60 protein-coding genes and 1 riboswitch are annotated in these 55,991 nt (G+C 41.1%); of the genes, 25 read left to right on the top strand and 35 right to left on the bottom strand.

All coding sequences use genetic code 11. The features are described from left to right. Window positions 1-118: 118 nt before the first annotated feature. The 7 genes from V7201_RS03645 to V7201_RS03615 all read right to left on the bottom strand — a co-directional run bounded on the left by V7201_RS03645 (window position 119) and on the right by V7201_RS03615 (window position 6,825). On the bottom strand, window positions 119-1,945 hold the full coding sequence (locus tag V7201_RS03645) for a M6 family metalloprotease domain-containing protein (RefSeq protein WP_335375430.1): 1,827 nt from the start codon (window positions 1,943-1,945) through the stop codon (window positions 119-121). Between the two features lie 577 nt (window positions 1,946-2,522). Then, window positions 2,523-3,299 carry a sulfite exporter TauE/SafE family protein gene (locus V7201_RS03640; RefSeq protein WP_335375429.1) on the bottom strand — a complete coding sequence of 259 codons (777 nt, stop codon included), beginning with the start codon at window positions 3,297-3,299 and terminating at the stop codon, window positions 2,523-2,525. A gap of 103 nt (window positions 3,300-3,402) precedes the next feature. Continuing rightward, entirely contained in the window at window positions 3,403-3,630 is a 228-nt protein-coding gene (locus tag V7201_RS03635; protein ID WP_335375428.1) for a sulfurtransferase TusA family protein, read from the bottom strand. 107 nt (window positions 3,631-3,737) lie between these two features. Further along, a complete protein-coding gene (locus V7201_RS03630; protein ID WP_335375427.1) occupies window positions 3,738-4,865 on the bottom strand; it encodes an MBL fold metallo-hydrolase in 1,128 nt (375 codons plus the stop codon). 34 nt (window positions 4,866-4,899) lie between these two features. Beyond that, window positions 4,900-5,478 (bottom strand): sulfurtransferase TusA family protein, encoded by a 579-nt coding sequence (locus V7201_RS03625; protein WP_335375426.1) that lies wholly within the window; start codon window positions 5,476-5,478, stop codon window positions 4,900-4,902. 79 nt (window positions 5,479-5,557) lie between these two features. Beyond that, complete coding sequence (locus tag V7201_RS03620; protein WP_335375425.1) at window positions 5,558-6,037, bottom strand: DsrE/DsrF/DrsH-like family protein; 480 nt, start codon at window positions 6,035-6,037, stop codon at window positions 5,558-5,560. Window positions 6,038-6,687: 650 nt separating this feature from the next. Next, a complete protein-coding gene (locus V7201_RS03615) occupies window positions 6,688-6,825 on the bottom strand; it encodes a hypothetical protein (protein ID WP_335375424.1) in 138 nt (45 codons plus the stop codon). A 145-nt stretch (window positions 6,826-6,970) separates the two neighbouring features. Between V7201_RS03615 and V7201_RS03610 the strand changes: the two genes are divergently transcribed. The 6 genes from V7201_RS03610 to V7201_RS03585 all read left to right on the top strand — a co-directional run bounded on the left by V7201_RS03610 (window position 6,971) and on the right by V7201_RS03585 (window position 11,965). Further along, window positions 6,971-7,102, top strand: coding sequence for a hypothetical protein (locus V7201_RS03610; protein ID WP_335375423.1), 132 nt, complete (start codon window positions 6,971-6,973; stop codon window positions 7,100-7,102). Window positions 7,103-7,313: 211 nt separating this feature from the next. Beyond that, window positions 7,314-8,687, top strand: coding sequence for a cbb3-type cytochrome c oxidase subunit I (locus tag V7201_RS03605; protein WP_335375422.1), 1,374 nt, complete (start codon window positions 7,314-7,316; stop codon window positions 8,685-8,687). Between the two features lie 15 nt (window positions 8,688-8,702). Next, the gene (locus V7201_RS03600; protein ID WP_335375421.1) at window positions 8,703-9,227 is read left to right on the top strand and encodes a cbb3-type cytochrome c oxidase subunit II; all 525 of its coding nucleotides are present in this window, start codon (window positions 8,703-8,705) and stop codon (window positions 9,225-9,227) included. A gap of 120 nt (window positions 9,228-9,347) precedes the next feature. After that, window positions 9,348-9,728, top strand: coding sequence for a c-type cytochrome (locus tag V7201_RS03595; RefSeq protein WP_335375420.1), 381 nt, complete (start codon window positions 9,348-9,350; stop codon window positions 9,726-9,728). A 16-nt stretch (window positions 9,729-9,744) separates the two neighbouring features. After that, on the top strand, window positions 9,745-10,356 hold the full coding sequence (locus V7201_RS03590; protein WP_335375419.1) for a 4Fe-4S binding protein: 612 nt from the start codon (window positions 9,745-9,747) through the stop codon (window positions 10,354-10,356). Window positions 10,357-10,381: 25 nt separating this feature from the next. Beyond that, entirely contained in the window at window positions 10,382-11,965 is a 1,584-nt protein-coding gene (locus tag V7201_RS03585; protein WP_335375418.1) for a YncE family protein, read from the top strand. 22 nt (window positions 11,966-11,987) lie between these two features. Here V7201_RS03585 and V7201_RS03580 read toward each other — a convergent pair whose 3' ends face one another. Further along, entirely contained in the window at window positions 11,988-12,890 is a 903-nt protein-coding gene (locus tag V7201_RS03580) for a LysR family transcriptional regulator (protein WP_335375417.1), read from the bottom strand. A 43-nt stretch (window positions 12,891-12,933) separates the two neighbouring features. Between V7201_RS03580 and V7201_RS03575 the strand changes: the two genes are divergently transcribed. The 7 genes from V7201_RS03575 to V7201_RS03545 all read left to right on the top strand — a co-directional run bounded on the left by V7201_RS03575 (window position 12,934) and on the right by V7201_RS03545 (window position 17,895). Continuing rightward, window positions 12,934-13,119 carry a hypothetical protein gene (locus V7201_RS03575; protein WP_335375416.1) on the top strand — a complete coding sequence of 62 codons (186 nt, stop codon included), beginning with the start codon at window positions 12,934-12,936 and terminating at the stop codon, window positions 13,117-13,119. Window positions 13,120-13,670: 551 nt separating this feature from the next. Continuing rightward, window positions 13,671-14,384, top strand: coding sequence for a cytochrome c biogenesis CcdA family protein (locus V7201_RS03570; RefSeq protein ID WP_335375415.1), 714 nt, complete (start codon window positions 13,671-13,673; stop codon window positions 14,382-14,384). Window positions 14,385-14,418: 34 nt separating this feature from the next. Beyond that, a complete protein-coding gene (locus tag V7201_RS03565; protein WP_335375431.1) occupies window positions 14,419-15,117 on the top strand; it encodes a response regulator transcription factor in 699 nt (232 codons plus the stop codon). Further along, window positions 15,104-16,171 (top strand): ATP-binding protein, encoded by a 1,068-nt coding sequence (locus V7201_RS03560; protein ID WP_335375414.1) that lies wholly within the window; start codon window positions 15,104-15,106, stop codon window positions 16,169-16,171. Before V7201_RS03565 ends, V7201_RS03560 begins: the two co-directional genes overlap by 14 nt. Window positions 16,172-16,292: 121 nt before the next feature. Then, entirely contained in the window at window positions 16,293-16,706 is a 414-nt protein-coding gene (locus tag V7201_RS03555) for an OsmC family protein (protein ID WP_335375413.1), read from the top strand. Beyond that, complete coding sequence (locus tag V7201_RS03550; RefSeq protein ID WP_335375412.1) at window positions 16,703-17,314, top strand: hypothetical protein; 612 nt, start codon at window positions 16,703-16,705, stop codon at window positions 17,312-17,314. The genes V7201_RS03555 and V7201_RS03550 overlap by 4 nt, the downstream gene beginning before the upstream one ends. Next, window positions 17,311-17,895 (top strand): peroxiredoxin family protein, encoded by a 585-nt coding sequence (locus V7201_RS03545; RefSeq protein ID WP_335375411.1) that lies wholly within the window; start codon window positions 17,311-17,313, stop codon window positions 17,893-17,895. Before V7201_RS03550 ends, V7201_RS03545 begins: the two co-directional genes overlap by 4 nt. Before the next feature lie 83 nt (window positions 17,896-17,978). On the opposite strand, the gene V7201_RS03540 is transcribed toward V7201_RS03545, so the two are convergent. The 4 genes from V7201_RS03540 to V7201_RS03525 all read right to left on the bottom strand — a co-directional run bounded on the left by V7201_RS03540 (window position 17,979) and on the right by V7201_RS03525 (window position 21,676). Continuing rightward, on the bottom strand, window positions 17,979-19,409 hold the full coding sequence (locus V7201_RS03540) for a bifunctional metallophosphatase/5'-nucleotidase (protein WP_335375410.1): 1,431 nt from the start codon (window positions 19,407-19,409) through the stop codon (window positions 17,979-17,981). 138 nt (window positions 19,410-19,547) lie between these two features. Continuing rightward, window positions 19,548-20,669 (bottom strand): MBL fold metallo-hydrolase, encoded by a 1,122-nt coding sequence (locus V7201_RS03535; protein WP_335375409.1) that lies wholly within the window; start codon window positions 20,667-20,669, stop codon window positions 19,548-19,550. Window positions 20,670-20,695: 26 nt separating this feature from the next. Continuing rightward, the gene (locus V7201_RS03530; protein ID WP_335375408.1) at window positions 20,696-21,085 is read right to left on the bottom strand and encodes a DsrE/DsrF/DrsH-like family protein; all 390 of its coding nucleotides are present in this window, start codon (window positions 21,083-21,085) and stop codon (window positions 20,696-20,698) included. Between the two features lie 12 nt (window positions 21,086-21,097). Continuing rightward, window positions 21,098-21,676, bottom strand: a complete 579-nt coding sequence (locus tag V7201_RS03525; RefSeq protein WP_335375407.1) for a sulfurtransferase TusA family protein — start codon at window positions 21,674-21,676, stop codon at window positions 21,098-21,100. Window positions 21,677-22,349: 673 nt separating this feature from the next. Here V7201_RS03525 and V7201_RS03520 point away from each other — a divergent pair. Next, window positions 22,350-22,796, top strand: coding sequence for a TlpA family protein disulfide reductase (locus V7201_RS03520; RefSeq protein WP_335375406.1), 447 nt, complete (start codon window positions 22,350-22,352; stop codon window positions 22,794-22,796). Window positions 22,797-22,846: 50 nt separating this feature from the next. Here the strand turns inward: V7201_RS03520 and V7201_RS03515 are convergent, their stop codons facing one another. Together V7201_RS03515 and V7201_RS03510 are read right to left on the bottom strand one after the other, a co-directional pair. Beyond that, entirely contained in the window at window positions 22,847-23,863 is a 1,017-nt protein-coding gene (locus V7201_RS03515) for a F510_1955 family glycosylhydrolase (RefSeq protein WP_335375405.1), read from the bottom strand. Continuing rightward, window positions 23,850-24,434, bottom strand: a complete 585-nt coding sequence (locus V7201_RS03510; RefSeq protein WP_335375404.1) for a TVP38/TMEM64 family protein — start codon at window positions 24,432-24,434, stop codon at window positions 23,850-23,852. The genes V7201_RS03515 and V7201_RS03510 overlap by 14 nt, the downstream gene beginning before the upstream one ends. Before the next feature lie 122 nt (window positions 24,435-24,556). Here V7201_RS03510 and V7201_RS03505 point away from each other — a divergent pair, with 122 nt between their 5' ends. Further along, window positions 24,557-24,814, top strand: coding sequence for a hypothetical protein (locus tag V7201_RS03505; protein ID WP_335375403.1), 258 nt, complete (start codon window positions 24,557-24,559; stop codon window positions 24,812-24,814). Between the two features lie 249 nt (window positions 24,815-25,063). Here the strand turns inward: V7201_RS03505 and V7201_RS03500 are convergent, their stop codons facing one another. The 5 genes from V7201_RS03500 to V7201_RS03480 all read right to left on the bottom strand — a co-directional run bounded on the left by V7201_RS03500 (window position 25,064) and on the right by V7201_RS03480 (window position 30,457). After that, window positions 25,064-25,351 (bottom strand): hypothetical protein, encoded by a 288-nt coding sequence (locus V7201_RS03500; protein WP_335375402.1) that lies wholly within the window; start codon window positions 25,349-25,351, stop codon window positions 25,064-25,066. A gap of 58 nt (window positions 25,352-25,409) precedes the next feature. After that, window positions 25,410-26,297 carry a helix-turn-helix domain-containing protein gene (locus tag V7201_RS03495; RefSeq protein WP_335375401.1) on the bottom strand — a complete coding sequence of 296 codons (888 nt, stop codon included), beginning with the start codon at window positions 26,295-26,297 and terminating at the stop codon, window positions 25,410-25,412. Window positions 26,298-26,571: 274 nt separating this feature from the next. Beyond that, a complete protein-coding gene (locus V7201_RS03490; protein WP_335375400.1) occupies window positions 26,572-27,825 on the bottom strand; it encodes a Ger(x)C family spore germination protein in 1,254 nt (417 codons plus the stop codon). Continuing rightward, entirely contained in the window at window positions 27,800-28,909 is a 1,110-nt protein-coding gene (locus V7201_RS03485) for a GerAB/ArcD/ProY family transporter (RefSeq protein WP_335375399.1), read from the bottom strand. Before V7201_RS03485 ends, V7201_RS03490 begins: the two co-directional genes overlap by 26 nt. A 3-nt stretch (window positions 28,910-28,912) precedes the next feature. Next, on the bottom strand, window positions 28,913-30,457 hold the full coding sequence (locus tag V7201_RS03480; RefSeq protein WP_335375398.1) for a spore germination protein: 1,545 nt from the start codon (window positions 30,455-30,457) through the stop codon (window positions 28,913-28,915). A 130-nt stretch (window positions 30,458-30,587) separates the two neighbouring features. Here V7201_RS03480 and V7201_RS03475 point away from each other — a divergent pair, with 130 nt between their 5' ends. Further along, window positions 30,588-30,746, top strand: a complete 159-nt coding sequence (locus V7201_RS03475) for a hypothetical protein (RefSeq protein ID WP_335375397.1) — start codon at window positions 30,588-30,590, stop codon at window positions 30,744-30,746. 66 nt (window positions 30,747-30,812) lie between these two features. Here the strand turns inward: V7201_RS03475 and V7201_RS03470 are convergent, their stop codons facing one another. Next, window positions 30,813-31,400 carry a DedA family protein gene (locus V7201_RS03470; RefSeq protein WP_335375396.1) on the bottom strand — a complete coding sequence of 196 codons (588 nt, stop codon included), beginning with the start codon at window positions 31,398-31,400 and terminating at the stop codon, window positions 30,813-30,815. 358 nt (window positions 31,401-31,758) lie between these two features. Between V7201_RS03470 and V7201_RS03465 the strand changes: the two genes are divergently transcribed. Beyond that, window positions 31,759-33,162: an amino acid permease gene (locus tag V7201_RS03465; protein WP_335375395.1), complete on the top strand. Its 1,404-nt coding sequence runs from the start codon at window positions 31,759-31,761 to the stop codon at window positions 33,160-33,162. 69 nt (window positions 33,163-33,231) lie between these two features. Here V7201_RS03465 and V7201_RS03460 read toward each other — a convergent pair whose 3' ends face one another. After that, window positions 33,232-33,438 carry a hypothetical protein gene (locus tag V7201_RS03460; protein ID WP_335375394.1) on the bottom strand — a complete coding sequence of 69 codons (207 nt, stop codon included), beginning with the start codon at window positions 33,436-33,438 and terminating at the stop codon, window positions 33,232-33,234. 226 nt (window positions 33,439-33,664) lie between these two features. Here V7201_RS03460 and V7201_RS03455 point away from each other — a divergent pair, with 226 nt between their 5' ends. After that, window positions 33,665-34,651, top strand: a complete 987-nt coding sequence (locus tag V7201_RS03455; RefSeq protein ID WP_335375393.1) for a potassium channel family protein — start codon at window positions 33,665-33,667, stop codon at window positions 34,649-34,651. Here V7201_RS03455 and V7201_RS03450 read toward each other — a convergent pair. From V7201_RS03450 to V7201_RS03430, 5 genes are all read right to left on the bottom strand, one after another. Continuing rightward, window positions 34,648-35,055, bottom strand: coding sequence for a YugN-like family protein (locus tag V7201_RS03450; protein ID WP_335375392.1), 408 nt, complete (start codon window positions 35,053-35,055; stop codon window positions 34,648-34,650). The two genes, V7201_RS03455 and V7201_RS03450, sit on opposite strands and share 4 nt — an antisense overlap. A gap of 216 nt (window positions 35,056-35,271) precedes the next feature. Next, entirely contained in the window at window positions 35,272-36,621 is a 1,350-nt protein-coding gene (locus tag V7201_RS03445; RefSeq protein ID WP_335375391.1) for a glucose-6-phosphate isomerase, read from the bottom strand. 194 nt (window positions 36,622-36,815) lie between these two features. Further along, entirely contained in the window at window positions 36,816-37,478 is a 663-nt protein-coding gene (locus tag V7201_RS03440) for a class D sortase (RefSeq protein WP_335375390.1), read from the bottom strand. 59 nt (window positions 37,479-37,537) lie between these two features. Then, window positions 37,538-39,028 carry an LPXTG cell wall anchor domain-containing protein gene (locus tag V7201_RS03435; protein ID WP_335375389.1) on the bottom strand — a complete coding sequence of 497 codons (1,491 nt, stop codon included), beginning with the start codon at window positions 39,026-39,028 and terminating at the stop codon, window positions 37,538-37,540. A gap of 155 nt (window positions 39,029-39,183) precedes the next feature. Beyond that, window positions 39,184-39,276: riboswitch (cyclic di-GMP riboswitch) on the bottom strand. A gap of 247 nt (window positions 39,277-39,523) precedes the next feature. Then, window positions 39,524-40,687 carry an iron-containing alcohol dehydrogenase gene (locus V7201_RS03430; protein ID WP_335375388.1) on the bottom strand — a complete coding sequence of 388 codons (1,164 nt, stop codon included), beginning with the start codon at window positions 40,685-40,687 and terminating at the stop codon, window positions 39,524-39,526. A 201-nt stretch (window positions 40,688-40,888) separates the two neighbouring features. Here V7201_RS03430 and V7201_RS03425 point away from each other — a divergent pair, with 201 nt between their 5' ends. Then, window positions 40,889-41,122 (top strand): DUF378 domain-containing protein, encoded by a 234-nt coding sequence (locus tag V7201_RS03425; RefSeq protein ID WP_335375387.1) that lies wholly within the window; start codon window positions 40,889-40,891, stop codon window positions 41,120-41,122. Between the two features lie 154 nt (window positions 41,123-41,276). Here V7201_RS03425 and V7201_RS03420 read toward each other — a convergent pair whose 3' ends face one another. The 4 genes from V7201_RS03420 to V7201_RS03405 form a co-directional block, all read right to left on the bottom strand. Further along, complete coding sequence (locus V7201_RS03420) at window positions 41,277-42,473, bottom strand: ornithine--oxo-acid transaminase (protein WP_335375386.1); 1,197 nt, start codon at window positions 42,471-42,473, stop codon at window positions 41,277-41,279. Window positions 42,474-42,900: 427 nt separating this feature from the next. Beyond that, the gene (yugI, locus tag V7201_RS03415) at window positions 42,901-43,296 is read right to left on the bottom strand and encodes a S1 domain-containing post-transcriptional regulator GSP13 (protein ID WP_207502143.1); all 396 of its coding nucleotides are present in this window, start codon (window positions 43,294-43,296) and stop codon (window positions 42,901-42,903) included. 129 nt (window positions 43,297-43,425) lie between these two features. Then, on the bottom strand, window positions 43,426-45,126 hold the full coding sequence (locus tag V7201_RS03410) for a hypothetical protein (protein WP_335375385.1): 1,701 nt from the start codon (window positions 45,124-45,126) through the stop codon (window positions 43,426-43,428). Next, window positions 45,119-45,676 (bottom strand): RNA polymerase sigma factor, encoded by a 558-nt coding sequence (locus V7201_RS03405; RefSeq protein ID WP_335375384.1) that lies wholly within the window; start codon window positions 45,674-45,676, stop codon window positions 45,119-45,121. Before V7201_RS03405 ends, V7201_RS03410 begins: the two co-directional genes overlap by 8 nt. Before the next feature lie 261 nt (window positions 45,677-45,937). Between V7201_RS03405 and V7201_RS03400 the strand changes: the two genes are divergently transcribed. The 3 genes from V7201_RS03400 (at window position 45,938) to V7201_RS03390 (ending at window position 49,150) form a co-directional block, all read left to right on the top strand. Next, complete coding sequence (locus tag V7201_RS03400; protein WP_335375383.1) at window positions 45,938-47,281, top strand: sodium-dependent transporter; 1,344 nt, start codon at window positions 45,938-45,940, stop codon at window positions 47,279-47,281. Between the two features lie 460 nt (window positions 47,282-47,741). Further along, window positions 47,742-47,990 carry a helix-turn-helix domain-containing protein gene (locus V7201_RS03395; protein ID WP_335375382.1) on the top strand — a complete coding sequence of 83 codons (249 nt, stop codon included), beginning with the start codon at window positions 47,742-47,744 and terminating at the stop codon, window positions 47,988-47,990. A 296-nt stretch (window positions 47,991-48,286) separates the two neighbouring features. Beyond that, window positions 48,287-49,150, top strand: coding sequence for an alpha/beta fold hydrolase (locus V7201_RS03390; protein WP_335375381.1), 864 nt, complete (start codon window positions 48,287-48,289; stop codon window positions 49,148-49,150). Between the two features lie 19 nt (window positions 49,151-49,169). Here V7201_RS03390 and V7201_RS03385 read toward each other — a convergent pair whose 3' ends face one another. After that, complete coding sequence (locus V7201_RS03385; RefSeq protein WP_335375380.1) at window positions 49,170-49,430, bottom strand: DUF1871 family protein; 261 nt, start codon at window positions 49,428-49,430, stop codon at window positions 49,170-49,172. A gap of 81 nt (window positions 49,431-49,511) precedes the next feature. Between V7201_RS03385 and V7201_RS03380 the strand changes: the two genes are divergently transcribed. Next, the gene (locus V7201_RS03380) at window positions 49,512-50,681 is read left to right on the top strand and encodes a MalY/PatB family protein (RefSeq protein ID WP_335375379.1); all 1,170 of its coding nucleotides are present in this window, start codon (window positions 49,512-49,514) and stop codon (window positions 50,679-50,681) included. Window positions 50,682-50,753: 72 nt separating this feature from the next. Here the strand turns inward: V7201_RS03380 and V7201_RS03375 are convergent, their stop codons facing one another. From V7201_RS03375 to V7201_RS03365, 3 genes are all read right to left on the bottom strand, one after another. Further along, complete coding sequence (locus V7201_RS03375; RefSeq protein WP_335375378.1) at window positions 50,754-51,203, bottom strand: hypothetical protein; 450 nt, start codon at window positions 51,201-51,203, stop codon at window positions 50,754-50,756. Window positions 51,204-51,416: 213 nt separating this feature from the next. Continuing rightward, window positions 51,417-51,629, bottom strand: a complete 213-nt coding sequence (locus V7201_RS03370) for a hypothetical protein (protein WP_335375377.1) — start codon at window positions 51,627-51,629, stop codon at window positions 51,417-51,419. An 80-nt stretch (window positions 51,630-51,709) separates the two neighbouring features. Next, the gene (locus V7201_RS03365) at window positions 51,710-52,447 is read right to left on the bottom strand and encodes a peptidylprolyl isomerase (protein ID WP_335375376.1); all 738 of its coding nucleotides are present in this window, start codon (window positions 52,445-52,447) and stop codon (window positions 51,710-51,712) included. A 166-nt stretch (window positions 52,448-52,613) separates the two neighbouring features. On the opposite strand from V7201_RS03365, the gene V7201_RS03360 reads away from it, so the two are divergent. Further along, window positions 52,614-52,994, top strand: a complete 381-nt coding sequence (locus V7201_RS03360; protein ID WP_335375375.1) for a kinase-associated lipoprotein B — start codon at window positions 52,614-52,616, stop codon at window positions 52,992-52,994. A 69-nt stretch (window positions 52,995-53,063) separates the two neighbouring features. Here V7201_RS03360 and kapD read toward each other — a convergent pair whose 3' ends face one another. Then, window positions 53,064-53,684 (bottom strand): 3'-5' exonuclease KapD, encoded by a 621-nt coding sequence (kapD, locus tag V7201_RS03355; RefSeq protein WP_335375374.1) that lies wholly within the window; start codon window positions 53,682-53,684, stop codon window positions 53,064-53,066. A gap of 317 nt (window positions 53,685-54,001) precedes the next feature. Between kapD and V7201_RS03350 the strand changes: the two genes are divergently transcribed. Further along, window positions 54,002-55,816 (top strand): transglycosylase domain-containing protein, encoded by a 1,815-nt coding sequence (locus V7201_RS03350; protein WP_335375373.1) that lies wholly within the window; start codon window positions 54,002-54,004, stop codon window positions 55,814-55,816. The last annotated feature ends 175 nt before the right edge of the window (window positions 55,817-55,991 follow it).

Here is a 55,991-nt window from a genome sequence, read left to right as displayed (position 1 = left end):
AGACAAGCGACTCGAGGGGGGTAGGCACTGGACCTGGACATTTCTCGAAGTGAATTTTATACTTTCTTATCTTGTTAAAAAACCTGAGCAGGGAAATATCCCGCTCAGGTTTTGTTTTTTATTTTACACTCGAATTAAAGTTGTAGAAGAATTTAGCTGTGATTGAGCCATCTTTGTTTTCCACAATGTTTGTTACATGGATTCCTGAATCTGCAGGTGTGTCGCTAAAGCCCTTCCAGAAGTAGTAAGAGCCCGAGTGTACATTACCAGATACCGGAGTGATCTTGCTGCCTGTTTTGAAGAAGTCACCTGAGTCACCGCGGTTAACGTTCTTTTCAAGATCATATAATCCGTCTGCCTGAAGGACAGATAAACCATAGTGAGTGACGACATCACCATTGCTTGCCGTTTGTGACTGGTTGTATTGGAAGCGTTTGTTCATCCAGTTCTCCACGTTATTTGGACGGAAGCCGGCAGTCTGGTAAAGATTAATGACATTTTCATCGACATGCCACGCAACTAAACCTTTAGAATTCTCTCCCTGACGGATTAACCCCTTGTTGAAGCCGTCCTGCTGAACGTTTTCAAATAAGAAGTATTCCGTGCCATTTGAGCCTGGAACCTCCATTTTTACAATGCCGTTATCTGCTGTTGCTTTATTGATTGGTGGCAATGTAATTTCTCTTACACCTTGGCTAGGCTTCACTTCAATTGGATTTGCCCATCCTAAGAATACCTTTGAGAATGGATCAAAATGTGTCGGTGAGTTTCCGCTGTAAACCGAAGCATCAGGGTAGCGCATCCATGACCCGCCTGCCATCATTGAATAGTTCCCCACACCTTCTGATGTGTAAACCGTATCATAGAAATCAGGCAAACCTAGAGCATGTCCAAATTCGTGTGCATAAACACCTGTCTGCGCTGGGAATGGACCCGTTTTCGCTTCTTCTTTGTACGTACCTGTTGCAGCATCAAATCCTGCAACGTTACCGCCGATACCCGGCTGGATGTTGTAGTTGTTAACAATCACGCCATCATATGTCATGTCCTCTTTAACCGTTTTGTTGATCCAAGCGCTTTGACTCATACCTTCATACTGATCAGATGGCTTGCCTGTTTCATAGTATTTTCCATAGTATAAAGCACTTAGGAGGCTCCACTTGTGAGACCAGAACTGTGCAGGGTCGCGGCTGAATTCTGCTCCTGTTCCTTCATGGATAACGAACACGTTCGGCACTTCGCCATTCTCGGCATATTGAGAGAAGTCTACCTGCTCATCGGCTGCTTTCAACAGGTCGCGAATGAATTCACCAGTATGTGCATCTCCGTTTTCGTTACCAAGTACGTACTTTCCGCTTTCAGCATATTTGCCTTCTTGATCCAAATAGTATGAAGCACCTTTTGGCATCTCTACCCACACAAATTCAGTATTTTCTTTGCGGACCAAGTTGACTTTTCCATAACTTGATTCTTTATAAGCGTTTTGCATTGTACGGTCTTTCGGAACTTTTGCTCCATCATATTGTTTGAACTGTTCAAGTTCATAGGGGTTATACTCTGTGCCAAAAATCAAGTCCTCATAGTATTTTGCAGGGACTTGTCCCTTCATATCACCTACAGGTTCATCACCCTCAGGATACTTAGCTAAAAGAACTAAAACCGGAACATCCCCTTTTGCTTCTCTGTAAGCAACATGATTATCTCCTGGCTGCTGAAACTTTGTTCCATTTACTGCTGCTTTCTCAGCAGGATCCACCTTTGAAATATCGATTCCCAGTTTCTTCGCTTTATCGACAAGTTCAGGTGCTGCACCAACATGGTGCGCAAGGCTGATTTCATATTTACTTTGTGGTTTTACGGTTGAATCATTTGCACTGACTCCAGCAAATACAGCGCTTCCTGCCAACGCAAGAGACAGCGCTGAAGTGGATAGGACTTTTAACATGATGTCACTCCCTATTAATATATTTCTATATCCTAAATATTATAAAATATTCAGTATATTCTAAATAGGGATTTTGTATGGTTTGATAGATTAGACAGTAATACAAAAGGCTTATTTTTCAGAATTTTTTATCATATTACCAATTTATTACCGGCTGGGTCACTCATTCTTCGTTTTTCTATATCATTTATACGATAAATAAAAACACCAATATAGCTTCTTGGTTACCAACAATCCAGAAATTAGGAAAAGAGGGCACCAATAAGGCCTATTGGATACCTAAAAGAGAAAAATTTGGAAAAAGAGGGCACCAATAAGATCTATTGGATACCTAAATGAGAAAATTATGGAAAAAGAGGTCGCCAATAAGGCCTATTGGATACCTAAAAGAGAAAATTATGGAAAAAGAGGTCGCCAATAAGGCCTCTTGGATACCTAAAAGAGTTAATTAAACAGTTGTCTCAAATTAGCAACAAACCCATCTTACAGAAAAAAAAAAGACTCAGGCAAGCTCGATTTTCAACGAGTTTGTCTGCAGTCTGAGGCATCGCAAAAGCAATGCTTTTCTCTTTATATCCTACAATATATCCAGCCAGATTTTAATAGCTGTACCAAGGATCAATACTGCCAAGATGTACTGAAGAATTTTGGTATTAACCTTCTTACCTGCATTTGCACCAAGAGGAGAAGCGATCAAGCTTGCTACAACCATGATTAGTGCCGGAACATAATCTACCTGGCCAGTCACGACTTTGCCGACTGTAGATCCAATAGAAGAGATAAATGTAATTGCCAGCGAAGTAGCAATTGTCATTCTTGTTGGTATTTTAAGGACAACAAGCATGATTGGAACTAGCAGGAATGCACCAGCTGCTCCTACGATACCTGCCCCTACCCCAACGATAAATGCAAATGCCGCCGCAAGCCATTTATTGAAAGTAACCTGGTCAAGTGGAATATCATCGATACCCTTTTTAGGAACAAACATCATAACTGCTGCAATCAGAGCAAGGATACCATAAGTAACGTTGATGCCGCCTTCTGACATGAATTGTGAGCCATAGCTTCCGATCAAGCTACCAATCAGGATGCTTGCACCCATATAAATAATTAATGTCTTATTCAAGTAGCCGCCTTTGCGGTAAGCCCAGACTCCCCCGATTGTAGCGAAGAATACCTGTACCGCGCTGATTCCAGACACTTCATGCGCACTGAACGCAGCCAAACCAAACAATGGTGGAATGTATAATAGCATAGGATATTTAATGATGGAACCGCCGATACCGACCATTCCTGATATAAAAGAACCAATAAAGCCAATTAAGAAAATGACGATTAAAAAGTTTAAATCCATTAGGCTTCCTCCTTATTCTTCATAAGCAAAATGTGTTGCTAAAACCAGTTAAAACTATTTTTAAAAACATAAGAAAAGGGGGACAAGCTCCCCCTCCGTTCAATTAGGCTTTCTTCATCCAGAACTTGAACACACCGTTTTCTTCTTCATGCTTAATAAGTTCATTTCCAGTAGACCCCGCCCAAGCAGCTAGATCTTTTACAGCGCCTTTGTCAGTTGTATGGATTTCAAGTACTTCACCAGATTGGATATCAGCGATTGCTTTTTTTGTCTTAACGATCGGCATTGGACAAGCAAGTCCTTTTGCATCTAAAACTTTTGCTACGTTCATGTTAAAATTCCTCCTAAGATGTTTTACTTCTTGATAATTGATTGATCATTTCTATTTAAGATGCACCTCAGGAAGATTTGTTCCACTCCCCCTGAGGATAATTTGAATTATCTTACCGCACAGCGGTTTGGCCCGATTTCCATTTCTCTTTGCTTTTCATCATCTGGGCTGATTTTACCCATGTTTGTTTCACGAATCTCCTGATAAGCATTTGGCTGTGGCGGCAGATTCTCTGTTACAAGCTTTCTGAACTCAGCTTCGTCTTGAATGTTCAAGCCGTGGTTCTTTTCGAAAAGAGTACCTAGTTTTTCAGATACGCTTCCGTCTTCATTCAGCTCATCGATGATCATGAAGTGAGCTGGAAGTACAAGAAGTTCATTGGAAAGCTGTTTGAAGCGATTGTATAGTGAGTTTCTTAGGTCAGATACCCAGTCTTCTGCCTTACCAGCCAAGTCGGGACGTCCGATTGAGTCAATGAATAGTATATCTCCTGATAGAAGATACTTTTCATCTACTACGAAAGATGTAGATCCGATTGTGTGGCCTGGAGTATACAAAGCATTGATGTCGATGTTTGTCTCACCGATTTTCACATTGTTGCCATCTTCTAAAGGCTGATAGTTGAATGTAACTTCTTCAGCATCTTTTGGTGGAAGCCAGTATGATGCACCTGTTGCTTCAGCAATCTTCCTGCCGCCAGAAATGTGGTCAGCGTGCAGGTGAGTATCAAATACATGCTTGATTTCTACGCCAATTTCCTTAGCGAAATCAAGGTAAATATCAGTCATCCTTGTTGCATCGATCAATGCAGCCTCACCATTTGATGCGACCATGTAAGAAAGACATCCCTTGCCAATGCGGACAAACTGGTACATAGCTCCGCCATCTTTAAGATCGCCGACCTTAACAGGCTCAAGGTGTTCGCTCCATGCTTTCATTCCGCCCTGAAGATATGAAACTTCACGGCCAGCTTCTTCAAGCATTTCAGCAACCATCACGGAAGAACCTTCTTTTGCACATACAACAAGGACTTCTTTGTCAGTTGGAATCTGATCAAGAATTTCTTCAACACCATCAAGTAAATCAAAATATGGGATGTTCAAATATTCAAAGTTCTCGCCTTCGATTTTCCAATCATTAAAGTCTGTTTCATTGCGGACATCAAGAATAAAGAATGGTTCTTTGTTGAATACCTTTTTCGTAACTTCTTTAGACGTCATAGCTTTCATATTCATTTTTACCTCCTGGGGTATATTTTTGTCAAAAAAATTATTTTACTTTTGATTCAGTTGGTCCATTCCAATCAGACATGCCTGGCACAACGTTCCAAACATTTTCAAAACCATTGCTTGCAAGTGTTTGAGATGCCATGTCACTTCTGTTTCCAGTGCGGCATACAACAAGGAATGTTTTTGTTTTATCAAGTTCTGACACACGGCTTTCAAGCTCACCGAATGGAATTGAAAGAGCATTTGGAATATGGCCAAAAGCATATTCAGCTGGTTCTCTAACATCAAGGACAACAACATCCTCGTTTGCTTCAAGTTTCTTGATAACATCCTCGTTTGAAACAACGTTTGGATATTGTGTTTCTTCTTTCTCTTCACCTGCTCCGCCTTTACGGATGTAGTGCTTAAGAACATCGCCTTCTTCAATTGTTCCAAGATATTGGTGGCCTGAGCTCTTTGCCCATGCTTGAATATCCGCCTTAGACCCTTTATCCGTTGCGAGCAATTCTAAAACCTCGCCAGGATTTAAAGTGTTGATTGCTTTTTTTGTTCTGACAATCGGCATTGGGCAAGCAAGCCCTTTTGCATCGACTGTGGAATTTGTTTTTACTGTATCCATTGTTCGACCTCCACTTTGAGTTTGTCTATGAAGTTATTTTCACTTAGAGCAGCGAGCCGCCCTAAGTGAAAGTCCCTTATTAAATGAACAGGTTGACATTGCCATTTTCAGCGTCAGCAAGATATGCTGCTACACCGGCAAATTCAACACCTTCCATGATCTCTTCTTGTCTTAGACCAAGCAGGTCCACAGTCATTTGGCAGGCAACAAGCTTAACATCCTGTTCCTTAGCCATCTCGATTAGATCTGGAAGCGGCATTGCATTATGCTTCTTCATAACATCTTTGATCATTTTAGGACCAAAGCCTGCATAATTCATTTTTGAAAGACCCATTTTGTTCGCGCCTCTTGGCATCATCTTGCCAAACATTTTTTCAATGAATGATTTTTCAACCTTGATCGGCTCATCTTTCCTTAAAGCGTTCAATCCCCAGAATGTGTGGAAGATCGTTACCTCGTGATCATATGCTGCAGCTCCATTTGCAATGATATAGGCAGCCATCACCTTATCATAATCTCCACTGAATAAAACAATCGTTGTTTTTTTTGTTTCTCCCATTTACACTCTCCCTCTCTATCATTACGGTAGCGGGTATTTATCTGTCTAAAAAAATATCTATAGTTTCTAACGTGATTACGTTGTTAAATACCTTACAGGGTATATCATATAAAAATTCAGTGAGGATGTCAACAGTATTTATGAATTTTTTATGACATTAATATTTATATTAAGGCTTTAACTATTCATTTCCGTTTATGATGCTTATTTTCCGATTCATTCAACAGACTTTAATAATCAATATTATATGGTAAAAAAGCGCCAGCCCCGCGGAAAGCAAAGCGCCTGGAACGAAAATCAACAGACTTGTTTAACAGAGCCAAAAGATAAGTAGTTAAATTTGACTGTTGATTTCCGCTCCAATCAACTGCCGCTAATAACCAACACTGAGCTTAAACACAGCCCAAAACTAAAATAAGATTTTTTTTAAAAATCAAATGAGCGTTTTTAGAAATAATTAGTATAAGAGTAAATTGAGGCAACAAATAGAAGGGAACATTATTTAATAGAAGAAAAAGTTTTATCAACATAGTGTTTCTGTGGCAGTTAGCGGTATTTTTATAAGAGGTAAGGTAAGGAAGGAAAATAATTGAACCCTGGCAAGTCAAACTTTATAATTAGCAGATTGTAAAGTTTGCGCTATATAGGTTCTATTCTTCATCAAGCATTCTGTATTTCACACTTTCATCATAAAGGCCATTTTTCTTGCTCCAATACCAGATCAAGCCTGCGGATGCGGTGGATGCGATCATGACTACCAATAAGATCCAAGCTCCTGTGACCATCATTATCCCCCCTTATTTTTATGGATTTCTCGTTCTATCGAATTACTTTAACAGAAATCCATGACACCGTCCAGAGTATTTTTCAGGGGGTTGTAATATGAAAGCTCTCGGATTACAATGTGGTCAAAATAGTATAGGGGGTTAAATTATGGACCATGCATCACTGGGATTTTTCTTTGATTTATTTTACTACCTCGGAGTTCCCGTCCTGATTATCTTCATCCTTGATACTTTGCGAAAAAAGTCCAATAAAAAAGAAGACAAAATTCATATTGACTGATCAGAGCTGGAATTTTCAGCTCTTTTTTTTTTTGCTAAAAATGCCAAAAACGAAGCCTTTTTACCAGTTAAAAGGCATGTATAAAACATTTGGATAACACTATAGAAAAGTTGAATAACTGTATCTCATTATCAGATGTATGATTTTAATAGCAGATTGTGAAGAAATTGTGAAATATATGTGGTTATTTTATGAACAAGGGAGTGTCAAAATGTTTACAGACGAAAAATGGAGTTCTTCAAAGAATTGGTTCATCGCTGCTGTTTTCTGGATCATCATCGGCATGAGCATGGGACTTCTTACGGCAACAAAACAAATATGGCCAGAATTGTTAAACAATCGCTGGACAACATACGGGCATATTCGTTCTGCTCACGTCATGCTCGTTATTTACGCATGGCTTTCTATGGCGTATGTCGGTTCAATGTTTTACATGATTCCGAAACTGGCTAAAACGACGGTTTTCAGCGAAAAACTTGGGAATTTTTCTTTAATAGTATACAACGTCGTCATTTTAGAAGGTTTCTTTGCGTTACTGGATGGCCAGACCTCTGTTATTGAGTATGGCGAATTCCCGCTTTGGGTTGACGTTCAAGTTCTGATTGCTATTGGACTTGTAGCTTATAACCTTTTCAAGACTGTCGGACAAAGACAGGAAAAAATGCTGTATGTCAGCCTATGGTATTTCCTTGGTTCCCTTCTATGGCTGCCATTTACCTGGATTGTCGGCAACTTCCCGCCATCCCTTATCCCAAGCGGCGTACAACAAGGCTTAATGGGCTGGTTCCTTGGCCATAACGCGATTGGTCTTTGGATGACGACTGTTGGCGTTGGACAGATCTATTATCTGCTGCCAAAGCTAACTGGACGGCCATTATACAGCCATCAGCTTTCCATGATCGGTTTTTGGGCAATCGCAACATTCTATGTATGGAATGGACCTCACCACTTGATGAATGGACCGATCCCGAGCTGGATTTCCAAAGCCGGTGTAATTCCATCCATTGTTCTATTGATTCCTGTTTGGGCAGTTTTAGCTAACTTCTGGGGAACAATGAAAGGTTCTTGGTCACAGACTAGAACGAGTGTGCCGCTCCGTTTCACGATGGCCGGAACCATTTTTTACTTATTTGCGTGTCTTCAAGGACCGCTGCAAGCTCTTCCATCTGTAAGTTCAGTTATTAAATTCACTCACTGGACTGTAGGGCATGCACATATGGGACCATTTGGAGCGTTTTCTTTCACATCTTTCGCTGCAATTTATTACATCCTGCCAAAAATCGTTGGACGTGAAATGTTCAGCAAGAGAGCAATGGAAGCTCACTTCTGGTTCTCTACTGTTGGATTCCTAGTGTTCGCATTCTCTTTATGGATCGCTGGTGTCGTCCAAGGTTTTGCTTGGATTGACGGTGTTCCATTCCTTAAGACTGTATTAATGATGGAACCTTATGTAAAAGGACGCGCGATTGGCGGAACGATGATGTATGTCGCTCAGTTCTTCCTTGCCTGGAATATGTATAAAACAATTAAACTGGCAAAAATCGAGAAAAAACAGCAATCACAGCAACAGGCTGCTACTGCTTAAGGAGGAGGGAACAACTTGGAACGTAAACCATCATCAGTATTAATTGTTGCATTTATTTTATGGATGTTCGGTGTTGCCGGCACGGTTATCCTTCCCCTGTTCGACTCGGAAATCAACTCAGCGACCGCAAGCGGCGAGCTGCGCAATTATCCTGAGGATTCTGCCGAAGCAAGAGGAAGAGATATCTACATCCAAAACGGCTGCCAGACTTGCCACACACAGTTCGTAAGGGCATTGCCAGCTGACCAGAACCAAAACCTTGGTCCAGTTTCACAGGGAGGAGATTATAAATACGATCTGCCACAATTGATGGGTTCTAATCGTACTGGCCCTGATTTAATGTGGGTTGGTCTGAAATATAATGAAGATTGGCATCGTCAGCACTTGATCGATCCTCAATCAACTAGCCCTGGTTCGATCATGCCTTCTTTCGATTACTTGTCTAACCAGGAACTTGATGACCTTATCGCTTATTTAATGAGCCTTAAGCCGACAGAGGAACGACTCGAAGAAAGCAAAAATGAAGGAAATGGCTCATAACTTAGTTATTTGGCCAAAACCCTTTCATTTCCATAACATCATCTCCTTAAACCCGTGTTTAAGGAGATGATTTTGTAATCAACCGTATTAGAACAGCATTCAAAAAGGCAGGTGAAAAAAATGAAAAATGAACATAAAGAAGCAGATATTGTTTCGGATATCAAAATTGAACATAATAAAGTGCCTAAACTATTGGTAGCTGTATTTTATGTCGTAGCTATTTGGGCAATTGGCTATGCCCTCTTTATGCCGGGCAAATTACAGGTGGAACCTGCTGCCGCACCTCAGGAAAACAAGGGAGAACTTATTTTCACTGGTACTTGCTTAAACTGCCATGCGACAGGAGCGGCACCTGACCTTAAGGGTGTAACGGATAGGCTAAAAGAAGAAGACATTAAAAATGTAATCAAAAATGGCCGTAACACGATGCCGGCAATCGGCCACCTATATACAGATAAAGAAATAGACCAAGTCTATACGTACTTAGAAAATTACAGATAAAGAAAGGAGGATTTTTGTGATTAAAAATGTAATAAGATGGGCTTCTTTCATCATTATCTTTACTCTGCCGTTTTGGAACGGATTCAGGATGGACATTGACAACGAAAAATTGTACTTATTCGGTTTTCAGTTAAGCTATGAAGCTGGTTATCTATTTTTTGTATTCCTTTTCTTGTTCCTCATGGCTTTTTTAGCATTATCCATGATTGTATACAGGGCGTTTTGCCAATATGCTTGCCCGCATAATACCTTCAGCATGCTTTTAAACAAAATTGAAGGAAAATTAGGTGAAAAAGGCAAAGCTGTAACTTTTCTATTAAGTTTGGTTGTCAGCTTTTTTATGGCCTATGCAACCGTAAGCTATTTTTACGACCCAATCACCATCTGGAAGTCGTTAATACACTTTAAGATGGACAAATATTTCTTCCTTGTTACTTCTACAGGTGTTCTATATACAGCCCTGTCATATAAGGCAAGAAATTCATTCTGTAAAGTTTGCCCATACGGACTTGCCCAGGGTATTTCCCGTGTGGATGATAAGACAAAGTGGCTTACACATCCTGGAGTATGGATTACATGGGGAACAACTACTGCCCTTGTGCTGATTCTGCTTGTCGGATGGTTCTAATGAAAAGAGTGAGGTGAGGACATATATGAAAAAACTTCTTAAACTATCAGCTTTCGCACTAATGACCATTTCACTAACTGCGTGTTCAGAAGCAGCGGTAAAAGAGACATCTCTTGATGATGTGAATAAAAAGGAACTTCCTGAGCTGGATAAGAACTATTCTCCAAACTGGTGGAAAGACCAGCCTAACGGCAATGCCGATACAAACATGAACTGGAATGGCGAAGGCTGGATCCTGTCTGCGAACGAAGTTAGTAACGGAATAGCGATTGCAGATATTAAAACAGGCAACCCGGTAAAATATATTCAAAGTTCAGGAACACCGCACCATATCCATATGAATAAAGATCAAACGTGGGCGTTCGCAACTCAGCGTTATGGTACGAGCGTAGTCGCAATCAATATGGATACACTCGAGTATCATAATATCGATTTCCCTGGCTTTGATAAGCCCCCTGCACCACAGCATATGACTTTCTCAAGAGACGGCAAATATGCCTTCACTTCCTTGAACGCAGTTGGGGCAGTTGGTATGTTTAATGCAGAAACTGCTGAACTTGTAAAAGTATTCAAAGATGTCGGCAAAAAGCCAAGGGATTTAAATGTGACTCCCGACGGCAAGAAGCTATTTGTCAGCTTGCAGGCAGAGCCTTTCATTACTGTGATTGACATTGAATCCGGAGAAATGAGACACCTGGAAAGAACTCAGACAGACTACGGCAAAGGAACAGGCTCAGGACTTGATATGTCCAATGATGGCAAGTATGTAGCTGTTGCTAACACAGCCGATGATGAAGTAGCCATTTATGATGCTAAGAGTGAGAAGCTTTTGAAAAAAATCGGTGACATTCCTAAGCCGGTAAATTTAAGCTTCATGGGTGATACTCATGACCTTGTAACAGGTAACCGTAATGATGGCTCCATTTCCATCATTGATACTGATAAATTGAAATTCATCAGAACAGTTAAGACAGGCGCGGGTACAAACATTGCCTATCTTGGTCCGGATGGATACTGGTATACTTCCCAAAATGGTGCCGGCTATCTGACAGTATTGGACCCTGAGGAAAATTACAAAATCGTCAGAAAAATCTGGGGCGTCCAGAATATTCACTGGCTCAACTGGAGTCCAAATGGAAGCGTCATGTTCGGCTCAAACTGGGGAGATAAGACTCTAACCAAGATTGATATGACAAAAAAGAAGGATTTCAGGCAAACAATACCAGTCGGCTTGAATCCGAATGGTATTGCGCTTAAAACCAATGTTCCAAAAGACAAATTATTGGCATACCAAACAAAAAATGAAGAAGAAGCGAACAGAGTGAAGAAAGCATCCACTCTAGTCTTCCCTAAAGCAAGAAATGAAAACGAACAAGCTTTCCTTGACACATGCCTTGTATGCCATGATATTGGACGTATTATGAAAAACTCTAGTAAAACAGCGGAAGACTGGACTTCAGTTGTGGACCGGATGAAGGGTAATGGTGCTAAGATGGACGATGCATCAAGACAAATGATCATTGATTATCTTGCATCTGGCGACCATAAAACACTAAATATCAAAACAGAGCTTGAACTGGAAACCGCTGAAAAGAGTGACAAAAAGTAAAAGAAAAAATCCTAATGCTCCATTAACATTGAGCATTAGGATTTTCATCTAATTGGACGATATGATTCCATAATCGTTCGTGAAGTGTTGACTTATATTGCTGATCTTTTCTAAGAAGGTAAAATGGACGGAAACGGTCCCAGTCTTTAAAACGGCTGACAATTAGCTGTCTTGTCTGAATTTCAGGACATATCGCCAGTTTTGAAAATACGGCAACACCTAATCCATTTTTTACACCTTCCTTGATTAATGTATTGCTGTTATAGACGAGGACTGATTTCGGTTCTATATTCAGCCCTTTCCATAAATCAAGGGTTGCCTGCCTCATGGCACAGCCAGGTTCGCGGATCAGCCATGTCAAATCTGCAAGCTTTTCGGGCAATTGGTTTTCAGGATTGATTCTAAGCTGAGGTGACACACCTAGAACAAGCATGTCATCGTAGAATTCATGTGATACAAAATTATAGCGATCAGCTTGACCCTCCACAAGGGCAAGATCAATTTCTGATGCATACAGCAAATCGGTAATGTGGATGGAAGTCCCGATCGTGATCTGGATTTGGTCACTCGAAATGTCCTGATTCAATTTAATGAAGTCCTGGACCATTTTTGAAATCAAGCACTCCCCGATCGTATTGCTGCAGCCAATTTTAATGGTCTGGCTCGAATCACCCTCAGCCAATAAGCTTTCTAATTTGTCGTTCAAGGCAAGCAGCTGCTGACCATAATTATATAAAGTTTTTCCGGCCTCAGACAAAACGATTTTGCGTTTAGCCCTGATGAACAATTGTTTATTATAGTAAGCCTCCAGTTGGCTGATTTGATGGCTGACAGCCGGCTGAGACAAATTTAACATCTTGCCTGCCTGGGAGAAGCTCTCATATTTAGCCGCAGCAATGAATGTCTTTAGATGTTCCAAGTTCAATATGATCGCACCCCTTAATAACTATAGAATTGGAGGGAATAAAATGAAAAAAGCAGATATTATCGTAACCGTCTTAGTATTGTCTGTCTTTATTTTTGGATTGATGTACTTTACGAAGGACAATTCAATCACATACCGTGATGTAAAATTTGAAATCGCCTCAATGACCATTTTGTCCGCAGTTTCCCTATTCACCTATTTCGGAATCAAGAAAAATTTAAACCACTAATAACGCATTATACCATACAGGGTTTTAAAACCTGTCAAATGATTGTAAAAGAACCTGGGAAATTTTCCTGGGTTTTTATTTTTTTGCTGTGTTAAAGTACAATGTTGATTTTTTAGCACCTGTGGATTGGAGCGGAAGGCGCGCAGACTCCTCCGAAAATGCTATCGCAATTCCATCGTGCGTGGGCAGATTCGAGGAAGCTATTCAGTGTACTGGGGGATCAGCGGCCAAGGTGAGACCCCGCAGGAGCAAAGCGACGAGGAGGCTCACCTGACGCCCCACGGAAAGCGAAGCGCCTGGAGCGGAAATCAACAGACAAGTTTAACACAGCCTATTTTTTAATAGGCTCTACTTAAACCTTTAATATGAACAAACTATCCATCAAAAGATTCAAACACTAAATCATGTTAAACTAATGGATAGAAATCATTATACATCATTTCAAATTATATACCAATATGGGTATAATGAATAATTAGAATTGTACCATCTTAATTAAGCCTTAACAAAACCTGCACAATATAGAGATATAGAAAAGGAGTGATTTTAAAATGAATGAAATAGGATTGTTTTTTGCTTTCACTGCAGGGATTTTATCATTTTTTTCACCATGTGTCTTTCCCCTGCTTCCTGCTTACATAACGCATTTAACCGGTGGCAAGATCGAGGGTTCAAAGGTTGCAGTGGACCGAACTACTCTATTCACCCGTTCTTTCGGCTTCATCATCGGCTTTAGTCTTATTTTTATTGTCATGGGCGCATCTGCGTCGTTTCTTGGCCAGGTGTTCGCAAACTACAGAACGATCGTTATGCAGGCAGCCGGATTGCTGATCATCATTTTCGGTTTGCAGATGGCTGGATTGTTGAATATCAAATTTTTAATGATGGAAAAAAAGGTGCATTCTGAAACAAAATCCAAAGGTGTCTTCAGTTCCGTATTTCTTGGCATGGCATTTGCAAGTGGATGGTCACCTTGTGTAGGACTTGCGCTGTCATCCATTCTGCTGCTTGCAAGTTCGTCGGATACATTATATCAAGGCATGTACTTGCTGACTTCTTACTCTCTTGGAATGGCTGTGCCCTTCCTGGTCATCTCGTTCGTTATTTCTTATTCTTTAAAAGCAATCAAGAAAATCAACAAGTATCTTGCTAAATTGGCTTTTGTGAACGGCATGATCATGGTGGGAATGGGCTTCCTTGTACTTTCCGGACAAATGCAAAAAATTAGTGCATGGCTTTCTGCTTACAGCATATTTCAATTTTAATCTTATCTGAGGGCTGTCCGAAGGGGTGACATTCATTGTGAATAAAGATTTGATTGGCAAAAGCGTATTGGTTGTAGAGGATGACCCAAAAATCAGGACACTTGTGAAGATTTACTTAACAAACGAAGGATATGAGGTCCTTGAAGCGGACAATGGAATTCTCGCAATGAAAATGATTGAAAAATATGACCCATGCATCCTTATCCTAGACCTGATGCTTCCCGGGAAAAGCGGTGAAGAAATCTGCACATGGCTAAGGAATGATCTTGAAAGCATGATGCCTGTGATCATGCTGACTGCTAAGGCATCGGAAAAAAGCAGGATTGAAGGTTTCAAGCTCGGTGCTGATGATTATGTGGTCAAGCCATTCAGTCCTGCTGAACTGATGGTCCGTATTGAGGCCGTTCTTAGAAGGACTGCCAGCAGATGCGGAAAGTTGACTTTTACAGGTCTTACAATCAAACCTGCAAAAGGAGAAGCGAGAATCGATGGAGAACTCCTTGATTTAACAAACTTTGAATTCAGGCTCCTCCATATGTTCATGCAGCACCCTGGCCAGATTCTTTCACGGACACAAATTCTGGACTCTATCTATGAAAACAATGAAAAGGCAGTGACTGAACGGACGATTGATGTCCATATTAAGAATCTCCGTGAAAAAATCAAAGAAAAGACGCCAAAGGATTATATTCAAACTGTGAGAGGAATGGGGTATAGGTTTGCGGCGAATTAAAAGCATAGGCAATTTATTATTATCAAAGCTTGTTGCTGTGAACAGCGTTGTCATTCTGCTTGTTATCATGCTTGCAGGAATCTCCGTAAAGGATTATGCCTGCTTCCTTGTGAACCATGAGCAGATCACCGGAGCCCAACTGGTCGATACCTTAGATTCCTTCCTCATAAAGGTCAGTATCATAGCCTATATTGGAGCAGGACTTGTCCATTATTTTTCCGTAAGACGCATCGTTCAGCCAGTTAAAAAAATGGCCGCAGCAGCCAATCAAATAAAGGAAGGAAAAATCCCTCATCAAATCGAGATTTCTGCAAGAGGTGAATTAGGAGAATTGCTCACAAACTTCAATGCAATGACAGAATCACTGTCTGTCATCCAAACGAGACGGGAAGAAATGCTGCGGGATATAGCTCATGAACTAAGAACTCCGCTTACCAATGTTAATGGGTATTTGGAAGCCCTTCATAGCGGGGTTTTGACCGGCGATCGCGAATTGTTTGGATCGCTGCTGGAGGAATCCCGACGGATTACCCGAATTGTCGATTTGATATCGGAACTTGACGCCTGGAATAAAGATGTTTATTTTCTGGAAAAACAGTTTGAAGCTGTAAAAATCGACGAGGTCGTGACAGAATCAATTGCCGCCTTCAAGCTTAAAATAGACCGTCAATTTGATTCGTTTAATCTTGAGATAAAGCCTTCTCTCGTATTTGGCCATAAAGATGGACTAAAGCAAGTGATATCCAATCTTCTGCAAAATATTATCGATTATGATTTAGGCCGCCACTTATCTGTTGAAGCAAAACTTGAAGGAAAACTTTACACCATTACTTTTTCCCATAAGGGCTATTACATCGATCCGGAAAAAAAGGAGCTTATCTTTGAACGATTTTACCGTCTCGAAGAATCCCGAAGCACCAAAGCTGACGGCGCAGGTTTGGGTCTCGCGATTGCCCGGAGCATCATTGAGGCCCATAACGGCAAAATTGGACTTGAAACAAATGGACTTGATCATTCATTTTGGATAAGCCTTCCTCATCATCCCGCTTCTTAATCAATTCTTAACAAAACAGATTCATACTGTTTTAAAAAGGTTATTAACGTATGAATGTTGCTTCCTAAAGTTTAAAAGCAGCATCGTTCACGAAAAAGCCTTAAAAAAGGGAGCGAGATCGATGGAATTTACTTATTATAATGATAAAATTATTGGACAGCTTGAATACGGGTTCCTTCCTGTATCGCCAAATAGCGAACTTGGATACCGCCCTTTTGAGCTATTCGCTTCATCACTAGTGGGCTGCAGCACTTCCCTTCTTGCAAATATTTTAACAAAGAAAAGAATAGACTATAAGAGAATTGACGTAAATGTTTCAGCCGTGAGAAATCCAGACGAAGCTAACCGGATTGAACAGCTGACATTCAAAGTAAGTGTTCAAACGGATCAAAAAGAAAAGGCGGAACAGGCTGAAAAGATTGGCATTCTCGTATTGAAAAATTGCGGCATGATTCAATCGGTAATCGGCAGCATTGATGTAAAGTACCAGATTGAATTCACGCCAGGCCAGCCAAAAAAAGGTGATGTTGCTTGAATTATATAACGGTCGGCAGATTTACGCTGCCGGTAGATTTGCTTGCAGCTTTTGCCGCGATTTTTATCGGAGCAATTGTTTACTGGCTAAAGGAAAAGAAAAGCATTGGCGACTGGTATTGGAATAGTTTCTTTATTTATATCGCTATTTCAAAATTAAGCTACGGGCTCTTTAATTTTAAAATGTTCATTGATAACCCGCTATCCCTGCTCTACTTCACTGGCGGTACAAATGGACAGATTCTTGCCGTTGCCGGAATCTCACTTTATTTATTTTTTATAACCCGGAAAAAGGACAGTGGAATCAACAGGGAGGAATTTCTTCCTGCATACTTAATATTTTTCCTTCTATACGAGACAGTCTTGTTTGCCTTTTCCGAAAATCTCCCAGCGGCAGCAGTACAGGCTGCTCTTCTGTTAGGGTTCATTTTTTGTTATTTTAAGAAGGCTGGACTGAACCAGCAGCTTTCAATATTGTTCCTAATGTTAGAAGCGCTTATCCTGAGCTTATTTTCAGATTTGCTCGCAGTAGAAAACCTTTTACTATTTGCACTCGGAATCATCTTGCTACTATTTCAGCGAGTTCATAAGGAGGAGTTACCGTCTTGAACAAGAACCTATTATCTTTTGCGATTCTAGCTCTTGCGGCTGTGATTTTAGTCGTGAATATCTGGAAACCAAATTTGACTGAAAGTGAAAAGAAAACGACAGACGAAACGGAAGAATCGGTGGAAACTGAAGATATCCCCGGTGCTAAGCTTTCTGCGTTACGTGAAGGGGCTGAAGCTCCTGATTTCGAACTGAATACTCTTGATGGTAAGACAGTTAAGCTTTCAGACTACCGCGGCCAAAAGGTGATCCTGAATTTCTGGGCAACCTGGTGCCCGCCATGTAAAGCAGAAATGCCGCACATGCAGAACTTTTATGAAGAAAACAAGGATAAAGGCGTGGAAATTCTCGCTGTTAACCTGACTAATATGGATAAAGGCGTCGATGAAGTCCAAAATTTTGTTAAAGAATATGGTTTGACTTTCACAATTCCTCTTGATGAAGAAGGGACTGCCGGAACCACCTACCAGGCCTTCACCATCCCAACAAGTTATATTCTCGATGAAAATGGTGTGATCACGAAGAAAATCGTCGGTCCAATGGATGAGAATATGATGAAGAAATTAACTGGTATTCAATAAAAACAAGTCGCGGCTGATGAGCTGCGACTTGTTTTTTATTGAAGTACTTGTATTAAAAGCAAAAACCTCTGATAAAGCAGCCATTAAATACTTATGATTTTCGGTTGTTCATCTGCTGTAAAAGTTCCCTTTTCTTTTAGGAACTGCTTAATGACCTCAATAGCATGGGTACCGTGATAGGTTTTATCAGCCTCTGCTCTCTTAAACAGCTGTCTTCCGCCTCCAGCAATCTTATAATTTTTGCCCATGTCGATTTCCTTGCCGCCAATCAGCAGCTTTTGGATTCTGTTGCCTTCAGGATTATATGGCTTAAAGGCCATGAATAATCCTGAGGATCTCAAGATATAACCGCCTTTTTGTTTGAACGGATCCCTGGAGAATACCATTTCAAGATTCTTCTCAAGAGCCTTATTAAGGCGCTCCCCTGTCATCTCCATCGTAAACATTTCCGGATTCGTCGGAATGATTGTGTGCAAGTCGTATTCGGTAAGGTCACCTGCAGGCACCGGCGTTCCATACCGCCAGCCGTGAGAAAACGCCAAATCGGCATCAAATGCATTCAGATAGGCATCGGTAATCAGTTTATCCATCGGTGCTTCATTTAAGGTCATCCGGTGTAATATTGAACCTGTTTTACCGACAACGTTGGTCCGTTCCTGTTGGTAAGGCTCTAAAATATCTGCGATCATTCCAGCCATTTCCTCATCCTCTGGAAACTGCTCATCAATTGTAATTAATTCGTATTGGCAGTCTTCCATTTTTCCGTTATCAAGGGTTACATCAAGCTTGCCAAGGAAGGATGAACTTGAGCCTGCCTGAACAACGACGGTTCCATTTACCGAAATAGGCTGTTCAATTCTGTCATGGCTATGGCCAGATAGGATAATATCAATCCCATCAACTAGAGCAGCGAGTTCAACATCAAGAGGAAGTCCCATATGACTTAATAGCAACACTAAATCCACCTGGCCTTTAAGCTCTGTCACACACTTACGGGTCTCATCAACACCCTTTGAAAAAACGAGTCCTTTAGAGAAGCTATCAGGCATTGTTTCATCTACATATGGATACGTCAGTCCGATCAGTCCAACCTTTATCCCCAGCACCTCTTTGATCGTAAATGGTTTTAAAAACGTATCAGCTGGATCCTCACTCGTTACATTGCAAGCAAGTGTCGGGAAGGGCAAGCTGTTTGCCAACCATTCCAATTGTTCCTTCCCGTAAGCGAAATCCCAGTTGCCCGGAACCCAGGCGTCCAGCTGCATTTTTTCCAGAGCAGGCAAAAGTGTCTTTCCTTTTGTTGAAACAAGTGGTAGGGTACCGTGAAATAAATCCCCGCCATCAAGGAAAAGGACATTGTCGTTTTGCGCCTTTAAGTCCTTTACATACTTAGCAATCCGGGGTAAACCGCCGGTTTGTTTCAATCCAGGAGTATCCCCCCGCCAAAATAATTCGTGATGAAGACCTAAACTTCCATGAGTGTCATTCTGCTGGATGATCGTCAACTTCTTCATTGCAGCTCCTCCAATTTAATAAGGCTCTTTTCGTAAATTTCCTGTCAAAGTCTGAGATGCATGAAGCTTGCGAAAAAAGCCCTAGCCTATTTATTAATCGAAAGGAGTACCTATATGGCACTCTCTTCTTTTGCTTTTTTAACGGACCGCACAGCGGTTTGGTCCAATTTCCATCTCACGCTGTTCTTCAATATCCGGGTCGATTTTACCCATATTCGTCTGCCTGATTTCCTGATAGGAGTTAGGCTGCGGCGGAAGGTTTTCAGTAACCGTTTTTCTGAACGTTTTTTCACTGTCAATCTGCAAGCCGTGATTTTGTGCATACAGGACCCCAAGCTTTTCAGATACACTTCCGTCTTCATTCATTTCATTGATGCCCATATAATGGGCTGGAAGAACGAGGAGTTCATCGGCAAGTTCTTTATAGCGTTTGTACAATGTATCCCTCAGGTCTCCTACCCAGTCCTGTGCCAAACCAGCAAGGTCAGGGCGGCCAATGGAATCGATGAACAGAATGTCGCCCGTCAGCAAATACTGGTCATCGACAATGAAAGATGTACTTCCAATGGTGTGTCCTGGTGAATACAAGGCACGGATGACTGTGCTTCCAACCTTGATTTCATCGCCATCCTGAAGCGGTTCATAGTGGAAGGTTACTTCACCCGCATCTTTCGGAGGGAGATAGTATTTGGCTCCTGCTTTTTCCGCCAGCTTCCGGCCCCCGGAAATATGATCCGCATGAAGATGCGTATCAAGCAGGGCTACGAGCTTAAAATCCTTCCCTGACATGAACCCTTCATATTGCTCGATCATCCTGTTTGTATCAATGATCGCAGTCTCGCCATCCGATTCAACAAGGTATGATAGACAGCCCTTCCCGATTCGGACGAATTGGTAAATGGAGCCCCCGTCCTTAAAATCACCGATTTTCACCGGCTCTAAATGCTCACTCCAAGCTTTCATTCCGCCTTCAACGGAGAATACATCTTTAAAGCCTGCCTCTTCTATTTGTTCAGCCACAAACTCAGAGGATCCACCTTTAGCACAAATGACAAAAATATCCTTTTCCTTAGGCAGAACATTCATGACTGGATCAATACCTTCAAGGAGATCAAAATACGGTATATTATGAACCTTTACATTATGGCCTTCAATCTTCCAGTCATCAAAATCCTCGGTGTTTCTCGCATCAAGGATAAAGAGATCCTCATGATTAATGACTTTCCTGGCCAGTTCTTTTACTGAGATGGTCTGTACCATTTAGTCCCTCCTGTTTCAGGCTTCAATTAGAATGTTAAAGTTACATCCGCATCGCTGGCAAAGTGCAGGAAGGATGCAGCGCCGCCAACGTCAATCCCATCGACAAACGCTTCTTTTTCGAGAGCCATGACATCCATAGTCATTTGGCATGCGATCATTTTAACGCCCATTTCCTGTGCCATTTCAACAAGCTGTTCGACCGGAGGAACATTTGCTTTCTGGAAGCCCTCCTGGAAGTGTTCTTTCCCAGCAGGAAGCGGAAGCTGCTTGTGGGCTTCTTTATGGATCAGGTTTAATCCTTCAAACGTAAAGAAGATCCCTACCTCTGCATCTGTTGCTGCTGCCGCAGTTGCGATATTGAATACTTTATATGCGTCGAACATGCCGCCGTTAGCGGCGATAATAGCTACTTTCATTTTGGTCCCTCCCTATTTTTCAACTGATGTTTCTGTGGGGCCTGTCCAGTCCTTCATTCCAGAAACAACATTTATTGGTTTCTTAAAACCTATTTCAGCCAATTTTTTTGCTGCCATATCACTTCTCGAACCCGAGCGGCAAATTACGTATACATCCTCTTCAGGGTTCAATTCATTGACCCGCTGCTCCAACTCTCCAAGCGGAATTGATTTCGCATCAGGAATATGCCCGAAAGCATACTCAGCAGATTCCCTGACATCGAGGATGGTCATTTTTTCGTCGCCACCAAGCTTTGCCAGCACCTCTTCCAGGGTAGCTGTATGCGGATGCGGAGAATCATTAGTTAATTCCTCATCACTCGCTTTACGAAGATAGTGTTTCAGTACGTCTCCCTCTGTAATCGTTCCGAGATATTGATTGCCTGTACTCTCTGACCATGCTTTTAAATCTGTCGTTGAGCCTTTATCAGTTGCCTGCACCTCTATCACTTGACCAGGCTCCAATTCATTCATCATTTTCTTTGTTTTTACAATTGGCATCGGGCATGCCAGCCCTTTTGCGTCCAGAACTTTATCCGCAGAAATTGACATAGTAATCCCCCTTCATAATCAATAGTATTTATGGTCAAACGGAATCCATACAGAAAAAAAATTCCCTTTATCTATACCTCATGCGGTACAAGTTATTCCTGAAATTTTGGCTCTGTAAAAAAAGTCTGTTGATTTTCGTTCCAGGCGCTTCTTTCCGCGGGACTGGTGCTTTAACATAGCCAAATTTTTAAAAGGCCGTTGATTTCAACAAATATTTAACAGGTGAAAAATTAGTGATTAGATGGCAATGACTTTTTACTTAAATGCTGTGTTAAACGAGTCTGTTGATTTCCGCTCCAGGCGCTTCGCTTTCTGGGGGGCGTCAGGTGAGCCTCCTCGTCGCTTTTGCTCCTGCGGGGTCTCACCTTGGCCGCTGATCCCCCAGGACTTTGAAAAGCTTCCTCGAACTTGCCCACGCACGATGGAAATGCGTTAGCATTTTCGGAGGAGTCTGCGCGCCTTCCGCTCCAATCAACAGGTGCTAAAAATCAACATTGTACTTTAACACATCCTACTTAAAAAAGCTCGATCGTTTGGGAAAAGTACTAATTGGCACAATACCAATTGATAATCATTAATAAATAATAATAATTATAATTAAGTATTGATTTTTATATAATTTTAATGATAATATATTCACATAAATAGACAGTGATCAGGGGAGGATTATGTGATGAAATTAAGAGACGAAATGCCGGAATTAACTGGCGCTACTGGATGGTTGAACGGTGAAGTAACAAAAGAAGAACTTTTAGGGAAACCTACTTTAATCCATTTCTGGTCTGTCAGCTGCGGACTTTGCAAAGAGGCAATGCCGGAAGTGAATGAATTCCGTGATGAGTATGAGGATGAATTGAACATCTTGGCGGTTCATATGCCTCGCTCTGAAAATGATCTTGATGTTGCAGTCATTGAAGCAATGGCAATGGGCCATGATATCTCCCAGCCAACATTCATTGATGGTGAGCATAAACTCACAGAGGCATTTGAAAATAAATATGTTCCTGCTTACTACGTATTTGATGCAGAAGGTAAGCTTCGCCACTTCCAGGCTGGCGGAAGCGGGATGACCATGCTCCGCAAACGTGTGAACCGAGTGCTTGGAAAAGAGGAAAAATAATTAAATAAAAATGCCACAGCGGATGAAGCTGTGGCATTTGTTATTTCTGTCTATTTAATTTTCCCATTAACGAGTAATTGTTTCCAAGTCTGTCCGCCATCAGTCGATTCATATAGATCATTCAGGATTGTAATGAAAGCGAGTCTGCCTTGCTCCTCATAATCAGCAGCAATATAAGTAATCGGGTTATCATAGGCCAAGGTTGGGATTGGCAGTTCTACTCCCTCTTTCTCCTGGCCGATCTTCACCAGCTTAATTTTCTGATCTTCAACTGGGGAAATGTACAGAGATTCCTTGGAAAATGCAGCTGCGGTCACCATATCATAATCGCCATTTTCTTTCACAGTCTGGCCTGAATCATTTGAAACAAAAACACCCTCCTTCGTGGCCATTGCAAAAGTATCCCCTTTGTCAGGATGAACAGCAATCATGCCGAACGTATTTGCTTCAAATCCATTTAAGGCAACTTGCTTCCAGCTCTCAGCGTTATCCTTCGACACATAAACACCTGCATCCAGTTTGGAATTAGGCTGTTCATTGATCACATATAAAGAATGATCCAGATAGCTTGCGGACAGGAAGTGAAAATCACTTTCTCCATAGAAAGCTACTTTTTCAATTGATTTGCCGAAATCCGTACTTTTTACCAGGCCTAACGGATTTTTCAAAGAGGACCCTTCTTCTGGATGGCCGCTTGAGTAAAATCCATCTTTTACTGCCTGGAAGCCCATATAGTCATGTTTTTCTGCTGCCGTTTCAAACCATTGGCCATCTTTATAAATCTTGATTCCATTATGTGATGCCACATAAAGTCCTTCATCGTTGCCTGGATAACCGATGCCGTGCATGTGCTCAATTCTCTGTGGCTTTGCTTTTACGATGAAATCTGTTCCGGCATTTTGCTGCTCATCATTCGTCTTATCTGCTTGCTTTTCCTCAGTATCGGTATCCTGTTGATTTTCTTCAGCTGGAGATTGCTTTGTTTCTTCCTTGTCCTTAGAGCAGCCAGTAAATACAAGCGTGGCTGCCGCAAGCGTGATCATAAAGCTTTTTTTACTTATTTTCATTATTACTTCCTCCGTTTTTCCTCTTAGTTGTCCAATAATAGTACCAAACACCTGCTCCAACCGCAAAGAACGCTGCAGCAAGCTGGTATTCCATTTTCCAGCCAAGTACAGTATGTACAGAATAGGATTCAATCAGGAGAGCCGGGATTTTACCAATGGTGCTTGAAACCATAAATGCTGCTGCACCCATCCTGCTGATTGATGCAGCCAAAGTAACAAGTCCGGACGGCGCGAATGGAAAAATCCTCAGCAGCAAAACGAGAATGAATGCCTCCCATCCCCCTGTATTCTTCAGATTTTCCAATAGTTTTATCGTATGGATACCACCGTTAAACTTTTCGCCAAGTTTTTTTAAGCCTTTCCGATAAAGGAAGAAACTGATGATAGCACCAACAGCCTCCCCAATGATTGAGAGTGCTAGTCCACCTGCAAACCCGAAGTAAACGATATTGGCTGCTGTCACAAATGTACTCGGTACGATACCAGCAATTGAAATGAGCACACTTACCAATAGGCTAATCAAAATAGCAAGCCAAATTGGCTGATCTGCCAGGTATTCAAACAACATCATACTTTTTCCTCCGGTACTCATTGTTAAACTTTAAATGATTTCAATACTTTGTCACTGCTTCTGCTAAGTTTTTGCAAACCCCCACTTTAAAATAAAGATATACCCAAAAGGAGCTGATCAACTTGAAAACAAGAGTACTAACCCTCATAAGTGCTGCACTTATTCTTGGGGCAAGCACTTCCGTATTCGCAGAAGATACATTAGAAGGCAAAGGCACTTTCAATTTCGGACAAATGAAACCGATGATGGAAAAAATGCACCCGGGTCTATCAAACGAAGAATTAAAGCAAATGTACAATGGCTGTCATGGAACAAATGGAGCAATGCCCAGCAAAAACTTTCAAATGAAGGATGGAGCCCACATGGATATAGTTGATTGATGCACCTTTTCAAGGTTAATGAATTTGAAAAAAACAAAAAGAGGTTCTGGAACAACCCAGAGCCTTTTGCTTCTCTTAACAATTATAGACCAAAAGGTTGCAGAAGGAATGGAACAAGCTATGAAAAAGAGGATCGGCTAGATTTTAAGTGCCATCTTAAGACGGCATCCCTTTCCATAAAGCAATCTAATTTTGGCAAAAAAAAGAAAACAGCCAGTCCCTAAAAGGAATTGGCTGTTTCATCAGATACTAAGCTAAGTTGTCACCAACCTTATGCTGTGAAGGAAGATCGGCTATTTGTGAACCATCGGCTGAATGCTGTGATGGCAGATCGGCTACATACGTCCCGTCCGCTGAATGCTGTGATGGCAGGTCGGCTACATATGTCCCGTCCGCTGAATGCTGCGATGGCAGGTCGGCTACATATGTCCCATCAACTGAATGTTGTGACGGAAGATCTGCAATGTCCATGGAAATCAAGCTAAAGACTCCAAAAAAGCTTGCTGCAATCACCGATACTAAGATAGCATTTTTCAATTTCAATCCTCCTCTTTCTCTGATGAGTTATTTGTTTAAGTTATTACACTTAAAACCGTTAGCAGTATTTAAGTAATTTTTCCATTTCTGTTATTACTAAACTAGCAAACTTCTCATTTTGCTGCAGTCTGAAAATCGTAATGGCTTTTTCCAGGTATTCTTTTCCTTCAGGTAATTTACCCAATTTTATGAAATTCATGCCGGTTTGGTAATGGAATTCACCAAACAAATACATATTTTCTTCATATATACAATTATCGATTCCTTTGCTGCAATAGATCAGTGATTCCTCATACTTCTCCAGCTTGGATAATGCTTGAGCCAGCCCGTAAAGTATTTTTAACCAGATACTTGAATCAAGCACTTGAGGAAGCTCTGTTAAATTATTGAGTGCTTCCTGGAAAACTTCAATCGCCCGACCAAGATTGCCATTATCTTTTTCTACGATGGCGATACTCGTCAGGATTTCAATTTCACGCTCCGTCATGTTCATTTTCTCTGGATTCGTTAAATTTAAAGCTTCGTACAGTATAGCCACTGATTTTTCTTTGTCTTCCTCAAGATAGTTGGTGCAGATGCCCTCATGCCACATTAAAAATTGCCGGAAGGAGGTATGCTTGAACAACGGGTTATCTTTCTCCTTTTTTAGTATTTCATTAATCGCTGCATAATCCCGCTCTCGTTTATATTTATTAATTAATTGCATCACCGCGTGAGCATTGTTATATGTATCAGAGGAAGCAATGTCAAAAAAGTGGTTAAGATCGACATTGAGTTTCAGTGCAATTTTATAGAGTTGGTCAATCGTTGGATATTTCTCTTCTTTTTCAAATTGAACCATTTCCTCCTCAGAACAAATGCCGTCTGCTAATCGAGCCATTGTAAAACCTTTATAAACTCTTAAAGATTTAAGAATTTCTCCGAAGCTATACCCAACCAGGCTCATTCCTACACCCCATTTAATATTAATTACCTTTATATTATCACAATGTTTAAAAATTTTAAAAATCAGAAGAAATACCAGGAAGATAACACCTGATATTCCCTTCTTATTTACTTTTCATTTTATATACGTAAAATATGGCAATATGAGGCATCCAATTGATAGCATGATCACAACAATCGATCCTGACTTATTTTTTTGTTTCCACAATGTCACTGCAAACATAATGGAATAAAAACAAATCAGTGTAATCGAACCCCAAATGAGAAAGATCATTTTAATCCCTCACCTCTTTAAGCTTAGGAAGTTTGGTCTGCCTTCCAAATTCGCCAAAGCGGATATTGACTTTCACTTTTACAACAGCGTCGGGATAAGACTTCATCCAATCAAAATCCCGGAATTCCGGAAGTGTTTTAAAGTGCCTCCTGATCGGGACGGATAAATGGAAGGTATCGCCTTTGAATTCTTCCTGAGTCCGGGTAATATATTCATTCATCTTATCCTCAATTTTTTTCGTGATGAATCTCTGTAATTCCATTACCTTCCTTTTATTCTTTGCATAATTAATCATACTGGGATCACTTAAAATTTCTACAAATAAAGGTACCTCGATTAAAATTTCAGGTCTGCCATATTTATTTTTAAAGGTATATCTATTTTGTCTTTTCTGGGAAACTCTCGCTGAAATCCGATATGTTTCATTGAAAGGATCTTGAAAATTCGTCATGATATCTTCCGTATTCCATGTATTGTCCAATAAACTTGAGATTCTCGTTTCCTCGCCGGTAATTTTGCCTATCATCATGCCTTCTTTAAAGACTGCTGAGCCGATGAATTGTGCATTCCTGGTTGTACCCTCTGCATGGACCTCCCCAGCCATTAAGTCATCATCAGAAACCTTCATTTGTGATTCGTCCTTTTCCGTTGTCGCATAAATGGCAAGAAATAGGTCTGCATCACTTTCAGTAATACTATAGTAACTATTAAGATCTGTGTCAGGAATCATTCCTGTCTCCTGGCCTCTCTCAATCATCAATTCAAAAAATTTATGGGGCCGGGTTTCGATCTGTGGTTTATTCGTTAATACAAATTTTTCCGCCTTTTCTTTTGAAACGATTAATTTTGCACTTCTTTTAATTTCGCGGTCCTTTGCCGCACTATAGATCCATCTTATAAAATTCGGATTTTCTGCAAAGTCCTCTGAGACAATTATCACTTGCAGCAAGTCATATGAAATCTCTCTTGCAATGATAGCATTGGCCGTATTCCTGGATGAAATGAAATCGTCTGCAACCAATGAAACGATCTCCTGGGTTGGTTCATTCGTTCCACCGCCTGTCTGCTGGGAGCCCACTTCCGGGTTCGCAATTAAGTATGATACCTTGATTTTCCCCTCTTGCTCTGCCTCATCAAGCCCAATCGCTATGACATATGCCTTCTGGTCCAATTCCTTTTGGTCCCAGCAGCCAGCCAGGCTTGTGACAATCACGCAAATAAATAGGAGCCTAACCAGATTCTTTAACATTTTCATTCTTAAAATCTCCCCGTATTTTTGCCACAAGCCACATAAGCGGAGGCAATACCATAAAGGCAGGACTAAGCAGCAATAAGTTTTTTTGTCTCAAAGTATAGAGAACAATCGAAGGGCTTTCAGGCGCGTAGCCAATCAATACGATAATGGCTGTGATTAGAGGAATTAGATATTCAAATTCCTTTATTTTTAGAATTCCCCCGAGCAAAACAGCACTTAAATAAAGATAGAATGAAAACCTTATAAAAGTTGATACAAGCCAAAAAGGAAAAAATAAAGTCTCTACATTGGCCAGAAAACCGATCTGGATGTACCGGATCGTTTCATGGAATGGATAACTGAGCATTTCTGCAGTAGTGTAATCAAACAGCATTACAAATCCCACTAATGCTAAGCTTATTTCGCTGGTTACAATGAGAAGTGCTATAAGGGTTCCCTTTTTGAAATCCTTAAATGTAGTCACCAGCGGAGCTATTAGTCCCAGAAAGAAAAAATCTGCAAATATTGATACATTTTTAGCAGAAGCTTTAAGGATGCCGAGCTTCCCCTCTCCCCACAGAGGGAATAAATATCCTATACTCCCTGCCTTGAATGTGAAGATCAATGCAATGAATAATGTTATTTTTATATAGGGCAATAACAGCCAGGATACTGCACCAATTTGTTCAATCCCGCGTTTGGCTCCATAGGCACAAACCGTCATCAAGATCGCATAAATGACGATTGGCGGTGTCTTTGTAAAATACATTGTTCCTATGATATCTACATATACACCAGAGTCTATGATCAAAGCGGATACACCGCCTAATAATAGGAAGACTGAAATAAGATTTCCTATAAATTTCCCAAACAGATGGATCATTACCTCATGCAGGTTTTTATTTTTATGTACTGAAAAAACCTTTATTAACAAGAGAATAGGAATTAATGCTGTCATACCTATTAAAAGGGTTGCGATCCAGCCAGCATTTTTTGCATTTTCATAAATAATGGACGGGGTATCATCACTTAATTTTGCTCCAAGGGTAAGCAGGATGATCGCTGTATATTCCTTAATTCCAATTTTCCCTTTATTCTGCTTCATGTTTTATGCCTCATCGCCCTTTTTTTGCATATCAGCCGGCTTTAAAAAGCCCGGCCTTAATTTTTCATTTTTTATGATCTTGCGAAAAATAGTATCCTTGGAAGACTTATAACTTGGAGACATCGGTGCAAGATAAGGGACACCAAATGACTTCAGTGAAACCATATAGAATAAACCGGCTACGAAGATGGCTGTCATCCCATAAATGCCGAGCATGGCTGCACTAAAAATGAACACAAAACGGATTAGCCTTACAGCGAAGTTCAAACTTATATCGCTTACGGCAAAAGAACTAAGACCGCCTAGTGCGACTACAATAATCACGATTGGGCTGATAATATTCGCTTGTACCGCTGCCTGTCCGAGAATGAGAGCACCTACAATCCCGATTGTCGGACCGATTGGACTTGGCACACGAAGTCCTGCCTCCCTAATCAGCTCAAATGCCGCTTCCATAATCAGAATCTCAATAACTGCCGGAAAAGGTACCTTCTCGCGGGAGGAGGCAATGGCAAGCAATAAATCAGGTGGAATCATTTCGGCATGATACGTGGTAATAGCAACATAGATAGCCGATGTAAAGACCGTTATGAACATGGCTACCATTCTTAAGGCCCTTGTAAAATTGGCATATACAAACCGGAGGTAGTGATCTTCCGGGCTATGGAAAAAAGACCAAAAGGTAGCCGGCAAAATTAAACTGTCTGGAGAATTATCCATTAATAGGACGATATAGCCATCCTCCAAAAAAGAGGCAGCGCGGTCTGGCCTTTCACTGGAGAGGATACTTGGGAATAATGAATAGCTGCGCTCCTCGATATATTCCTCAAGCAGTGAAAGGTTTTGAATCGAGTTAACATCCAGACTGCCGAGCCTTTTTTTGATGTTGCTGACAAGCTTTTCATTTGCCAGCCCGCGTATATATACCATAAATACATCATTATGTGAGCGTTGGGAGATTTCAATAGCCTCAACGATCAGGTTCTCATTCCTGATTTTTTTTCTGAGCAGCGATATATTTATGACTGCCTTTTCAATAAAGGCTTCCTTAGGCCCCTTGATCAGGATTTCATTATCAGGCTTTTCAATCGCCCTGCTTTGGAAATCAGGACAATCCATGACATAAGCCCTGGCTTCCCCATCCATGAGAAGAATCGCATTCCCCTTATTAATCTCTTTCACTGCATCTTTGAAATAAAAGATATCATGTACCATTTGTACTGATACGATATCCTTCACCTGCTTAGTTCCAGATGTATTTTCAGTTAATGGCTTAAGGATGTGTTCTTCAATGCTTTTTACATCTGTAATTGTGCTGATGAAAATCATCGCAGCCTGTTTTTTCAAGCCTTCGAGATACAGCTCTCTTAGCTTTACATCCTTATTATCAGGTATGCTGTAAAGCTTTTTTAAAATAGTCAAATTTGCTTGGAGGTCATGAGTGAGTTCTTTTTCTTTAAGCTCAGATTGCTCTCCCACACTTTGTTGTCCTTGGGGAGATTTTTTATTTTGCTGCTTTTTAAACAGCTTTAGCATATCCCTTAACATAATGGATCTTCTCCCTGCCGGTCTAAAACTTCTTTCCTTTTCTTAACATTTGCTATTTTGTTAATTTTTATGAGGAGATGGAGGAATTATATCGTCACTTCATTATCTATTTGCGGCAGCTATGTTGAACATGGCTGTGGTTTCCAAAACTTTCTCAACTGGTGAAATATTTGAATCAACCGGTGAAATACTTGGCTCAACTGGTGAATTACTTAATCTAACTGGTGAATTACCGTTTTCCGCAGAAAAAGTTACACCAACGCACAATAATCTTGCCACTGGAAATTGAAAAAGTCATTTAAACAAAAAAAACAGCCCAGGAACTAATCCTGAGCTTTAAAAAGTGGTTCATTTCTTATTGTTTTTTTCTTTTCGTCCAAATAAAATAGATAATTCCGGCAATCAGTGCAATCACCGCTACCGGTATGATATATGGCCTCGCGACATCTTTAATGCCTGCCCAATTTTCACCGAGGGCCATTCCAAGGTAAAGGAAGAAAATTGTCCATGGAATGATCGCGGCAATTGTGTATAAAGTGAATTTCATAAAAGACATTTTCGCAATTCCTGCTGGAATCGAAATAGCATGTCTTACTACGGGAATAAATCTAGCGGAAAAGATTACACCAGGACCATATTTGTTGAACCACTGTTCCGCCAAATCGATATGGTGTTTATTAATCAGCAAGTACTTGCCATACTTTTCAAGCACCGGCCTTCCTCCATAATATCCAAGCCAATATAAAAACAGCTGGGCGATTGTTCCCCCAATCGTTCCTGCGATCACTGCTCCGGCAAATCCAATAGTTCCTTGGGAAATCATGTATCCCCCATAACCAAGAACGATTTCACTTGGAATCACTTCAAGCATCAAGCCCAGGGCAATCCCGAGGTATCCCAAGCTAGACAGCCAGTCCAATACATTTAATATAAAATCCTGCACGTAAGTACCCACTCCAATCTTTTACCTTACTTGTTTCATTATAGTTCTTCAAGGGACTTTTCGTAAACTTTGGTTTGTATAAAGCTCCATCCAGGTTTTCACGGATTACTATTTAAGAATGAATACCCTTATACTTTATACAATCTTAATAAAGTGATTTTTTGATATGATTCATAGCCTTTGAGGCATTTCTTCAAAGTTAATATAGAATCGATGGCACACCTGAATTTGGTGTGTTATTTTTGTGTGATTTAAGCACAATATAAAAGATGTTCTTTTGATTTAGACATTAAAGTCATTGGGTTATATATCACCTTTTTTATCTGAGCATAATAGAACTGTAAGGGAGTAGATCGCATTGGGTCAATCGAATAAATTAGGTGTCTGGATTTTAACCGCCCTTGTTGTAGGCAATATGGTAGGCTCAGGAATTTTCATGATTCCTCGTTCCCTTTCTGAAGCAGCAAGTCCTCTCGGTGTTTTATTAGGATGGCTGCTGACTGGATTTGGTGTTTTGATGACTGCTCTTGTATTTGGAAATCTGGCATTGAGAAAACCTGAACTGACTGGCGGTCCGCAAGTTTATGCAAAAGAATTATTCCCTCCACGATCGCATGCTGGAACACTTTCTGGCTTTATGGCTTCATGGGGCTACTGGATTGGTAATTTTGCTGGAAATATTGCCATTATCACCACTTTTGCGAGCTATCTGTCTACATTCTTTCCTATTTTAACAAGCCAATCTGAACTGTTCACCATTGGCAGCACGGTAATTAGAACCGGGAATTTAATGACATTTATTGTATGTACCCTTCTTTTATGGGGAACTCATTTTATCATTTTAGGTGGCATGGAACAGGCTGGAAAAATGAATTTCTTAGCCACAGCAGCAAAAGTTATCGGTTTCTTTCTATTTATCATCATAGGCTTGTTTACATTTCAAAAAGCAAACATCCTGCCTTTCTCTGCTCCCCGTTTTGACGAAGCTGGCCATTCAATCGGTTTGTACGGACAAATCAACAATGCCGCAATCACTACCCTATGGGCTTTTATCGGGGTGGAATCTGCTGTGGTTTTCGCTTCAAGGGCGAGGCGGCCTGCAGATGTCAAACGGGCGACTGTTCTAGGATTAGTGATTGCTCTAGTCATATACATTGGAATCAGCATGCTTGTCATGGGGATGCTTGATCAAAAATCTTTGATTGCATCGGAGAAGCCATTGATCGATGCGATTGAAACTGTCCTCGGACCAATTGGCGGTAAAATTCTAGCCATACTTGGATTGATCAGCTTATTTGGTTCTACGATTGGCTGGGTATGGTTAAGTGCCGAGGTTCCCTACCAGGCTGCCAGACAAGGTCTTTTCCTGCCGTCATTCTTGAGGGAAAATAAAAAAGGACTTCCCGTTTTTTCTTTGATTGTAACAAATATCTTGGGTCAGTTATTTGTCTTTTCGACCATTTCCAACTCCATTGCAAACGCATTTGACTTTATTATTTTTATTGCAACATTGTCCTATTTAGTCCCTTATTTCATCTCTTCTGTTTTTCAATTAAAGCTTGTACTCACCGGGGAAACGTATTCCAATATGAAATCAAGAGTAGTGGATGGAATGATTGCAGCGATTTCGACTCTGTACTCGATATGGGTCATTATTGCGGGTACCTCGGATCTAAAAACGTTTGCTTTCGGAGTGATCCTCCTTGCCAGCGGAATTTTCTTTTACGGCAGGGTGGCGCCACAGAGGTTAAAAGAGACTTAGCATAAGCATTCTACTATTAGGATAATGAGAAAGAACCTGCCAAATATAAAGCAGGTTCTTTCTCATTGATTAAAACCAGCCGCCCCTTAGCAGGATTTTAATGCCAATGAAGATGATTAAGAATGCAAAGATAACGATTACAACTATTCCGATAATCTGTAAAAATGATAAACCCAAAAATGCTGCCAAAGTAAGAGCCCCAACTCGATAAAGGGCATATCCCGCTAAAATTACAGCAAGGAAAAGCCAAACATATGAATTTGATCCTAACGACATATCCTTATCCCTCCTTTACTTTACAGCATATGTCCGAATGAAAAAATGGTACGGGCTAGCGCACATTTTAAGGAAAGAAGCGTTTTAAAAACTGATACGAAGCCAAAAATAGTATTACATCCCAGTACATTATTTCGTTGCAACGCTGTTTTTGAACTAGTGAATAAGGGAAAAAGTAATTAATATTTTCTTACATATGAAGATCAAGATATTAGGGGGAGTTAACTTGACGAACCATATTTATGTTCGGTTCATTCGTCTGCCGATTTTAACAAGGTTTTTAATGATCGCCGCTTTCATTATTTTTATTTTTGGTGCAATCATCCACCTCATTGAACCAAAAAATTTCCCCACTATTTTTGATGGGATTTGGTGGGCAATCATTACCGCATCAACGGTTGGCTACGGGGATTTCTATCCATCGACTTTTATGGGGCGTATTACTGGCATACTTTTGTTGCTTGTTGGGACAGGCTTTTTGTCGTCTTATTTCATCAATCTTTCAGCCGCTACCGTTACAAAGCAGAACCAATATCTTAAAGGAAATGTTATTTACAAAGGGGCAGGCCATGTCATCATTATTGGCTGGAATGAAAGGTCTCGGTCAATTATTCGATCAATGACTGAATCAAAGGTGCAGATTATTTTAATAGATGAAACCTTAAAAGCAAATCCCATCAGTGATGAAAACGTTCATTTTATTAAAGGCAGAGCGAACAGCGACGATACACTCTTAAGGGCTAAGATTCAAACAGCCACCAAGGTGATTATTACGGCAGATCAGAACCTGGATGAACTGCAGGCAGACATGCACACAGTGCTGACTTTACTGGCAATAAAAGGGCTCAATCCTGATATATACTGCATCGCTGAAATACTGACAAGCGAGCAGATCAATAATGCACGGAGAGCGGGAGCAGATGAACTGATTCAAACTAACTCTTTAACTAGTGCTGTCATTTTAAACAGTATCTTTACAGAAGGTCATGTGAATTCACTTCTTGATTTTCTTGGAGAACTGAATGGCAAGCACCTTGCCTATATACCTGTTGATAACAGAACACTCGGCAAAAGCTTCATCGAGGCAAGCACGATGCTTTTATCCCAGAATGTGATATTGCTTGGAATAAAAAAAGGGGATGACATCGTTGTCAACCCCAGCAACCATATTAAAATAGAGCAAAACGACATGCTGTTAACAATCACCAACTAGTGATTTAAAATGGAAGATTCAATTTCATGGACCAGTGATTTTCCGACTTCAATGTATTTTTCAGGGAAGCTTGCATCTTTGTCCACTGGTTCCTGGAACTGGTTGAAGGTTGCACTTGCGTTCCCGATATTGGCATGGTCGTCAATTCCTCGCTGGTACTTATGTGAAAGAAGAATTGGCCGCTGCAATTGAACCGTACAGCCACGTGAATCAAGCTGGCCATCAATTGCTTTAAACGGAAGCCTCAAAAATTGATAACCAACTTCGTCATCGATTTTGTAATCAAAGGCTCCATGGTCATAATCCCAGTTTCCGCCAATTGTATAACCAAGAGGTTTAAGCATCTGTTCCAATTTAAAAAGGTCAAAGTGTTTGCCTTCAAGTTCAGATGGAATTTCAATCACAGGATGTTCCGCCTTTCTGTGCATTTTAAGGTTAGTTTAACCAAAATGAAGTATTTCATTATGGGATTTTTGAAAAGGAACAGCTGGGGAAAAGCGTGATCTCTTCCAGCTTGGGGAGGATATTTGCGGATTTGCTTTAATTGCTTCGTTCAAAATATTAAACATAAACTGCCATGAAAAAGGAGTACCTCAAAACGAGGTACTCCTTTTTCATCATTATTTAAGTCGCTTTTCGAGTTCTGCTTTCTTCTCCTCGAAGCCTGGTTTGCCAAGCAATGCGAACATATTTACTTTGTATGCTTCAACACCTGGCTGGTCGAATGGGTTTACTCCAAGAAGGTAGCCGCTCATTGCGCATGCTTTTTCAAAGAAATAAACCAGGTAGCCAAATGTATACTCATCCAGCTGTGGAATCGTAAGGACAAGGTTAGGAACGCCGCCGTCTGTATGAGCTAGCATTGTCCCTTCAAATGCCTTGTTGTTTACGAAATCAACTGTTTTGCCAGCAAGGTAGTTCAAGCCGTCAAGATCGCTTTCCGCTTCTTCAATCACCATTTCATGGCGAGGCTTCTCGACCTTGATGATGGTTTCAAACAAGTCGCGTCGGCCTTCCTGCACGTACTGTCCAAGAGAATGAAGATCGGTAGAGAAGTTTGCTGAAGAAGGATAAATTCCCTTCTGGTCCTTCCCTTCACTTTCACCGAACAGCTGCTTCCACCATTCAGAGAAGTACTGAAGTGATGGCTCATAGTTGATCAGCATTTCAATTGTTTTGCCTTTATTGTATAGTGCGTTTCGAACTGCAGCGTATTGGTAAGCAGCATTTTCTTCAAGTTCAGACTTGCTGAAGTCTTCCATCGCCTGTGCTGCACCCTTCATCATCGCTTCAATGTCTGAACCGCTGACAGCGATTGGCAGCATGCCTACTGCTGTCAATACAGAGTAACGTCCACCGACATCATCAGCAATCACGAATGATTCATAGCCTTCTTCGTCAGCAAGAGTTTTCAATGCCCCGCGTGCTTTGTCTGTTGTCGCGTAGATGCGTTTGCGAGCTTCTTCCACACCGTACTTCTCTTCAAGAAGCTTGCGGAAGATACGGAAGGCAATTGCAGGCTCGGTTGTTGTTCCAGATTTGGAGATAACATTGATCGAGAAGTCTTTTCCTTCTAAAAGATCCATAACATCAGTCATATAGCTGGAGCTAATGTTATTGCCAATAAAGATGATTTGCGGAGTCTTTCTTTTTTCTTTTGGAAGAGCGTTATAAAAACTGTGCTGCAAAAATTCAAGTGCTGCACGCGCACCTAGGTAAGAGCCGCCGATCCCTACAACAAGCAATACATCAGAATCGCTTTTGATTTTTTCAGCAGATTTCTGGATGCGTGAGAATTCTTCTTTATCATAGTTCACAGGCAGGTCGATCCAGCCTAAAAAGTCGCTGCCCGCACCCGTTTTTTCGTGCAATGAATGATGGGCTACTTTTACAAAATCCCTTAAATATGTAACTTCGTGTTCACCAAAAAAGCTTAGCGCCTTTGAGTAATCAAAACGAACATGTGTCATGTCTGATCCTCCATTTAATTGTATTCTCTACCACTTTAACGAAAGCTCCACCAAGAATCAAGAATCACACTAAAGTGTAAGCGTGACCAATTGTGAAATATTTATTAAAACTTCATGACTTCGGTATTTTCTCCTTGTTTATTGATTTTAAAACCCTAAAAAACATTAGTCCGGGAATTGACCCGGACACTTTATTAAGGCATTTTCGCCTTGATAATCAGCCTGTGCGTAGCTGTATCAATTGGCGTGCAGGTAATAAGAGTCAGTGTTTTTTCATCATCGCTGCCCATAAGCACGGATACATCATTCGGTTCGACGACTAATGTTTCGTAAACCTCATATTGATAGGCTTGGTCCTTGTCCTTTACCGTCACTAAATCCCCTGTGGCGATTTCATCCAGACGGTTGAACATTTTGCCATAAGCTCTGTTGCGATGGGCGGCAATCGCGGTATTACCGGCTTTTCCCGGTAGTGCCGTTCCTTCCAGCAGACCGGCTCCAATAGCCATGTTAGCCATGGAAGCCCCGTTCAATACCGGAAGCCTTAGATTAATTTTATCGATTTCGATGACACCAACCATTCCAGGATTCACTTTTTGTTTTTCTTCGTTTTTTTTCTCTTCCTGATTCATAATAGGATTGGCTGATTCAACTGTTTCCGCCTTCGTTTCGATGCTGAACACCTCTTCCAGGCTGCCAAGACTCTCTGCTGCTTCATTTTCATTAAGGGAGTTATTTTCCCACTTGTCCATCATTTGTTTCTGGCTGTAGGAAGTATATAAATCTTTCATCGCAGGATAAAAGAAGATTGAAAACCCGGTCAGGATTAAAAATATCGAAAATACCTTTTTCACCATTTTCACCTCAGATATAAATAAAGAGAGGAATTTCTTCCTCTCTCAAGTTTTTTTCACAATTAATTCTTCAATGGATTCTTGACCCTTAACATAACTCCTCCTGCTGCAATCAAGAAGCCAAGGATATAGTAAGGCATCCGGCTGTTTTCACCCGTTTGCGGAAGAACATCTCCGCCAACCCAGCCTTGTGAACCTGTCGATCCTCCAGGTGTATTTCCTGAGCCGGAGTTCTTCACAGGAACTGGCGATGCGCCTTCATTTATTTCTTCACCGACGATCTCTCCCTGCATGTTCCAATTTACGTTAAGAGTTAGAACCTGATCTTCCAGGTGAACCATTTCATCAGATAATTGGGTTAAGGGGATGACCTTTGTTTGCCCATTGCTCGTTAATTCGATTCCTTTCAGCATATCCATTTTCGCTTCTTCTGTTAAATGGATTGTCCAAACATGATTCACAAGCTTAAACTCAATACGTTTCCCATTCATCATTATTACTGCAGCACTGTCGATTTTGCCCTTGCTGTCATCCATCATTAAGCTTAATGTCTTGAATGTGTTTTTCAGAGGCAAATCACATTTTTCCATCCAGTAGTTGATCGTTCCTTCTGCCTCGACTCCTATCTTAAGGTCGCTTACAGGCACAACGAGCTCACCGCCGCTGGTAAAAACAATTTTGAACGCAGTGATGTCTTCCTTTACAAATTCTCCTGAATCCAGCAATTTGAAGAGTGGTGATTTACCTGGATGGGTCATTTCCTTCCACTCGCCTTTAAGCTCTACAAATACTGTTGCTGCTGGGCTTATACAGTCCTTTACATGCAGATGAATTTGAGTGCTTTTATTTGCCTCTTTATCAGGTGCTGTCTCTCCATGATCGTGCAGGTCACAATTTTCTAGCCAATAGTTGATTGTCCCTTCTGCCTCGACACCCACTTTAGTTTCACTAACTGGAACAACTAACTCTTCTCCACCTTCAAAAACAAGCTTAAAGGCCGTTACATCATCTTTAACAAATTCTCCGCCATCCAGCAATTTGAAGAGTGGTGAGCTTCCTGGATTGGTCATTTCCTTCCATTCGCCTTTAAGTTCAACAAAAACACTTACAGTTGGGTTTACACAATCCTTCAGATGCAAGTGGATTTGCGTACTTTTATTTGTATTGACCAATTTTTCCGATACCGTTTCCACTTTCGTTTTTGTATCTTTCTCATTTGTTGCCATTTCAACAGTTTTATCATTTTCATCCTTCGTTTCAGCTGTTTCTTTATGATTAGCTTGCTGAACCTGTGCAGCTTCTTTTTTCACAGCTGAACTTCCTTCAGTATTAGTATTCGAGTTTGCTGCATTTTCATTTTTAGCCTTTGGTTTTTCCGCTTTTTTTTGAGCTTGATTGCTCTTATTTTGGGAATCAACCTGGGATGATTGTTTGCCGTTTTTTACAGCCTGACTTTCAGTGCTGCCAGCTGCAAATGCCCCTGTTACAGGCAGGCTGATGAATAACAAAAGCATCAATGATAATAAAATGGAAACATGTTTTATAGCTTTCAACTGTTTTATCCCCTTTTCATAATTATTTCTTATTAATAAATGCATCAAAAAAATAGATTGAATATTCAGTTATTAAATTAGAAATTTCGCCTCTCTTTCGATAAAATTCTGCGATTTTTTTGACAAAAAAAGCCACCAGGACGAATTTCTTAATCCATGGCGGCTGGACGATCATAGCTGCCTAATATGGCGGCCTTAGACTCCTGGCTTTGCGTCCCAGCTTTTCAACTGGTTTGCTATTAGCATGGGCGGTGAAGATTGTTTATGTAAAATATCCCTTCAGCTCCATTGTCTTACATTTAGAGAATTACCACAGTTAACCAGCTCATTAAACATTTAGACCTATAAATATTATTGGTAATTTTTTCTTATGTTTCATTTTTCAACCGAGAACAGGGAGGATTTAAGTGTTTAAAGTGCTTTTAAAGATGCTTCGATATGAGTATTTTCCTAGGCAAATAAAAAAGGACCCGGTTTTCCGGGTCCTTTTAACTTTTACAAAGATTTGCGATAAATTTCAACCACATCTTCGTGGGTCAATTTTGTGAAATTGCCAAATTCTCCATTTACCATTGCTTTATCTGCCATAACTTCGATCTTGCTGTCATCGATCTCATAATCTGCAAGTCGGGATGGTGCTCCGATACTTGACCAGAATTCACGCAGCTTTTCGATTCCTTCAAGCCCAGCCTCTTCGTCTGTCTTGCCTTCAGGATCCACGTTGAATACCCTGACAGCCATTTTCTTGAAGCGTTCTGGTTTTACCCTTAGATTGTGTTTCATCCAATTCGGGAACAGGATCGCAAGTCCTCCTCCATGCGGAATGTCATAAACCGCTGAAACGGCATGTTCGATGTTATGTGTAGCCCAGTCTCCGCGGTAACCCATTGATAGCATACCATTTAGTGCCATTGTGCCTGCATATAAAATAGTTGCGCGATGCTCATAGTTTTCAAGATCTGCCAGAAGCTTTGGCGCTGTTTCCATTACAGTCAGCAGCAAGGATTCACACATGCGATCCTGGAACTCAGTGTTCTCAGTCAAGTGGAAATAATGTTCGAACACATGAGACATCATATCGACGATTCCGTAGATAGTTTGGTCTTTGGGTACTGTAAATGTATTCACAGGATCCAGAATGGAGAACCTTGGGAACGTCACTGGGCTGCCCCAGCCGTATTTTTCATTCGTTTCCCAATTCGTGATAACCGAACCTGCATTCATTTCAGAGCCTGTTGCAGCAAGAGTCAACACTGTACCGAATGGAAGTGCTTCGGATGCGAACGCCTTCTTTGTCACAAGGTCCCATGCATCGCCATCATATTTGGCACCGGCAGCGATTGCTTTAGTACAGTCAATAACACTTCCGCCGCCTACCGCAAGCAGGAATTCAATTCCTTCTTCCTTGCAGATTTGAACGCCCTTACGGACAGTTGATATACGTGGATTAGGCTCAACGCCGGAAAGCTCAAATACCTCTGCGTCAATTTCTTTTAAAAGTTTTAGGACCGAATCATAAAGTCCATTTCTCTTTATGCTTCCGCCGCCATATACAAGAAGAACTTTTTTGCCATATTGAGGCACTTCATTCTTCAATTCCTCAAGTTGGCCTTTGCCAAAAATTAATTTAGTTGGATTATAAAATGTGAAATTATCCATTTGAATCACCTTCCTTATCGCCCATTATGTTCTTTTTTTAAAAGCAATGCAAAAGAATTGCACTTCTTAATGTTCTCCAATGTGCTATAAAAAGTTACAGTTTTTTTTCACACGGGTAATGATTAACTGGCAGAGATGAATAATATTGTTACTGCTGAATCAACCTAAATACGAATCCATATTTTTAAGGAGGAAACATCCATGAGTGGTATTCAAAGAATTGCATTGGTCCTAACGATTATTGGTGCTATTAACTGGGGCTTAGTCGGATTCTTCCAATTTGATCTTGTTGCAGCAATCTTCGGAGGTCAGGACGCAGCATTGGCCAGAATCGTATATGGCTTAGTAGGACTTGCAGGTTTAATCAATCTTGGACTTCTTTTCGCTCCAAGCGAAGAAGAAGAAAGAGCAGCAGAACCAAGGGCCACAAGATAATTTTATAGTATACTCACCGATTGGCGAGCCCTTAAGGCGAAGACAGAGGTGTAGTTGCCCTTATGCGTTAGGAAAGGATAAATTCCATTTATGCTTTCCTATTAGCCAAGAAAAAAACCCGTCCGGATATTGGACGGGTTTTAATATGTGTTTTTTACGATAAAACCTTCTTGATACGCTCAATTGCCCAGTCCAAGTCTTCCTGGCTGATCACAAGGGGCGGCGCGAAGCGAATGACAGTATCATGTGTTTCTTTGCATAGCAAGCCTTCCTCTTTCAAATCCTCACAGTATTTACGCGCAGGCTCGGTTAATTCTACTCCGATGAAAAGTCCGCGGCCGCGGATGTCTTTTATCATAGGGTTATCGATTTCGCGAAGCTTGCTGATGAAATATTCACCAAGTTCAAGTGACCGTTCAGCCAGCTTTTCGTCAATCAATACGTCAAGTGATGCAAGCGATACAGCGCAAGCCATTGGATTGCCTCCAAATGTAGATCCATGTGAGCCTGGGTTGAAAACACCTAGTACATCACTGTCAGCCACTACGCAGGAAATCGGGAATACTCCGCCTCCCAAGGCTTTTCCTAATATATACATATCAGGCTCGATGCCTTCCCACTCACACGCAAACATTTTTCCTGATCTAGCAAGTCCTGCCTGGATTTCATCCGCAATAAACAGCACATTGTTTTCCTTACACAAATCAAATGCAGCACTCATGAAGCCTTCTGGCGGGATGACAATCCCAGCCTCTCCCTGGATTGGTTCGATTAAGAATGCAGCAGTGTTAGGAGTGATCGCCGCCTTCAATGCTTCAAGATCTCCATAGGGAATCAATTTAATTCCTGGCAGCATTGGCCCAAAGCCCCGCTTATATTCAGCTTCAGAAGACAACGAAACCGCTGTCATTGTCCGGCCATGGAAATTACCGATACAAGCGATGATTTCAGCCTGGTCTTCAGCTACATCTTTCACATCGTAAGACCAGCGGCGGGCAGCTTTAATTGCTGTTTCAACAGCCTCTGCTCCTGTATTCATAGGCAGCGCCATTTCTTTATTTGTCATTTTGCAGATTTTTTCATACCAAGGTCCAAGCTGGTCATTATGGAAAGCTCTTGACGTTAGCGTCACTCGATCAGCCTGATCTTTAAGAGCCTGGATGATTTTTGGATGGCGATGTCCCTGATTCACTGCAGAGTAAGCACTTAGCATGTCCATATATTTATTGCCTTCAGGATCCTCTACCCAAACACCCTCTGCCTTAGAAATAACGATTGGCAGCGGATGATAGTTATTGGCGCCATACTTTTCTGTCTGTTCAATCAGAGAGTGTGTTTTTGTTGTAGTCATGAATCTTCCTCCGTTCCAATGAAAAATTGGTTAGACAATCATATTGTAACCTGTAGAATCATGCTAGGTAACCCCATAAAGAAAGAAAAAACGGAATTGTCGGGTTTTTCTTATAACAAGCCCGGATTCATCGTAATTTGACCCTTATTAGATCATTGATGCCATTGTTTCTCACCTTCCATTGTTCCAATGACCTTTATTGGAGCATCCGGTCCCTCGATTGCTCTCCCTCCATTGTTCCGATGACCCTTATTGGAACATCCGATCCCCCGATTTCTCTCCCTCCATTGTTCCAATGACCTTTATTGGAACATCCTGCTCGACGGTTTCTCACCCTCCATTGTTCCCATCATGTATTTTAATTTCTATAACGAATCTAACGCCATAAAAAAAACCGGACTCAATTGTCCGGTTTTTTCAAAAGCTATTACTTCTTAGCCATGTCTGACTGGTCGATCCACTCTTGAAGCTTATCCTTCAAAGTGTTGAAGCCTTGTGCTGAATCATCCTGGTATTGAACAACAGCAGCTGGACGCTTAGCGCGTGGCTTCTTTGGTGCACGTTGAACTTGCTCAGGAGCTTCTTCAGTTGCACGGATAGATAATCCAATTTTTCCAGCAGCTTCATCAATTGACAATACTTTCACTTTCACTTCGTCGCCAACTGTAAGGTGCTCGTTGATATCCTTAACATAACCGTGTGTGATTTCTGAAATGTGCACTAGACCTTGTGTATTTTCATCTAATGCAACGAAAGCGCCATATGGCTGGATTCCTGTAACTTTTCCTGTTAAAACACTGCCTACTTCAATTTTCTCTGACATCGAAACACTCCTAAATTTTGTTGTATTTTATCCCATTAATACGCAATTAAAAATTATATCATATAATGTAGTTTTAATCAAAAGGAATAGGATAATTCTTATTTAGGCGTTTCCAAATTTTATTTCAGACTATTGAAGAGGCATATATCTGACTTTCCAGATTCCATCCTCAAGGACCATTTGGAAGACTGGTGCATCTGCACGTTCCTTGAAATGTAATTGGATCCCAGTAATCAAATCTGGATTCTCTTCTGAATAATAGAGCGAAGCATGGTCATACTCTTCAAGCATCGTGCTAAGCTTCATTCCCGCAGCCTGTTGTTCACTGATATATTGTTCTTCAGAAGGCAAGGCGTCATTTTGAATATATAAAGCATACTTTGTACCATAATCCTTTATTTCATCCGCATAAAAATAGAGCTGCATCACCTGAAACGCACTATAATTTCTGAGGATATTCACATCTTTTTTGGCTGAAAACTCCTCATAGGCAGACTCCATTTCTGCTGTTAATGGCAGGATGCTTTGAGTTATCATGATTTCAGATTGATCAGGAGTCTTTATGTTCATATATTTGGGGAAGATTACTGCCCGCATCGAAAACTCCGGATCCTGTTTGAAATTATTTTTTTCAAGCTGATCATAGAAAATTTTGACGGCCGCTCCTGTATCGGTGTTTGGATAGGTATTTATTACAAAACGATAAGCGCTCTTTACTTCTTCCTTTAAAACCTTATTGTCAGAGAAAATAGGTTTTGCAGGGTTCCCTTTAACAAACAGGGCATAAAGGGATTGAACATCATTTTTCATCCATTGTTCAATCATTGGATCCTGAACAATTTTAATCCCTTTCTCATGATCCACCAAGAGCTGCCCCAAATTCTTATATGATAGTACATTGCCTTGCGAATCCTGCACTTGGTGGCTTAATAGTTCCAGATAAGACACAAAATCAGGATTGCCTTCGGTCTTTAGCTTTTCAGCAGCGCTTAGATAATCGATATAGATCATGATCTTCCCATTATCTCCCCTAAAAGCATAGCCATTTTGAACAGCACCTTCAGCTAGCTTTTTTAAACGAGGAGTGGCAATTCCTTCACCGCCAGCATTCAATTTTCCAACAACATCAGACATACTCGCCTTTTCCAATGCTTTATCGATTTCCCCATCGTACAGGTCTAAAGATTGCAAATAAGCCCCCCAGTAAGAATCCAGTTGTACGAGCAGGTTGTATTCATCATTCTTGTCCTTTTGATGATTTCCGGCTCCTTGAGACAGCCTTTCCATGATTTCTGATGGCATGGTGAACGCTTCACCAATCGCACTTTTAAAGTCCTTCAATTTCCTTTCAAATTCTCTTCGATCATACGCTTTTGGTTTTTCTAGTACCTCAGATTCAAATTGGGCAATATCCTCAAGGATATTTTGATAAAAGATTGGCTCATATCCGGCTCCAAAACCTAATTTTTCTTTTGTGTTGGTTTGACTTTCCGTGTAATAAGCTTGCAGAGCTGTTATTTTTTCTTTTACTTCTGCCTCTGTTAATTCACCTTTCTTTTCGGTACTGTCGCCCGACGTCTGGTGAACCCCTGGTTTTTCCGAAGTAGAAATCCCGCCATAATCGATATACTGCATCATTAAAACTCCGGCAATCATTCCTACGCCAATAAAACTTGCTGCATATGGCAGGTGGAACCACTTATTCTGATTCTTTCTCTTTTGATCCTTTTTAATGGCCGCAAGGATTTCCGAACGACTCTCCTCTTCAGGCATGTCATGATATGCTTTTCTCAAGCTATCGAGACGCTTCTCCAACAATTGATCATCCATGGTTTTCACCCTCTCTCTTCTCAGCTAGCGCGAGCAGCTTTTTTAAATGTTCCTTGCCCCTTAAAAGACGCGTTTTTACATTCGCAAGCGATATGCCTGTAATTTCCGCGATATCGTCATAGCTTTTATCGTGAAAATAAAATAGGACAATCGGGATCCGATATTTCTCATCAAGTTTTTGGATGCATTCGTGCAAGGTTCTGTCTTCCTCAAAACGGAGGATGCTTTCTTCAGCGGTTTTCCCATTGAAGGTCCTCTCCTTACCGATTTTCAGCACCTTTTTAATCTGCCTTTGTTTATTGCGGGCAAAATCCCTGGTTACATTTAAGGTAATTTTATAAAGCCAGGTCGTGAACTTCGCCTGTGAAAATTGATCCAGGAAGCGAAAAACCCTGACAAACACTTCCTGTGTGATATCATCAATGTCGTCATAATTGTTTCCAAGCTGGAAGGCAAAGCGCTTGACAGCGGGAGTATAAACATCGATCAGTTCCGCAAAAGCCTGCATGTTTCCGTTCCGGGCCCGAAACACTAATTCCTCTTCATTCATTTGGATCCCCCAAACTGATTTCTCTTTTTTCATCAAAAAATTAACTGTCTCACAAGAAAAAATCTTATCGAAACAACTTTATCTATAAAACGCCGGATTTCCGTTTATGTTTCAAAAAATAGTAAAAAGTTACATTAATGGGTTAAAATCTGAAAATACTATGCTTTTAACTGAATAAATAGTAACATGGATAAATAATTTTCTGTTTTGTCAGAAAAAAATAATTTGCTTTTTTTGGATATTTTTAAAAGGAGTTTTTATATGGACAAGCATGAACAATGGACCTCTAAACTTGGTTTTATCCTTGCGGCTGCTGGGTCGGCAATAGGTCTCGGGGCAATCTGGAAGTTTCCATATATGGCGGGTACGAACGGGGGCGGCATCTTTCTTGTCCTTTTCCTGCTCATGACGATTTTGATCGGAGCACCAATTTTATTGGCCGAATTCATCATTGGCCGGAACACCCAGAAAGACGCGGTTATGTCTTATAAACATCTAGCCCCCAAAAGCGCATGGCCGCTGCTTGGCTACGGCGGTGTCATCGCATCCTTCATCATCCTTTCATTCTACAGTGTTGTTGGGGGATGGATCCTTTCTTACCTTGGACGAAGCTTGACTGGATCATTATCCGGCCTGACTCAGGCTGAGTATGGAAACACCTTCGAAAGAATCATTGCTAATCCTGTTGAGGCAGTGGCCGTGCAATTCCTTTTCATACTGCTTACCATCTGGGTTGTCCAAGGCGGTGTTCAACAGGGGATTGAAAAGGCAAGCAAATACATGATGCCCGCTCTATTTATCATTTTCATAGTCCTGGTGATTCGTTCACTCACTCTTGAAGGAGCAATGGAGGGCGTTGAGTTCTTTTTGAAACCTGATTGGTCTGCAGTCACTGCTGAAACCGTGCTGCTGGCACTAGGCCAGTCCTTTTTCGCCTTAAGTGTCGGCCTTTCTGTGATGGTCACCTACGCTTCGTATTTATCTAGAGGTGAAAGCCTCACAAAATCAGCGTTCTCTGTCGTTGGCTTGAACATTTTCATCTCACTGCTCGCTGGACTGGTCATTTTCCCAGCAGTATTTGCACTCGGATTTGAACCGGAAGCAGGTCCTGGACTAGTATTTGTTGTCTTGCCCGCAGTATTTGAGCAGCTTGCCTTTGGAGGATTATTCTTAACGATCTTTTTAATTCTGCTTTTGTTTGCTACATTGACATCTGCCTTTTCCATTTTGGAAATCATCGTTGCAGTTCTTTCGAAAGGGAATGTCGAGAAGAGGAAGAAATTTGCCTGGATCGCAGGGATGCTGGTATTTGCTGCTGGAATACCAAATGCCCTTTCCTTTGGCATATTATCCGACGTGAAATTTTTCGGGAAGACATTCTTTGATCTCGCTGATTTTATCACGAGCAATATTGCTCTCCCGCTTGGCGCTTTTTTCATTGCCATTTTTGCAGGTTATATACTCCCTCGAAAATTGGTTAGGCAGGAGCTTGAGACAGGTGCTGGGAAAAATCCGTTGTTATTTAACATTTGGTATATCGCAATCCGCTACATCGTTCCTGTTGGCATTGGCATTGTCTTTTTACAATCTATAGGCATATTGTAAAGGTAGGCTCACCTAACCTTAATGGTTGATCTTTATTAATCTTTTGGCTCTGTTAAAGCTGAATTTTGATTCTTAAACCCTGTTGATTGTAGTGAAAGGCGCGAAGACTCCTCCGAAAATGCTAACGCATTTCCATCGTGCGTGGGCGGATTCGAGGAAGTAATTCAGTGTCCTGCTGGCTCAGCTGGACAGGTGAAACCCCGCAGGAGCGACGAGGAGACTCAGCGCCAGCCCCTAGAAGAATTTGCTTATGAAAAAGCTGGCAGTTGGGCTTTTTCATAATTCTTCCGCGAAAAGCGAAGCGCCTGGTACGAAAATCAACAGCCTTGTCTAACAGTGCCAAACTTTAGACACCATTCAATAGAGCCTAAAGTTAAGAAAACGTTCACATTGTAGACGAAACATCCACCCTTTTTCTGATAAACTTATAATAAGAGATATTTTCTGGAGGTGAGGATCGATGAATGCGATTGGCCAGAATATCAAAAATTGCCGAATGCGAAAAGGAATGTGCCTGGAAGAGCTTGCATTGAAATCACGAGTTGGCACACAAACAATTGAGCGCTATGAGAGCGGCGAGCAAACACCGAATTTGCAGACGATATTAAAAATCTCGACTGTCCTGGATGTGCCGGCTTCCGAGTTGATGGGGCAGCAAATCTACGTTACTGCTCCAACAGAAGCTGACCCAACAACAAGCAGTTTATAAATACCGGCAATTAACTTGAATGAACACTTAGGTTTAAGGGGCAGAAATTTTCTGCTCCTTATTTCTTTATATAAAGTTTTAGAAATAACATGTATATCATTCTGGCAAACTGGTTATCCTTATTGTATAAGGCTTTCTAGTATTCCCCCCTTTTTTGAATGGACTTCCATATTTGGATGTCCATCTTTTTTTGTTTCCGCTTTTTTTCACATTATGTGTGTGAACTTTCAATTCACGGGGAAAATAAATGGCATACCTTACATATTTCGCAAATAATGTCAGGAGTGAAAGCCACAATGGAAGATGTTACGTTTGCCAGGAATAAAACGATTAACGGAATCGATTTGTATTACGAACATTATGTACACCCGGCATCCGATGAAACACTCGTGCTGCTGCATGGTTTTCTTTCCTCTACTTTCAGCTTCCGGCATTTGATACCGCTGCTTAAAGAGGATTATAATGTCATTTCTGTTGACCTCCCGCCATTCGGGAAGAGCGGCAAAGTTCCCAGTTATAAATATTCGTACCATAACATTGCTGCAACTGTTGTTGAATTAATGAAGTCTCTTGGAATCAGCGGATTTAATGTAGTCGGCCATTCGATGGGCGGGCAAATTGCTTTAAATATTCTTTTGCACTATCCAGAGTATGCCAAAAAGGGAATATTGCTTTGCAGTTCAGGCTATTTGAAGAGAGCGAAGCTTCCTCTTGTCCTGACAAGCTATATCCCTTATTTCCACCTTTATGTGAAATTCCATCTCGCGAAGTCTGGTGTGAAACAAAACCTGAAAAATGTAGTGTATGACCATTCCATGATTAATGATGAAATGCTCTACGGCTACTTATCCCCTTTTTTAGAGGATGACATTTTTAAAGCATTGACGATGATGATCAGGCATCGGGAGGGTGACTTGACTTCTGAGGAGCTAAAAAGAATCGATGCACCTTGCCTGATGATCTGGGGTGAGCACGATAAGGTTGTCCCTGTCAGTGTCGGAAGAAAATTAAAGAAGGATTTAAAGAATTCTAAACTGGTGATTTTAAAGGAAACGGGCCATCTCGTGCCGGAAGAACGGCCGGAGGATGTCCATAAGCTGATCAATCAATTTATTGGCGCAGAGGAAAGAGTCGAAGCAACAGCAAACGGCAGCCGTTGATGGCTGCCGTTTCCTAAGTTTATAATGAGCAAACATCCTCATTTTTAATTGAAAGCAAAGTGTTAGCGATTAAACGGCATTCCTTGTATGGCAATAGGTTTTCAAACGAAAATTCGAATACAGACTGAATTCTCTTTGCAATTTTATCAGCATCATCAAAATCATGAACTGCCTGGAGGATATCGGCAATTTCCGGATCAAATTCCCCTTCCCCAACGTCAATAGGATCCCATTTATTCAAAACATCAATTAATTTATAGCTAAGTTCTTTAGATTCCAATTCAATCACCTGATATTTTTTTATAAATATTTTATCATAAAGATAGTGAGTTATAAATTTTCAGGAAATGGCGGTGTACATATGGATAAGTTTGATTTTGATAAAGTGATTGATCGCAGCAAGTCTAGTTCTGTGAAATGGGATTCGACTGAAAATGTATTTGGGACGGCAGATGTGCTTCCAATGTGGGTCGCTGATATGGACTTCCAGCCTCCAAAAGCTGTTTGTGACGCTCTTAAAGAAAGGATCGATCATGGGGTTTTCGGATATACTTTTGTACCAATTTCGGTTACTGAAGCCCTTCAGCTTTGGCTGAAAAATCGCCATGGCTGGGAGATTGAAACATCATCCGTTTTATATAGCGAGGGCGTGGTGCCTTCCATCAGTACTGCGATCCGTGCTTTCACGGAGAAAGGCGACAAGGTCTTGGTGCACTCTCCTGTTTATACACCTTTTTTCAATATGGTGAAAAATAATGACAGGACCCTTATCACGTCAAACTTAATTTATGAAAATAACCGATTTGAAGTAGATTTTGAGGACTTTGAAGAAAAGTTGAAAGAGGGAGTTAAATTATTCATCCTGTGCAACCCTCATAATCCTGGCGGCAGGGTCTGGACAAGGCTTGAGCTCGAAAAACTCGGTGACTTATGCGTAAAGCATGATTGCCTGATCGTTTCGGATGAAATACACTCCGATCTTGTTTTCAAACCGAATGTCCATACACCAATCGCTTCGCTAAAAGAAGAGTTCATGGATATTACAGCTACATTTGTCGCCCCGAGCAAAACGTTTAACTTGGCGGGACTTCAAGCTTCGGCTGTTATTATCCAGAATAAGGAACTAAAGAACAAATTCAAGGAAATTCAGCAGCAGCAAGGGTTCTTTACCTTGAATGCGTTTGCCATTGCCGGAATGGAAGCCGCCTATCGCTGTGGAGAGGAATGGCTGGAACATCTGCTGGACTATTTGCACGAAAATATGAAGATTGCCACTGAGTTTATGAAAGAAAACCTTCCAGCACTTAAACCTATGCAGGCAGATGCTACCTACCTGCTTTGGATTGACTGCAGGGAGCTTGGATTAAGTGATGAAGAACTGAAAGAAAAACTTCTGTACAAAGGGAAACTTGCACTTGAGCCAGGAACGAAATACGGAGAAGGCGGAGAAGGTTTTGTCAGGATGAACCTGGCTTGCCCGCGCGAAACCTTACTTGAAGGTCTCGACCGTTTGAAAACTGCGTTCAGCTAAGCCAACCTTTCAGTATTCACCAGAAATAAAGAAGGAGCCAGACCTCTAGGTCCTGGCTCCTTCTTTATGCTTTTAGGCACTCATTTCAAGTGCTTCATAATATGGCTGAAGTGAATAATGAATGATTGTGTCCATGAATGGGTGAAGTTTTTGCGGAGTCAGCATCCTTGCATAGTCCCATGCATTATTTTCGATATTCAAGGCAATCCCAGTTCTCGTGTAATCATTAGTACAAGCGTCCATCTGCTCAATTAAATCAGCTAGCTGACTGTCCTCTGCATGGCCGATTTCATGGGCAAAAACAACAGCGAGGTAATCCTCGAATGAATCTAATGATGAAAAGATTTGCAGGCACTGGTCCTTGATTTCTTCAATATATAAAGTGATGGTGTGGCTCGCGAAATTATATTTCCCGCCCGCAAACCGTTCTCCTGGAAAATATGATTCAAGTTCAACCTTAACACTGCTACCCGACTGGATAAGAATTTGATCGACAACACTCTTTATCTGTAAGTCCTTCAATTTATACCCCTACTCATTTTTAAGATATAAATTGTATTATAAACCTTTCCTGAAATAATGAAAACATGACTTTTACCCCGATTCCCACAAGTTAAACCACCCAGATAGAATTTTATGGTTTCAGTTTAACGCGTCACTGCACTGGGGGTCTGACCCCCACCCATTTAACGCGTTACAGGGATATTGTTATGAAAAAAGAACAGCTGAGGATAATCAGCTGTTCTTCTTATGTTCTTCCATTTGCTTCATGACTGTCTGCTCATATTCTTTAGCTTTCTGTGCTTCCTTTTTGGAAACCTTAATGATAAACCTCATTGTCAGGATCGCTCCAATCAGGAAAACGAATGAGGTAATAGCTGCGGGAATATATTCAGTCTTATCCTCTGGAAAATATAAAAATAATGAGATGACAAACCAGTGATTCATTCTCATCTTCCTTTCTTACTCGGAAACACGTACCCACACATTATAGCAAGGTTTTGCATTTCATCCAACCTGGCCAGATGCTATTTCAGTACATTGATTTTTTCAATGACGACATCTTTTTCAGGCTTGTCTTGCGCTCCAACTGGGGTAGCGGCAATTTTATCGACAACATCCATTCCCTCGACAACCTGCCCGAAGACTGTATGCTTGCCATCCAGATGCGGAGTGCCGCCATTTTCATAGGCCTTGATTACTTTTTCAGGATAACCTGCTTGTTTCATTTGTTCTGACAGGCTAGGATCCAACTCTTTATTCTGGACGATGAAAAATTGGCTTCCATTCGTATTAGGTCCTGCATTCGCCATCGATAAGGCTCCGCGGATATTGAAAAGTTCTCTTGAAAACTCATCCTCGAACGGTCCGCCGTAAATACTTTCACCGCCCATGCCTGTTCCATCCGGGTCACCGCCCTGAATCATGAAACCATCGATAACCCGGTGGAATGTAACTCCCTCATAGTAGCCTTCTTCGCTGTGCTTGATGAAATTCTCCACCGTTTTTGGCGCCTGTTTCGGGAAAAGCTTGATTTGAATGGTACCCATATTGGTAACCATTTCAACAAGTCTTTCATTTTCCTGGACTTCCTTAATCGTCTGTGGATAAACAATATTTTCATCCACTTTCTGCTGATCAGCTTGTCCACCATTATCTTGCGTTTCTTCCTTCGCTTTCTCTGCTTCTTGCTTCTCGCCTGCAGTACCGCAGCCAGCAAGAACAAACATGATTGCTATTAGTACCGCTAATATTTTTTTAGTCATCGTATGTATCCCTCCTATAAACACTTTAAAGGATTGCAAAAGGTTTTGCACTTTGTTTTTTGCTCTAAATCTTGCATAATAAAAGAAAAGGCATTACGTCCTGGCAAGTGAATGACAGGTGTGCAGGACATTCGTCACATAATCTATTTTTCGAAAGGAGAAAATCATGTCCGAACTGAAAATTGGCGAGAAGGTGACCGCCATTTATAAAACTGGCAAGTACATAGGAGAGGTTACAGAGCGCCGTCCCCAGCACTATCTTGTCCGTATTTTGGCAGTAGCTAAACATCCAATGCAGGGCGACCTTCATAATCCAAAGGATGCTGAAGTGGGCTTTTTTCATGAAAGAAAGGCACTATCCTACCGGGAACAGGCAAATATTCCTGAAAAAATGGTAAAGCCGTTCGAAGGTGAGATTCCTGACTATCTTGATTCACTGAAAGAAGCAGCAAGTAAATTGCGATCAGACCTTGAGGATGACAATTCTCCATGGGCACAGCAAAGCCTTCGAAATTTGGAATCGCTTGAGAAGGATTACTTTAAATAAGAGTCTGCCGAGTAATATACCCATCGTAAGAACGCCAAAAGCCAGATTGTTTTCTCCAATCTGGCTTTTTTATGCAAACTTGTTCAACAGCTTTGAAAAATCGACCATGTCCCCAATTGTAGTGGGCTCAGGCCTGCGCAGATACTGTTTGTCTTTCTCTACCAGCTTGTAAATATGATAGGTTGTCAAAGCATCATCGAGCGCACGGTGGTGCTTTCCAGTGCCTTCCCTGCCATATTCCTGTACAGCCTTCCAAAGTCCAGTCTGATTCTGGTCACCAAAGAAACGTTTATATTCCATCGAAAGATCAATTTGCTTGCCCGGGAGCGGAAATGAGACGGATGCCTGCAGGCAATTATGCTGCAATACCTTCATGTCCATATTGCCCCAGGTGACAACCTGGCAGTTTTTGCTTCCACCCATACACCTTAATTTCTCCGCCAAATCATGAAACGAGATTCCTGAATTAACCTGTTCCTGGGAAATGTTCAGAAATGACCTGCATCTCTCAGTTAAATTTGGAAAACGGTTTGGCCTTACATATGAGGAGAACTGTTCAACCACCTTGCTGTTCTCAACCAGAACGGCACCAGCCTCAATAATTTCCTGGTAAAAGCCCCGCCTCCTGCTGTTCCGGTCAGGCATCGTAAATTCAAAATCGATAAATAATGTCCTTTCATTTTCGCTCATGCTTCCCCAACTTTCTGAAAAGCCAGTAGTTGTATGTAACCAGTATATGCTTTTCTGTCGATTATTTTTTCTATTATATCACGAATCAGAATAAATTTTTTAATTTTTCTGCATTTTTATATTGTCTAATTTAAATATTGGAGTTTTCGTGGTTTTTATTAGAGAATAATCATTTCTGATAAAAGATTACTTGCTTTGGATTTTTTTGTTACGCTCCGTTCAAGTCTTAATTATGCTAAATTTAATCCGATATAAAGCGTGCGTTATATGCAAATTAATTTAACAGGATTCTTACACAGCAAAAGAAAGGAATTAACGTGCGCATCCTAACAGGCTATTTACTGACTATGCTTTTAATACCCGCGTTCATCACAGTCGTTACGTTAACGTTTAACGAAGCCGGAAAAGCGGAAAGCTTCAACGAGATTCTTGATAAGCAAGTCAACTTGACCCAGACAAAGCTTTCGCAGACAAGCTTGATTCTTGCCAGCAATGGTGATGTCGTAACAGAACTTAACCATCCGATGAACAGAAGATATGTGTCATCCAATGAAATTCCAGGTTTCATAAGAGATTTATTTATCGTTTCCGAGGATCAAAATTTCTACAAGCATCCTGGATTTGACCTGACTGCAATAGGCCGTGCGCTTGCAATCAACATTCACTCAGATGGAATCGAGCAGGGTGCAAGCACGATTACTCAGCAGCTGGCCAGAAATCAGTACCTGAACCATTATCAATCCTATAACCGTAAACTCAGTGAAGTTCTATATGCTTACCAGCTCGAAAAAACATTTTCAAAAACGGAAATCCTTGAGCAGTATCTAAACGCGATCTATTTTCAGAATAACGCTTACGGAATCCAGGCAGCTGCGGATTTTTATTTTAAAAAGAAGCCGGCAGACCTTAGTAAGGCTGAACAAGCGTTTCTAGCCGCTATCCCTAATAATCCTTCCTTTTATGATCCTTTAAATCACTTTGATCGGACAAAGAAACGGCAGGAGCTTCTGTTAGATCAGCTAGTCCAGAGTGGTCAACTTCATTTTGACGAAGCAGAAAAACTTAAAACTGAGAAGATTGTTTTAACAATAAGACCAAGGAAAAATGCATATCCTGACTACACTTCATTTGTTTTAAGTGAATTAAGGGAATTGGTATCTGAACATGAAAAATTAGGAACTGAACAAGAATTAGATGCGAGAGTCGATGAATTGTTAAGTTCAGGAATCACCATCCACACAGGTCTTGATCCAGAACTGCAGCTGAGGACAAAGAGATCAGTGGCAGAGCACTTACCCTACAAAGGAATTGAAGGCGCTGCTGCAGTTGTGAATCATGAATCGAACCTCATAGTGGCTTTAGCAGGTGGCAAGAACTATCGTACCGGTGACTTCAACCGGGCCTACCAGGCTTTTCGCCAGCCTGGCTCTTCCATTAAACCTTTGCTCGTGTATGCTCCCTACTTTGAACGGACAGGCGCCAGTATAACGGAGAAAGTGGATGCTGAAGCCATTTGTATCAAAGGATATTGCCCGAGAAATTACGGGGGAGCGAAATATGGAAAGGTGACCCTGGAACAGGCATTTACCCATTCCTATAACACACCCGCTGTCAGGCTGCTTCAGCAGGTTGGTGTGAATGAGGCTTTTAGTGATTTAACACCGTTTCATTTTGAAAAAGTGACATCCCGGGATCAAGTGCCGGCTTCTGCAGTCGGCGGCTTCACAACTGGCATGAGTCCGTTAGAAATGACCGAGGCCTATACTGTTTTCAGCAATGAAGGACTATTTATCAAGCCGAGAGCGATTGCGAAGGTGACTGACCTCAATGGCCAGCTTCTTTATAAATGGAATCATCTGCAGGTGAAGGTTTGGAGCGCGAAAACAGCTGAGACTGTAAACGAGTTGATGAAAAAAACTGTTACATCAGGAACAGCAAGGAAAGTGGCGTTTACCGGTCAGACGGCGGGAGGCAAAACAGGAACGACCAATGATTTCAAGGATTTATGGTTCATCGGCTTCAAGGGACAGCTGACTGCAGGAGTATGGGTTGGCAAAGACACGCCGCAAAGCATGGAATCCATTCATGACAAATCACCACAGCTGCTGATCTGGCGGGATATAATGAAATGATTAGACCGGGGTGTGTCTTTTTATATGGTTGATTTCAGTTTAAGGCACTCGTTTTCCGGAGGATTATGGGCTTTACTGTTTGGACATCAACCCATTAAATAAATAGGCTCTGTTAAAGCTGAATGTTGATTTTTAAACCCTGTTGATTGTAGTGGAAGGCGCGAAGACTCCTCCG

Source organism: Bacillus sp. JJ1122, from assembly GCF_036964885.1.
Classification (GTDB): domain Bacteria; phylum Bacillota; class Bacilli; order Bacillales; family Cytobacillaceae; genus Mesobacillus.
Note: the sequence above shows the minus strand (reverse complement) of the source record. Positions and strands in the feature narration are given on the sequence as shown.

What these genes read in the sequence shown, in the direction of transcription:
- V7201_RS03645 (WP_335375430.1), bottom strand. Translation starts at nt 1,945, where the DNA reads ATGTTAAAAGTCCTATCCACTTCAGCGCTGTCTCTTGCGTTGGCAGGA.
- V7201_RS03640 (WP_335375429.1), bottom strand. Translation starts at nt 3,299, where the DNA reads ATGGATTTAAACTTTTTAATCGTCATTTTCTTAATTGGCTTTATTGGT.
- V7201_RS03635 (WP_335375428.1), bottom strand. Translation starts at nt 3,630, where the DNA reads ATGAACGTAGCAAAAGTTTTAGATGCAAAAGGACTTGCTTGTCCAATG.
- V7201_RS03630 (WP_335375427.1), bottom strand. Translation starts at nt 4,865, where the DNA reads ATGAATATGAAAGCTATGACGTCTAAAGAAGTTACGAAAAAGGTATTC.
- V7201_RS03625 (WP_335375426.1), bottom strand. Translation starts at nt 5,478, where the DNA reads ATGGATACAGTAAAAACAAATTCCACAGTCGATGCAAAAGGGCTTGCT.
- V7201_RS03620 (WP_335375425.1), bottom strand. Translation starts at nt 6,037, where the DNA reads ATGGGAGAAACAAAAAAAACAACGATTGTTTTATTCAGTGGAGATTAT.
- V7201_RS03615 (WP_335375424.1), bottom strand. Translation starts at nt 6,825, where the DNA reads ATGATGGTCACAGGAGCTTGGATCTTATTGGTAGTCATGATCGCATCC.
- V7201_RS03610 (WP_335375423.1), top strand. Translation starts at nt 6,971, where the DNA reads ATGGACCATGCATCACTGGGATTTTTCTTTGATTTATTTTACTACCTC.
- V7201_RS03605 (WP_335375422.1), top strand. Translation starts at nt 7,314, where the DNA reads ATGTTTACAGACGAAAAATGGAGTTCTTCAAAGAATTGGTTCATCGCT.
- V7201_RS03595 (WP_335375420.1), top strand. Translation starts at nt 9,348, where the DNA reads ATGAAAAATGAACATAAAGAAGCAGATATTGTTTCGGATATCAAAATT.
- V7201_RS03585 (WP_335375418.1), top strand. Translation starts at nt 10,382, where the DNA reads ATGAAAAAACTTCTTAAACTATCAGCTTTCGCACTAATGACCATTTCA.
- V7201_RS03575 (WP_335375416.1), top strand. Translation starts at nt 12,934, where the DNA reads ATGAAAAAAGCAGATATTATCGTAACCGTCTTAGTATTGTCTGTCTTT.
- V7201_RS03570 (WP_335375415.1), top strand. Translation starts at nt 13,671, where the DNA reads ATGAATGAAATAGGATTGTTTTTTGCTTTCACTGCAGGGATTTTATCA.
- V7201_RS03555 (WP_335375413.1), top strand. Translation starts at nt 16,293, where the DNA reads ATGGAATTTACTTATTATAATGATAAAATTATTGGACAGCTTGAATAC.
- V7201_RS03540 (WP_335375410.1), bottom strand. Translation starts at nt 19,409, where the DNA reads ATGAAGAAGTTGACGATCATCCAGCAGAATGACACTCATGGAAGTTTA.
- V7201_RS03535 (WP_335375409.1), bottom strand. Translation starts at nt 20,669, where the DNA reads ATGGTACAGACCATCTCAGTAAAAGAACTGGCCAGGAAAGTCATTAAT.
- V7201_RS03530 (WP_335375408.1), bottom strand. Translation starts at nt 21,085, where the DNA reads ATGAAAGTAGCTATTATCGCCGCTAACGGCGGCATGTTCGACGCATAT.
- V7201_RS03525 (WP_335375407.1), bottom strand. Translation starts at nt 21,676, where the DNA reads ATGTCAATTTCTGCGGATAAAGTTCTGGACGCAAAAGGGCTGGCATGC.
- V7201_RS03520 (WP_335375406.1), top strand. Translation starts at nt 22,350, where the DNA reads ATGAAATTAAGAGACGAAATGCCGGAATTAACTGGCGCTACTGGATGG.
- V7201_RS03515 (WP_335375405.1), bottom strand. Translation starts at nt 23,863, where the DNA reads ATGAAAATAAGTAAAAAAAGCTTTATGATCACGCTTGCGGCAGCCACG.
- V7201_RS03510 (WP_335375404.1), bottom strand. Translation starts at nt 24,434, where the DNA reads ATGATGTTGTTTGAATACCTGGCAGATCAGCCAATTTGGCTTGCTATT.
- V7201_RS03495 (WP_335375401.1), bottom strand. Translation starts at nt 26,297, where the DNA reads ATGAGCCTGGTTGGGTATAGCTTCGGAGAAATTCTTAAATCTTTAAGA.
- V7201_RS03490 (WP_335375400.1), bottom strand. Translation starts at nt 27,825, where the DNA reads ATGAAAATGTTAAAGAATCTGGTTAGGCTCCTATTTATTTGCGTGATT.
- V7201_RS03485 (WP_335375399.1), bottom strand. Translation starts at nt 28,909, where the DNA reads ATGAAGCAGAATAAAGGGAAAATTGGAATTAAGGAATATACAGCGATC.
- V7201_RS03480 (WP_335375398.1), bottom strand. Translation starts at nt 30,457, where the DNA reads ATGTTAAGGGATATGCTAAAGCTGTTTAAAAAGCAGCAAAATAAAAAA.
- V7201_RS03475 (WP_335375397.1), top strand. Translation starts at nt 30,588, where the DNA reads ATGGCTGTGGTTTCCAAAACTTTCTCAACTGGTGAAATATTTGAATCA.
- V7201_RS03460 (WP_335375394.1), bottom strand. Translation starts at nt 33,438, where the DNA reads ATGTCGTTAGGATCAAATTCATATGTTTGGCTTTTCCTTGCTGTAATT.
- V7201_RS03445 (WP_335375391.1), bottom strand. Translation starts at nt 36,621, where the DNA reads ATGACACATGTTCGTTTTGATTACTCAAAGGCGCTAAGCTTTTTTGGT.
- V7201_RS03440 (WP_335375390.1), bottom strand. Translation starts at nt 37,478, where the DNA reads ATGGTGAAAAAGGTATTTTCGATATTTTTAATCCTGACCGGGTTTTCA.
- V7201_RS03430 (WP_335375388.1), bottom strand. Translation starts at nt 40,687, where the DNA reads ATGGATAATTTCACATTTTATAATCCAACTAAATTAATTTTTGGCAAA.
- V7201_RS03425 (WP_335375387.1), top strand. Translation starts at nt 40,889, where the DNA reads ATGAGTGGTATTCAAAGAATTGCATTGGTCCTAACGATTATTGGTGCT.
- V7201_RS03420 (WP_335375386.1), bottom strand. Translation starts at nt 42,473, where the DNA reads ATGACTACAACAAAAACACACTCTCTGATTGAACAGACAGAAAAGTAT.
- yugI (WP_207502143.1), bottom strand. Translation starts at nt 43,296, where the DNA reads ATGTCAGAGAAAATTGAAGTAGGCAGTGTTTTAACAGGAAAAGTTACA.
- V7201_RS03410 (WP_335375385.1), bottom strand. Translation starts at nt 45,126, where the DNA reads ATGGATGATCAATTGTTGGAGAAGCGTCTCGATAGCTTGAGAAAAGCA.
- V7201_RS03405 (WP_335375384.1), bottom strand. Translation starts at nt 45,676, where the DNA reads ATGAATGAAGAGGAATTAGTGTTTCGGGCCCGGAACGGAAACATGCAG.
- V7201_RS03400 (WP_335375383.1), top strand. Translation starts at nt 45,938, where the DNA reads ATGGACAAGCATGAACAATGGACCTCTAAACTTGGTTTTATCCTTGCG.
- V7201_RS03395 (WP_335375382.1), top strand. Translation starts at nt 47,742, where the DNA reads ATGAATGCGATTGGCCAGAATATCAAAAATTGCCGAATGCGAAAAGGA.
- V7201_RS03390 (WP_335375381.1), top strand. Translation starts at nt 48,287, where the DNA reads ATGGAAGATGTTACGTTTGCCAGGAATAAAACGATTAACGGAATCGAT.
- V7201_RS03380 (WP_335375379.1), top strand. Translation starts at nt 49,512, where the DNA reads ATGGATAAGTTTGATTTTGATAAAGTGATTGATCGCAGCAAGTCTAGT.
- V7201_RS03370 (WP_335375377.1), bottom strand. Translation starts at nt 51,629, where the DNA reads ATGAATCACTGGTTTGTCATCTCATTATTTTTATATTTTCCAGAGGAT.
- V7201_RS03365 (WP_335375376.1), bottom strand. Translation starts at nt 52,447, where the DNA reads ATGACTAAAAAAATATTAGCGGTACTAATAGCAATCATGTTTGTTCTT.
- V7201_RS03360 (WP_335375375.1), top strand. Translation starts at nt 52,614, where the DNA reads ATGTCCGAACTGAAAATTGGCGAGAAGGTGACCGCCATTTATAAAACT.
- kapD (WP_335375374.1), bottom strand. Translation starts at nt 53,684, where the DNA reads ATGAGCGAAAATGAAAGGACATTATTTATCGATTTTGAATTTACGATG.